Below are 57671 nucleotides of genomic sequence, written 5' to 3'. Positions count from 1 at the left end.
CAGCTCTCTCTGTCTACCACTGGCCAGCCATCTTCACCCATAGGGATCCCCATGCGAGAAAGCACTTCGCAGTTAGACTGCTCACCAACCGCAGTGATCAAGGCATCAACCTGAAGCTCAACCGTCATGTCTGTCGCCACTGGACGGCGACGTCCCTTCTCATCGGGCTCACCAAGTTCCATCACACGTGCAGTCAACTTACCATTGGCCTCAAACTGCTCTGGGTTGGTCAAGAACATGAACTGCACGCCATCTTCCACGGCTTCTTCATATTCTTCTTTGTAGGCAGGCATTTCAGCGATAGTACGGCGATAAAGAATCGTCACCTTCTCAACACCCGGTACTTTCAATGCAGCACGGGCACTGTCCATTGCGGTGTTACCGGCACCAACAACGGCCACATGTTTACCTAACTGCTGCAGTTCGCCATCATTGAAGCTGCGTAGGAATTCCAGCGACTTGTAAATATTGGTGTTACCACCAGCCAGTGCAATTGGGTTGCCCTTATCAGCACCTATACCCAAGCAGACATATTTGAAGCCACTTTGCTTAAGTACATCCACCGTCAGATCTGGGTTACAACCGTATTCAATATTGACCCCGTGATCTTTCACGAACTGGATATCGTGTTCAATCGCTTCAGCAGGAATACGGAACTGAGGGATAATATTCTTCACCACCCCACCGGCATTTTTCTCTTTCTCAAACACGGTGACAGGATGACCCGCACGTGCCATGAAGTAAGCGGCAGAAAGTCCTGCAGGACCGGCACCGATCACCGCAACAGGGTGTTTGGCAGTATCTAGGCTTGGCTCATGCCATTTCGCCTTGTACTCATCCCAGCCTTTGGACAATGCGATTTTCTTCATCTCACGGATATTCAGCGCACCTTCATAATCTCGGCGGGTACAGTTGTACTGGCACTGGTGATCACAGATATGGCCGGTAATAGAAGGTAATGCATTACGGGCGTAGATGACTTCGAGCGCTTCGGTGTACTTATGCTCGCCCATCAAACGGATATATTCAGGAATATCCTGGCTGATAGGACATGCGGTTACACAAGGTGCGACATAGCAGTCAGTCAGCGGTACCGCTTTCTTAACACTGATTTCTTCAGGGCCACGCCACTGCTTCTGGACATAATCAGCATCTAATGATTTTGCTGCTAATGCCTCTAGCTTGACCAAGTCCACCTTGCCCATGCCCCACTCGTCGCTGCCTTCCAACTCTTTGGCACAATCTGACAGACGAAGGTAACCACCAGGCTTAAGCAAATCAGTGGCCATAGTGATAGGACGGATCCCCGCTTCGAAGATCTCGCGGATATTGAATTTGCTTGCACCACCGGAGTAAGAAATTGGCAAAGTACCGTTGAACTCGCGGGACAATTCTAGCGCCACATTGATAGACAGCGGGAACAAGGCACGGCCAGACATGTACATTTCTTTATCAGGCAGGCGACCTTTTTTATTTAGAGTGCCTAGGGTATTGGTGAGCTTGACACCAAAGCCGATGCCTTTCTCTTTACCTAGGTCAACCAAACGGTGCAGCATCTCTTTAGCCGCGTCGATTTGTAGATCGTGGCTGAAAGACTCTTCGCTCAGTGCAACATAATCAAAGCCAGCGTTGTCGAGAATGCCACGGACACGCTCAAAGCCCAATAACGTTGGGTTAAGCTTAACGAACGTATTGATCCCCTTCTCTTCAATCATATAACGACAAATCGCTTCAATTTCATGAGGAGGACAACCGTGCATGGTTGAAAGGGTAACGCCACGGGTTAACTGGGCAGGAATAGCATCGACCATCGCATTCAAGCGATCTTGTTTTTCTTCTAGTTGATACTCACGAATGAATTCAGGCTGTTGGATGAAGACTTTAAGCTCGCTGATATAACCACCAAAATTGGGGTGATCGCTAGAGTCGAGCATATCGTGGATATATTTCTGCATTGGGGGGGTCTGGATTCCAGACAAGTCATAGCCAACACTCATGTTGAAAATAAATGACTTAGCCTCACCATCAGCTCTTGGAGCAAACACTTCTTCCAATAAATGCAGGGCAATCCACGCCTTTAGATACTCATCATAAGCTTTGATCAGCGTAAATTCGGTTGACCACTCGGTGTTGAAACACTCATCTTCTGCGTCAATACATGGCTTGGCAATCTCAAGCTGATCGAGCTTCTGAACGGTCTTTAGTTCCATGAAGCGGCCACCGGCCAACCATGATGTAATGATATTCTGGGCAAGTTGGGTATGGGGTCCAGCCGCTGGGCCGACAGGGGTTTCACAATTCTCTCCCCATACCGACAAAGACGAGTCAATCGCTTTACGATAGAACTGCTTTTCTGGAATACCAAAGATAGACTTACTTTGCTTGTATTCACTAAACATCCGGTTAAGTAGCTCACCGAACGGGACGGGGCGCATGATGTCTCCCATGATGGATCTCCTTGATGCTATTCTTGTTCTTCTTGGCACATTTATTTGCGCAATGTGTAGGGCTAAAAATGTGTAAATACGTTATTGGCTATGGAGCAACTACTGAGCCAAACTTTTCTTCACGCCCCAAACTGGCGATTTTATTAATTAAATTCGTGAGCAAAGTCGAAAGTTAGCTACATTTTGTGACGGGTAACCTATAAATAAATTCAATTAAATTAATAAAGCATCAAGGATTAATTTCCCACAAATGAGGATGATTATTGATTAGAAATCATTTTCTATCATATTAATAAAAAGCTATCAGTTTGATATCAACTATAATGATAGATTTTAACTGCCATAAGAAAATAAACGTCTTAGTAAAAATAAAAATAAACTGTGAGATAAACACACTGACTATATCAGATTGATAATAACGCCTCTCTCAACTATCAAGTTGATAGCGCTAATGTGACGCCGCACACAATTCATCGTACGCTTGTGGCGTATCGACATCTAAATATATTTCGTCGCAGTTAAGACCTAAATATTTAACAGGATAGCGAAATATAATCCTCTTCATCGACGAGTGAATATCGGCATTGACAACCATGTTCTTTAAACGACTAGGGATCAATACAGGGTGGCCGGGGCGTACCGAGGTGCCAGGGAATACCGTACATCCCCCTCTATTGAACCACACATCGCGAAATATATGCGGCGGGACACAAGGCATATCACCATGAGTAATAAAGAAATACTCACTTTCAACATGCTTTACTCCCTGCTGAATAGAACCGAACATGCCTTCTTGATAATCACCGTTAACCACAACTTTTACTCGCGGGTCAAATCTATACTTTTCAATAAGTTCCGCGCCACGATATCCCACAACCAAAATAACACGGCGACAAAACGAGAGCGCATTTTCGATACTTGCATCAAGGATTGTGTACTGTTGGTAAGGTAGCATGAGCTTCCAGTCCCCCATCCTAGATGATAAGCCTGCTGCAGGCATAACGCAGTCTAAACGTTCGGGACGTATCGATTTATCAATCACTTAACCTACTCCTTAACTGAAATTCATGGCGGTCGTATGGTATATAACACTCACGCACGATTAATAGAGCAAACTCCAGACCAATTTATCTTATCGGAGTTATATCAACGTCATTTGGCCGCGCAAACAAGCCCATTATTTATTACCCTCGTCGGTGGCGGAGGAAAGACATCTACCGCTTTCTGGCTGGCCAGAATTTTCAAACAATGGGGGCATGCTGTCTGCCTAACAACCACAACGAAGATGTATTTACCCGATGCCCATCAAACGGATTATATACTTCCGCTAGATGCGATGTACTGTAATGAAAAAGAAAATGGAAAAAAAATAAAAGCACCTAATAAGTCTTTAGCACAAGATGATTTTAATTTTTCTGATCCAGCCATCACTTTTTGCTACAAATCTTTATTTACCGACTTATTAAAAACAGACCAATTAAAGGTATTAGGCCTATCTGAAAAAGAGATTAAAAAACTTAAAAATGATTTCCCCTTCACAGTTTTTATTATTGAAGGCGATGGCTCGCGCTCATTACCCATAAAAGCCCCACACGGGCATGAGCCTTGCATTCCAAGTTACTCGGATATGGTGATTGGTGTCACCGGCGCAGAAGCAATTAACCGTAAGGCGATCCCTGAACACATACATCGATGGCAGGCTTTTTCAGCCCTTACTCAATGCCAACCCGGTGATGTGATTGACGCCCAAGTGTTGCAACCGCTGATTTCTCATCCGCTGGGTCTCTTTAAATCGACCCCAAAAACAGCAAAAAAAATCTGGCTGATAAACAAAATAGATAAGGCAAATAATACCCAAGTGATAAGCCAGATTGCACAAGAGGTGTTGGTTAACAGCCCTCAACTCGATGCTGTGTGGCTAGCGGAAATGCAGGCGGAAACACCAATCAAAAAAGTAATTTTGAAGGAACAAGTAGCGATTGCTACCTGACTTCGTCAGTACAGAGGTCATTGAAAATGAACATCTTTGCCAAGGCAGCCCAATTAGAACAAGACAACGTTCCGTTCGCTCTTGCCAATATTATAGAAACTCGCGGCTCGGCCCCGCGCCACTCTGGCCAAATGATCGTCAAGGTCGACGGCACGATCATCGGCACCGTTGGCGGTGGAATGATTGAACGCTATGTGATTGAACAAGCCTTGGACGCTCTGCGTGAGAGAAAGCCCCGGGTTGTTAAAGGACGCATGACCCGCAATGGCCCTGATGCGATGGGAATGGACTGCGGTGGCGCTATGACCGTATTTGTCGATGTTTACGGCCTACGCCCTAGTTTGATCCTGATCGGAGGCGGGCACGTCAACCGCGCCGTCGCCCAAGCTGCCCACGTACTGGGTTTCGACATTACCGTTGCCGACGCCTATGCCGACAGCCTCGCCGAAGAGCACTTTCCTATCGGAACCAAACGTCTATTGGGCGATACCATGGAAGAGGCCATCGAGCAGCTGGATATCAACAAAGACAGCTATATCGTCATCGCCACTAACCACCAAGACCAGGATGCCATCTCCAAGGTGGTAGATTGCGAAACCCGCTATACCGGCCTGATGGCCAGTCGCCGCAAAGTGCAGACGCTGTTTACCCACTTGCGCCAAAGTGGTGTTGATGAAGCCCGGATCAAAAACATTCACTCCCCTATCGGTTTCAATATCGGTGCCGAAACCCCTGAAGAGATCGCCATCAGTATCATGGCAGAGATCCTCAAAGTGAAGCATGAATCCGCTGGCGGCCAGATGAAAGACGATACCCGCCTCAATCGCAATAAATTGGTACTTCTACGTGGAGCCGGCGATATCTCGACCGGTGTTGCTGTCAGGTTGTTCAATGCTGGCTACAAAGTGGTGATGACCGATATCGCCAAGCCAACCATGATCCGCTGCACCGTATCATTTGGCCAATGTCTCTATGGCGAACCGGTACAAGTGGAAGGGATCACGGCCTGTAAAGCCAACAACAAAGACGAGGTGTTTGACATCATCGACCGCAACCAGATTCCAGTCGTGATTGATGAAGACTGCAGCTCAGCTGGCACCTTGAAGCCGACCTTCTTGGTCGATGCCATCCTCGCCAAACACAATGTCGGCACCCAAAAAGACATGGCCCCAATCACCATCGCCCTTGGCCCAGGTTTTACTGCTGGCAAAGACTGTGATGCGGTGATTGAAACCAACCGTGGCCACCATTTGGGCCGGGTAATTTATCAAGGTTCAACTCAACCGAATACCGGTGTTCCCGGCAATATTGCCGGTTATACCCACCAGCGAGTACTTCGCTCGCCATGCGCCGGTGTCATGCATAACCATGTCAAGCTTGGCGATCTGGTAGAAGAAGGTGATGTCATCGCCCATATCGGCGACAGCCCGGTTATCGCCCCACTGGGCGGCATGGTTCGCGGACTGTTGAACAACGGCCTGACCGTTCGCGAAGGCTTCAAAATTGGCGATATTGACCCCCGTGGTCCAGAAGCGGATTACACCACGGTATCGGATAAGGCACGGGCGATTGCCGGCAGTGTGCTGGAAGCCATGTTACACCTGGAGCAAAGCAGAATGCGTTAAGGGCTAGGGCCAATTGCAGTCTGGCTTGATGGATTCAGGCCAGATATTTTTACCCCGCTCCAACTTGGCCTGCAAAGCCATACCGGTGCTGGGCTATACGACAGGAAGAGATCTCATTATGAAAACGACAGGCTATTTCCATCACTTTGTCACCTCCTTTGTGTTGATGTGCGCTGCAGCGCTGACGGTAAAAGGGTTTTTCTTACCTGAACATACTGGGTTGCTGCTAGCCGACACCGGTATCGTGTCAGCAATGTACGTCGAACCTATCGCGTTTGCCATCCCTCTCGCCCTTGGCATCAGTGCGCTCACCGCCTACTTAGGGATTACCTCATTACTCCCTGTCGTTGCTGGCTTTGGCTTACATATTGCCTTGTCTGGACTCGCTCTGTACCAAGGCTTGCACTTTGATTGCGGCTGCTACCTCGCGGGTACGGTGCAGGCAGATGTTTACAGTACCCTTGAGCCACAATTTCTCATTATGCTGCTTGTACTTCTCGTTTCTGCAGCACTCTATTACTTCAACAACTTAACGACACACCGCTCTGTTACACCAGCAGTTTGATCTGCTAAACGTGTGACGTAGTGAAAGTAGTCTTTGATAAGGATACAATCATGATCAAGAACAAGGCTTCTCTGCACGCTCTTTCTTTCCGGCGAGCTGGGCGCAGCTTTTGGCTCAACCTGTTTATTCTCGCCAGTGCATTGTTAGTCCTACCCTTTAGTGCTAACGCTGCACTGTTTGGCGGTAAGTTCAAAGCAGAAGTAGAAACCGAGCAGGTTGCTATCAAACTCCATAACGATACGCTTGCCGGTGGCTACCAGCTTATTGATACCAATGGACTGAAAACACTCATTGAACAAAATACCAATGTCATGATCGTCGATGCCATGCCCTTCAAAGACAGCTACAAAAAAGAGCATATCCCTAGCGCCAAACAATTCGAGTTCCCTATTCCCGATATGCCAAAATGGGATCCTGCATTAACCGATCAGCAAACCGTAGAGGAATTTACTCAGTTACTAGGCGAAGACAAAGCTAAAACCTTGGTTTTCTACTGCGGCTTTGTTAAGTGTGGCCGCAGCCATAATGCTGCTGCCTGGGCGGTGAAGCTGGGTTACACCAATGTCTACCGCTACCCAGGCGGCATCTTTGCGTGGAAAGGCGCAGGGTTCAAAACCTCATCACTATAGGTTCATATTAGTAATAGAAAAAGGCTGGATCTTTTCTTCAAAGATCCAGCCTTTTCTTTTCAAATCATTTTGTGGTCAAAATTACCACTCTTTATCAAGCCTTTCCAAACTTGAGTTACCGGCTAAGGCCCGACGATGTCAAGTTGCTGGCGGCGTATATGAAAAGCCAGAGTGACGACTACCCCAGCCACTACCAACGCTCGACCGTTGTGATATTCGCGTCTAAAAAGTAGTGTTCGAGCTTGGGCACCGAAAATGTCAGTATCTTGCCTTCTTTCTCGGTACCCGGCCGGAAGTAAGTTTCAGGCATTCGTTTGATCGAGGTCCAGACAACATGGTTGTCACGCTTGATTACCTCACCCTTGTTATTGCGCAGTATGGTCGCAACTTCAATCAAGATCACGGAATCTGTGCCTTCGTTACGTAACGAGACCGGAATGGTTAGTCGGCCATCCTGGTAACTCGCAGGTTGCGCGACAATCACTACCCCACTGCGTTGGTACTCGCCGACGACCCGACCGGTATTAGGCGCAACAAGATCACCACTAGCTGGCGAGGACACAGCGCTAGAGGTTGAAGCCACCGCTGATGCCCCCACCGCCGCAGCAGTACCCGCTGTTACCGCTTTGCCTGTGGTTGTCTCTGTTGTTACGGATTTAGCAGCACGGTTCGACTGTATATCAGCCTGTTTGGCATCTTCCACAAATTGCCAGGTATGATCATCGAGCAACATCACTTCCCGACCGTCAGGCAGCGTCACGATCATAGATGACGCTTGGACAAATTGAATAAATCCAAACAAAAGGCTGGCAATCACCACCTTGATAAAAACTTGCCGCGCTAAGCGCATAACTCTGTCCCCTCAACGTTTCTCTTTATTCCTTGCCGGTTTACGGATTCAGTTGGCATTCAAATGTGCTATCAAACCACTTTATGGTGATCTCTCCTTGGTGTTCACCATATTCCATGTTTTGTCCGTAATATTTAATACCACTTGCCATCGACTCAGCCAAAGCAATCACTTGGTCATTGCCCCGCGTTAACACCAAACTTGCCGGATCTGTCTGATTGTAAAATACAGCGGTAAATGGCTGGCTGTTATCGCCGCAGTCTAATGAAATACTCTTTGGTACCTCCAACTGTCCGTTGATTATTTGCAGCTCAACAATCCGGCTTTTATACGCAAAGTCAGTGCACTCACGCATATCGTCGGCTTTCCAGCATTCATTACGTCCCTTTATCCAGCCGCGCTGCATGGCCTTCTGTATTTTCACATCGTCTGCAGGTAACTGGGCCATGGCCTTATCAAACACTTGCTGCATTTTTTGATCCTGTGAAGCCAGATACGTATCTTTGCATATCAGTGTTTCGACCGCCCCTTCTGCTTTTGTGCAATCAAACGCTGGTTCGCTGGCGACAGCACTGGTAGCTACCCAGCACGAAGCCGCTAGCATTAAAGCTTGTTTACCCCATCGTGTTTTATTCACTTGGCCTCCACATTGACAGCTAACATCAAACAGCGCTTACTATATTATTAACTCACTCGCCCGACTGTGTTCTTTCATCTTTGAGCCTGACGCCTAAATAGTCTTAAGCAATATGATTAGCCCTGATTAACACCAGCGTATCTTGTATCGTTTGTGCGCATGATGCCACGGCCTAAAACGACATCGGCTCGGCCTTATCAACCAAGTAATACTGGCGATAACCCCGTACTCTGACCACTTGCGAGCAAGATCCCCAGCAGCACCAAAATCACTCCCCCCAGCAATTGCAAACTATATCCAGCCCATCGCAAAATAGAGCGAGACCCAGCGCTTCTTTGTTGTGAGCTTCCTTTTTGGAGATAACGATAAACAATACGCTTGCCAGACAGCGTCAACAGAGCCAGTGCAGAAGTCGTCAAGGCCGTCCCCAACGACATTACAAGGGCGCTGACAATTCCCATCCAATACAAGCCGACCATATTGGCGAACAGCAACACCATAATTGCCCCAGTACATGGCCGTAAACCGATACTCATGATCACCCCAACGTACTCACGCAAGCTCTTGGCATTGTCTACATCTTCCGGCGAGGCGATATGGCGATGACCACAGCCACACTCAGTCCCATGATGATGCTCATGGTGATGATGGGCGTGACCACAACTCGCCTGATTCGATTTGGCAGCGCTGCGTCGAAAACCCTTGAATGCACGCCAGCAGATCATTGCCCCCAGCACACTGACAAGGGCACTGCTAATGGTCATAAACGTCACCGCCTGCGAACTAACCTCACGCATTGAGGCATTGAAGCCCCACAGCAGTACACTCACCAAAGCAACAGCCACCAAAGCCTGGCAAACCGCCGACACGAGTGTCAGCATCAGGCCGGTTTTCACTTTAGTCGGTTGGGTCGCTAGGTAAGTCGTTACTATCACCTTGCCATGGCCTGGGCCAAGGGCATGCAACACCCCGTAGAGAAAACTGAAACCAGCCAAATAGCCACCAGATACCAATGGACTTTCTTTGGCATCATAGAGCAAATCGGCCAGCTGGTTATTCACTGTTCGCTGCCATTCGATACTCTTTAGCACCATACTTGGCCATGCCAACCATAGCTGATACCCGCCAATCAACATTGCGACCATTAGCAGCGACAGCATTAGCCATTCTTTTTTGACAAAGGGTTTCACGCGATCATCCGAGGAGCATTGTTTGTGCTGCGTCATGACTGAGTCCCCTCATTCTTTGCGCTCATAACTTGATGATCTGTTTCTTGGCAGCGGAATCGCACAGATTGGGTGAACAGTTGGCCAAGTGCATTATCAGGATCAGCATCTGCTGGCAGTGACATGGCGTAACTCATTTGTTCCGGCGTTGGATTGGGTGCGATCATCTCAAACTCGCAATAGTCAGCAAGATCACCCGACAAAATTACATCCTGTTTTGATAGCCAGGACATATCAACATAATAACTTGGTTCAAAAACCAATAGCTTAAGCGAGTCAGCGGTCACCGGCTGGGGTTTTGACAGGGGTAACTCGAAAGTGAGTACCAACCGCGCACGGTCTCGGGTAAGCTTGCCGTAACGAGCCAGCTGGTACTTGATAGGCTCTTCGCCGTCATAAAAATACGTGAAGTAATGCTCGTACATCATGTTATCAAGCACAGATGCCGTCACCTTGGTGAAGGTCTGGGCCTCCATGTCCGAAGAGGTATCTTCGCCATCTAGCATGTACGCCGATGTCATTGGGTCAAAAGACCATACCATCCGGAGCCCCGTGATCATGCCGTCTTTGCCATCGACATACGTTTTCATTTCAATCCAGGAATGGGGATGCGCCGTCGCAAACAGCGGGAAGAAGAGAAAGAAGAAGCCGGTGGCTGCTCGCTTGATTGCGGCATATAGCCGGTTGTTTGCCCTGTTGCGGTAAAACATTAAAAACCTTGTGTCGCAAGTTGTAGTGAATAACCAGTGTTATGTTATAACATCTTAAAGTGATAGTGGCATCTTTTTCCACCCTAAACGAAATGGCCTCCAAGATGGAGGCCTTATATGTTCATTGCAATTCCTAGCGAGACTTGAGCACATGATGAAGCAATGAGACCGCCAAGCGCGCCGTCTGATTCTGATAATCATATTCCGGATTAAGGCCAGCAATATCGACCACCCTGACCTTATTGCTGGCCATTGCTTGGCTAAGCACCATTTCAACCACAGCCAAGTTGACACCAAAGACCCGAGATAGACTCACACCGCCCGCGATAACTGAGGAAAATACCGATAAGTCGATACTCAGGTGGATATGATCGACTTGATCAAGATACTTGGCAACAACCGACTGGATCCGTTTGCGGTTTTTCATTTTCATTTCGCTATCAAGCAACCATTGCGCTCCAAGTTCATTGGCATAGGCCATGGTCGCCTTGGTGTTGATATGGTCGCACATCCCCAATCCCAAATAATGGAAAGTACGGTTGTTGGTATGGCAATAAGCCGCAACGGAATGAAATGCTGAGCCGGCCTTCACTGCCAGCGATCGCCGAAGTTGGAAGTTGGCATCGATATTGATGATACCGATCCGGTTACCTTCTAAAAACGGCAACATTTGGCTCTCTTCACCAGAGCTGTCATTACCTGTTTGATTCACAGTATCAGATAGCGCCTGATAGCTACCGATAGCAACTTCGTGTCCTCCACCGAGCATCACAGGCAAGTGGCCAAGTTTGAGCATGGCACACAGCTTGGCATATTGGGCTGCACGCATGGTATCAAACTCATCTTCTTTGACTCCAAAGTAGCTCTGAGCGTCAATCACACCTGCGTCATAGATAGGCAACGCCCCTGAATACGGCGTTCTGACCAGCATCTGCCTGATACTGTCCGGGCCTTCTTTGGCCCCAGTGTATATATCGTAATCACTCAGGCTCAAATCACTGGCGAGCCCCAAAATCACGGCTCCAACCTTTCGCTGCTCGGCATAAGGCTCAATCATAACTCGTGAATGCGTGTTGATGGGGTGACCTAGGAAGGAAAATGGAAACCAACGTTTTACATCCAGCATGATTGCTCCTTATGTTCGGTTATAAGTCCGGTGGCAATACCCTCGCCGCCTGAAGGACTGAAAAAATTATCGCGTTCTTACTCTTCTGAACCCGCTCTTGCGGTGCCATCACACTCACCGCCCCGACAACCTTGTTGCCGGTGAATACTGGGGCACTCACCCCAGAAACGCCGACGTCATACTCTGACGTACTGATGGCGTAGCCGTCTTTTTTTATTTGCGCTAGTTCTTGTAGCCAGTGGGCAATGTCATCGGGCTCTGTAATACCGAAATGATGCAGTGTTGCCATTACCCTTTGCTCGGGCAAGTGAGCCAAAATCACCTTGGCCGATGCGCCACGGATCAACGGCTGGCTCTGGCCCTCCTCATAGGCACAGCGCAACGCATGGGGACTATCGACCCGAGCGGTACACAAGGCCCTGAAACCAACAGGCACCAGATAAGCGGCCATCTCTCCGGTCTGTTGCTGGATGCGTTTCAGGACCTGATGTACCCCGCTCGAAAGCGGTGAGAACTGTTGGAAATTACGCAGCAGTTGTAGCGCCGCCGGACCAATGCTGTAACAGCTTTGTCTCGGGCTTTCCTCAATCAGGTTCCAGTTCTTGAGGATTACCAAATAGCGGTAAACGCTACTTTGTGGCATACCTGTCTGTTCGCTAATTGCCTGTGCGGTTACAGGTTCGTTCTCTGACGCAATATGCATCAAAACCTGAAGCATCTTTTCATTGGCATTCAATTTATATTTATCTGTTTTCAAAGCACTTCCCGTCAGTTTCATCTGGTTAGGCGACACGCTCAGTCGCTCCCATCGCGCCGACCACTCTATTTACGCGCAACACTAACGATGGTTCAACTGCCATTCTCACAATGTGATAATTTGAATATCACAAACACCATTCATTCTCACATTTTGATAATTAAATGAAAAACAAAAAACGCCGACCTTTTGGGTCGGCGTAAAGCACAGAGCACTATTTATCGAGACATACCCAAGTTACAGGTACTCACGCAAGGCTGGGGGTAGGCTCTTGCGGTTCCTCACTCATTATTTCAGCCACAAACTGTGCTTTGGAACCTAGGATAATTTGCAACCCGCTGCCACCCACTTTAATCACCCCCATCGCTCCTAGCGCTTTAATCCCTTTTTCATCAACCAAAGTCAGATCTTTAAGCTCTAGGCGAAGGCGAGTAATGCAAGCACCGATAGAGGTAATGTTCGCTCTACCACCAATTTTATTGATAATTTCATTGGCAAGCTCTTGGTTATCCAATGTGATCTCTGCCGTTTGCTCAGCCTCACGTCCAACAGTTTTGAAGTTGAACTTACGAATGGCGATACGGAACACGCTGTAATAAATAAGAGCCATGATTGGTCCCCATAAAAAGATATTCAACCAATTGGTTTTAAATCCATCCATGGACGGCAAAACACCGAAAGAAACAAAATCGATAATACCGGCAGAGAATGTTTTACCAATATGAATATCAAGCGCATATGTCACAGTGTATGAAATGCCTGCCATCACTGCTGAAAATAGGTAGAGAACCGGAGCTACGAAAATGAACGCGAACTCCACAGGCTCAGTAATGCCGGTGACAAAAGATGTCAGGGCCGCAGAGCCTAAAATACCCGCCGCTATCTTACGGTTTTTATCATGTGCTTCATGATACATAGCAAGGCAAGCCGCCGGGAACGCAAACATGTAGATGGCGAAATTCCCGGATAGGAACTTACCAGCATCTTGATACTGATCGGTCGAGAAGTTTGTCACCCCATCTTCCAGCATCTTGAACCAGATTGTGTAGTCGCCGTTGACCACTGTACCCGCTGCGGTGGTGTACTCACCAAACGAGAACCAGTAAGGGCTGTAGAAAATATGGTGCAGGCCAACGGGGATCAACGCACGCTCCATGAAGCCGTAAATGAATGTAGAAACATACATATTACCGCCGTTTGCCATCACTGACAGGGCATCGATACCAGACTGGATATAAGACCATATATAGGGCATTACCAGGCCAATAAGAAAAGCGCTAAACGCGGTCACAATCGGAACGAAACGCTTGCCCGCGAAGAAACCCAGAAAGTCAGGCAACGTAATATTACAGAACCTAGTGTACATATTGGCTGCCAAAATACCGGCAATCAGGCCACCAAACACACCGGTCTGCAGTGTCGGTATACCCATCACCATGGCATATCTACCCCCGCCCATCGCCATTTCAGGGGTTATTCCTAACGCAACACCCATGGTTGCATTCATTACCGCCATAGCAACTACCGCAGCCAGTGCGGCAATCCCCGAGTCTTTACTCAATCCAACCGCTGCGCCAACGGCAAACAGCAATGCGAGATTATCAAAAATAACGCCGCCAGCGCGCATCATCAATGGTAAGTCCAGCTTTGCTCCGAAAGCGAGTAGCAAACCGGCTGCGGGTAAAATAGATATTGGCAACATCAAAGCTTTACCTATGGATGATAGCTTCGAGACACCGTGCTTGATCTTATCAATCATAACCTGTCCTTGTATTTATTAATGTCTTTGGGGGGGACCCTGTTTCACATCACGAATGGAATAAAAACATCATATTGGAAATATCTGGACTGAAGGTTACAAAACTGAATGGGTTTGTAAGCTGCTACTTACAAACCCTTTGGCATCATGTTGATGGGTAAAATGGGGGGTATTTATCTCTTGCGCGTCAGATACCAGCAACTGAGCGAAGCAAGCGTCACCATCACCACACCCTGCCAAAATGTCACCCCTAAGCTAATGCCGAAAATCAGGGCTGAGAAAAAAGCGGATAAAATGGGGGTGAAATATGACAGCGTGGCAAGCAGTACCATGTTGCCGCCGATAATGGCCATGTTCCACAACCCATAACCACCCGCCATAGCAACCGCAGCCAATACCAAGTTCAGCAGCGCTTCGCTATTCCATACCATTGGCGGCTGATCGGTCAGTAAATATTTCACCCAAAGCGCGGCCGCTGTGGCAATGAAGAACCAGGCAATCGCATTCTGACCATTTGCCAGACGCTTGGTGATATTGCAGTAGATCGCCCAAATAAATGCACCGCTAAATGCCAAGGTATAGCTGACCGGGTTAGTTGCAACATTCTCTGCCAGTCGGGTTAAAGATAAGCCTTGATCGCCAGAAACTGTCCAAGCCACCCCAAAGAAAGCCATTGCCATTGCCGGGTATAATAATTTACTTACAGGCTGCTTACTGACCACGACTGCCAGCATGACCGTCAAGGCTGGCCAGAGGTAGTTGATCACACTCATTTCGATGGTCTGTACCCTATCGTTAGCCATCCCCAACGCTAATGCCAGACACATCTCGTAGCTAACGAACAACCCGCCACCAATGACGAGATACCGTGGGGAAAGCCGACTGAGTTTCGGTGCGCCGACAACAACAACCAGCAATACCGAGCTCAGGGTATAAATCATTGCAGCGCCACCGACAGGCCCTAGCTGCTCGGCAACGTTGCGGATAAAGGCCACTATGGTGCTCCATAGCAAGATAGCGACACATCCAGCCAAGGTGTATTTGTGTTTCGAAAACAAAGAAAAACCGCCACATCGAAAGAAAAGAAAGAGACAAGGTTATCAAGCTTTTGGCGCAGACAGCTAACCAATTTTGCTATCACTTCTCAGTCCGTATAAACACGCATTATTAATGGGGATTTTGTGTTTAATTTGTGACCGTATGAGCAAAGCTACAAATGCAACTAGTGTAGCATTTAGACCATAAGCATCAGTTGGTCAAATCAAGAGCTATCACTTGTTTTATGTGATTATTCACCAAAATGCTCTGGTTGATAAGGTGCACTACGGCACATAAGCCGTGAAGTATTTGGTGAGGAAGTAAAAATCGACCTTAAAGGAAGTCGACTTAATATACCCAAGTAACCTTCAAGTCGCTTGGGTATTCAATCACATACCAAGGAGCTATGTCGTATGTCTACACTGACACAAAGGAGCAATACGTCCCAGGGCACACCAACTTACCCAGGCCAATCAACCGTAATACATGGAAATGGTGCCGTCGCACATGTCATGGATTATGTTTGTGGCGGTGTCATTGGATACCCCATCACCCCTTCGACTGAAATATCAGAATTATACGAAGCTTTCAGGGCGCAAGGTGGTTGCAATGTTTGGGGACAGCACCCCTTCTTCTTCGAACCTGAAGGCGAGCATTCAGCACAAAGTGGTGCATTAGGCGCGGCTCTGACCGGCGGAAAATACATCTCAAATGCCTCATCCAGCCAAGGCATCCTTTATGCTTTGGAATCTCACTATGTCACGGTGGGTAAAAAAACCGCAGGCTTCGTGCTTCACGTTGCTGCGCGTTCAGTCTCTCGTCATTCATTGAATGTAATGGCTGGACATGATGATGTATACGCCCTGCTTTCTGCTGGCTATACCACCCTGTTTGCCAGCAACGCACAGGAAGCGGCGGATCTCGCGGCGATCTCATACCGAGTCAGTGCACAATCGCTGATCCCGGTTGCCAATACCATGGATGGCTTTGCCACCAGCCACATTCAGAGCGAAGTGAAGCTTCCTGAACCTGAGTTACTCAAGCAATACCTTGGTGATCCGACCGATCGCATTGTCGCACCAACCGAAGCCCAGCGTATGCTCTACGGCGCGAAAGGCCGTGTTTGGCAGCTAAGCCAATTTATCGATAAATACCAAGATCAATTCTGGCCTGAAAAACTCAATGACTTAAAAGGCTACATCGCCAGTAATAGCGAAGCGATTGAAACGGATAGCGAAGGTCAATTCATCGAGTCGACCAACGCATTCTTGCCTGACGGCCTGCAGAAGAAATGGCAACGCGCTTGGCTCAACGCCTATGAAAAAGACACCCGTCAGCGTGTTCCTGCACTGGTTGATACCCACAACCCAGGTCTCACCGGTGGGGTACAGAACCAGCCTGATTATCAAGCCGGGATCGTCGATCACCGCAGCCACTTCCAGAATGATGTGCCGCAGTTCATCGAACAGGCGATGCAGGAATACGGCGAGCTAACCGGTCGCTACTATGAGCCGGTGATGGACTTTATGTGTGACGATGCCAACTACGTCATTGTCGGCCTAGGCTCCGTTACTGACGATGCCGAAGCTGTCGCGGCGCATTTGCGTGCGCAAGGACAGAAAGTCGGTGTTATTTCGATCAAACAGCTACACCCATTCCCAGAAGCACAGATCGTCGAGAAACTCGCAGGCAAATTAGCGGTAACCGTTCTTGAGCGCTGCGATGAAACCCGTTTGACGGCACGTATTTCCCGCGCGCTATTCAAAGCACAAGAAAACGTGCAGAAGACTCGCCACCATGGCATTAAACCGCTACAACATATCCCGATGATCAACACCGGTATCTTCGGGCTTGGCGGTCACGACCTACAGCCTAAACACCTCATCGCCGCATTTGATAACATGCGTGAAGAGAACACCAAGCCATTCTTCTACTTGGGCAGCCAGTTCTTTGATGCCAAAGCAACCGGCGAGCTCAAACTGATCCAGGATCGTTTGCGCGAGGCTTACCCTGATACCGAACTGATGGCATTGGAAACCGGTGACAATCCTAATCTGCTGCCAGAATCTGCTATGCGGGTACGTTTCCACTCTGTCGGTGGCTACGGCACCATTGCAACCGGTAAGTTGTTGACCGATATTCTATCCGGCGCGTTGGGTCTGCATTCGAAGTCGATGCCAAAATACGGTTCAGAGAAAAGTGGTGCACCAACCAACTTCTTTATTACGCTTTCGCCAGAGCCAATCAAGATCACCAACGCCGAATTGCAGCAAGTTGAAATTGTCCTCTCGCCAGACCACAAGGTGTTTATGCACACCAACCCGCTGGCCGGCTTGACCCGCAACGGAACCTTCATCCTGCAAACCCATCACGAACCAGAGCAAGTGTGGCAAGAGATCCCTGCCAGTGCGCGCCAGTTCATTCGTGAAAACAATATCAACTTCTATATCGTTGATGCCTTCAAGGTTGCCAGAGAGCAAGCACCATCAGCCGATCTTGAGATCCGCATGATGGGTATCGCGTTCATCGGCGCGCTTTGTGGTCACGCCACTCAAGTAACCCAAGGATCCGACGAGTCATCGATGCTAGAACGTATCACCCAGCAAATTGCCAAGAAGTTTGGTGCCAAGGGTGAAAGAGTTGTTGAAAGTAACATGGCCGTGATCCGTGAAGGGATCCACGCGACCCAGCAGGTTTGCTACGCCGATTTCAATGATGCTGACGTCGAAGCGTCAACGGCACCAACCGCAGAAGCACCGAAGCAAAAACAAGCCAGTTGTGGTCTGTTCGACCCATCCTACTTCAGTAATATCGCCGGTAAGCACTATGCTGACGGGACCATTGGTGAAGCACCGGTTATTCCAGGCTCAGGTATGTTCATGCCACCAGCCAGCGCAATCACCAAAGATAAAGGCTTGTTCAGGCTCAATGCACCTAAGTTCGATGCCGATAAGTGTACCGGCTGTATGGAATGTACTATCGCCTGTCCTGATGGCGCGATCCCGAATGCGGTACATGAGCTGCACGATATCCTGTACGTGGCGATCGACAAGCTCAATATCCCGCCACTACAGCGTGATGGCCTGAAAGCCAAGATGCCACCGATCTTGGATGCAGTACGTCAGTACTACCGCACCGCACCAAAGAACGAATCACTGCCGCTGCACCAAGTCGTTGCCAACGTCGTTGATACCATGACCTTTGACGACCCTGCTGTTACCCAGCAAATGGCTGGTATTTGTGTCACATTGGAATCGCTACCGGTCAGCCGTACCAAGCCGTTCTTCGACGCCATGGAGAAAGCCGTTCCCGGCAGCGGTGGTTTATTCTCGGTGTCCATCGATCCAAGCAAGTGTAGCGGTTGTATGGAGTGTGTCGATGTCTGTGGGCCAAACGCACTGCAGAAAGTACGCCAGACGACGGAAATGAACCATCAAATGCACGAGCTGTTCACCACCTTGGCGGAAATGCCAAATACCCCAGCCCGCTTCTTGCAGCAAGGCATCACCGATGCCAGCGAATCGAAGCGTCTGTTACTTGATCGCAGTAACTACTATGCCATGAGTTCAGGCCACGGTGCGTGCCGTGGGTGTGGTGAGGTCACAGCCCTTCGCCTTGCTACCTCAATCAACCGTGCCTTGCAGCAACAGCGTTACCAGACGCACATTTCCAGCCTTGAGGACATGATTGAGAAGCTTGAAGACAAGCATCAAGCAGTGGCAACTCTCGAGGCAGAACAACCACGTGCCGAGCGTATTGCCCGTACCATCAAAGTACTGGAAAAACGCTTGTTCCACTTCGAGCACGGTCCAACAGGCAATGGTCCATCGGACGCGCTGATTGCCAACGCGACCGGCTGTAGTAGTGTCTATGCATCTACCTTCCCGGCCAACCCATACAATGACCCATGGGTAAACAGCTTGTTCCAGGACACCCCTGCGGTAGCCAAAGGCCTGTTCGAAGGTGAAGCGGCCAACCAGTTAGAGCAGTTCAAAGCGCTGCGTACTGCCAAGCTTGAGCTTGAAGATATGTACGATGCCAAGGTGCATGATAGGCAGCTTCGCTACCTAGAATGGAGCCAACTATCTGATCAGGAGCTCGGACTATTACCTACCGTATTCAGTATCGGTGGTGACGGCGCGACCTATGACATCGGCTTCGGCGCCCTATCGCGCTTGCTGTCTACCAGCACTCCGATCAAGGTACTTGTACTCAATACCGGTAGCTACTCCAACACCGGTGGCCAGGCATCAACCTCCAGCTTCACCGCACAGGACTCCGACCTCAGCCGCTTTGGTAGTGCCCACAGTGGTAAGCAGGAATCACGCAAAGAGCTGGGTATCATTGCGACCTTCCACCCGAAAGTCATGGTGGTGCAGACCTCTACCGCCCTGCAGGGCCACTTCATGTCGAACTTGATGGAGTACCTGAACTATCAAGACGCCCCTGCGCTGTTTGATGTCTATACCCCATGTATGGGCGAACACGGTATTGCCGATGATGCCAGTACCCGTCATTCACGCTTGGCTGTCGAAAGCCGCATGAGTCCGGTGTTTGTTCATGATCCACGCAAAGGCGAAACCTTGTCCGAGCGCTTCTGTATCGAAGGGAACCCTGAACTGCAACAGGATTGGGCAACCCATACCATCAGCTATATCGACAACGATGGTATGACCCAGTTGAAACAAATGCCGTTCACCCCGGCTGACTTCTCACTCTATGAAGGACGCTTCAAGAAACACTTCACTCCAATAACCGAAGCGCAAAACGCCATTGAAGTGGCTGAATACGTCGCAATGAGCGCTGATGAACGCAATGGCAAAACACCGTTTATCTGGGCAACAGACAAACAGCAGCACCTGATCAAGTTGCAAGTTTCCAGCTCAATTGTCGCCTTGACCGAAGAGCGGTTACGCAACTGGCATATGCTGCAATACCTGAGCGGCCAGCATGTCACCAACATTGACCAGCAATATCAATTGCAAATCAATGAGTGGAAGCAGCGTTACCAGAACGCAATGGATAGCAACGAGCAAACCATCGAATCCATCGCCAATGGCTTAGCTGAGTTGGCAATGGCAGCGTCACCCAATGTTGCTAACGCCATTCCGGTCACTCAGATAGATGCAGGCTCCACGGCACCGCAAGCATCCAGCCAAGCTGACGGTGCCCTGCCCCTCGTTGCCATCAATGAGGATGAAAAAGGTCAATGTACCGACTGCAAAACCTGTTACCAGCAATTGAGCGAATTGTTCGAGAAAACCACGATTGTTGAAAACGGTGAAGCCAAGGTCATCAGCCAGGTGATCCCTAACGCACTGGAAACCGTTCAGCTCAGCGATGAGTTAGTGAAACGCGCCTCTCGCATTGCCGATGAGTGTGATGCAGAGATCATTCACTTCAACGCGCCTGTGTCGGTGGAGGTGTAGTTATGGCAACCCTTACCAAACCAGAACTATCACAAGCTCAACGGGAGCTGATGTTGCAGCGCATGGAGCAAAATCCACAGCGCTTCCAACAGATGGTAATCGAAGAGAGCATGCAGCTCATCCGCGAGACACTAAAGCAAGGCAAACTCTCTGCTGAGTTTACCGAGAAACTGTGGCAGCTATTGCTTGCTAACAATGAACTCAGTGTCGCCTTACAGCGCTATTTATGGCGTATTCCGCTCAAGCAAAAGCGTGCTTTTGTGCAGGCATTGGATACCCATCTATCAGGGCGCTACCCGATGTTCAAAGGACTTTCCGTTGGATGGCCCGGGAGCAACAACATCCCGCCATACGTGCGTCCAGCCGAAGAGCGCAACAAAGACTTTGACTTGGTCAGCCAAGGCTACTTAGGTTACATGGGGCTGGGTTATAGCCTGCGCGAAGTCGAACTATTCGTGTGGCTAGAAGTGATCCGCGATAAACAGTGTGAAGATCGGCCATGTGAAATCGGCGTTCCCAAGTGCGATCGTGACGGCAACCCAGCGGAAGAAAACGACGGCGGGTGCCCGGTCAAGATCCATATCCCTCAGGTGCTCAACCTAATGGGAGAAGGCCGCTTTAAAGCCGCGTTCGAGCTGGTTCGCGACGCCAACCCGCTGCCGAATGTCACCGGCCGGGTCTGCCCGCAAGAGCTGCAGTGCCAAGGGGTATGTACCCATAACGACCGGCCAATTGAAATCGGCCAGTTGGAATGGTTCCTCCCCCAGCGTGAGCGCGAGCTATCCAACGGCGAGCCACCAAAGCCAGCAGACATCAACCCTTGGGTTGCCGCGAGCAAACCACCGGTCGCCATTGTCGGCTCTGGGCCTTCGGGGCTGATCAATGCCTACCTGCTTGCCAAAGCGGGCTATCCCGTCACCGTGTTCGAGGCATTCCATGTCTTGGGCGGCGTGCTGAGGTATGGGATCCCAGAGTTTCGTTTGCCAAACCAATTGGTTGATGATGTGGTCGAGAAAATCAAAGCGCTCGGCGGCCGCTTTGTGGCCAACTACATTGTCGGTAAAACAGCGACTCTTGAAGATCTGAAACGCGCAGGCTTTACACGTATTTTCGTCGGTACCGGGGCGGGTTTACCGCGCTTTATGAATGTACCCGGCGAGCATTTGCTGAACATTATGTCGGCCAATGAGTTCCTGACTCGTGTCAACCTGATGCATGCAAACGAGCCCGACTACGAAACGCCAATGCCGGATATGGAAGGCAAGGAAGTGATGATCATCGGTGGTGGTAACACCGCGATGGATGCCGCCCGAACCGCCTGCCGCTTGGGCGCGAACGTCACTATTGTCTACCGTCGTACTCAGCAAGAGATGCCAGCCCGTGTCGAAGAGCAGCACCATGCGCTCGAAGAAGGGGTTATGTTCAAAGAGCTACGCTCACCTTGCGAATTCAACGGCGACAAGAACCATACCCTGGCCAGTGCAAAACTCGATGTGATGGCGCTCGGCGAGCCTGATTCGTCAGGCCGAAGACGCCCGCAGTCTACCGGTGAATTTGAACTGATGAAGGTTGATTTTGCCATTATGGCTTTGGGCAACAGCTCGAATCCAATCGTCAAAGACGCTAACCCAGACTTGAACACCTCCAAGTGGGGCACATTACTGCTCAACAAAGGTTCGCAAGAGACATCACTAAGCGGTGTGTACAGTGGTGGTGATGCCACCCGTGGTGGTTCTACCGCCATCAAAGCAGCCGGTGACGGACAGGCAGCGGCAAGAGAGATCATGGGTAACATTGATTTCAACGCCAAGGAAGTTGAAGGGCTGGTGGCACAAGCCAGTCGCTATACAGATATTGGCCAAACTGCACCCAAAATCGTCAAGCGTCGTCAATTGACCGATGAAATTGTCGAGTTCACCATCACCTCACCGCTGATCGCCCAGTCAGCTAAAGCGGGACAATTTGTCAGGGTGCTCGCGGATGAAAAAGGCGAATTGATCCCGTTAACCCTCGCCGACTGGGATGCCGAAGCCGGCACCATCGAACTGGTGATCCAAGGTCTAGGTACCAGCTCCAAGCTGATCAACCAGATGCAAGAAGGTGACTGTTTCGAGGCCATTGCCGGCCCACTCGGACAAGCTAGCCATGTGGTGAAACACCCGGACAACCAGAGTGTGATTTTCACCGCTGGCGGGGTTGGCCTACCGGCTGTGCATCCAATCATGCGGGCCCATCTGGAAATCGGTAATAAAGTCACTCTTATCTCTGGTTTCAGAAGCAAAACCCATAGCTTCTGGACTGCAGAAGGTGACAAGGTGGAGAACCTTCGTGCGGCCTACCCTGAACAACTGGAGGTCGTTTACGCCAGTAATGATGGCACGTTGGGTATCGAAGGGTTTGTGACCAATCCGTTGGAAGAGCGCTTGGTCCAGCACCGGGAAGCGAATGACGCGAACGCAGAGCAAACTATTGCAGAGGTGATCACCATAGGTCCACCTATGATGATGCGCGCGGTGAGCGATCAGACCCTGGGCTATGAAGTCCCCTGTGTTGCGAGCCTCAACTCCATCATGGTGGATGCTACCGGCATGTGCGGCGCGTGTATGGTGCCCGTTATGGAAAATGGCAAGCTGATCCGTAAACACGCCTGTATTGATGGTCCTGAAATCAACAGCCATGTCATCGACTGGGACAAGTTCTTGCCAAGGTTTAATCAATTTAAACCGCAAGAACGCCAGAGCCAGATAGCACATAGGTTAATTGAGGAGTAAGCGCCTCATCGATTTCCCATAGCCTCAAAAGGATCTCACTGTAAAGTGAGGTCCTTTTTTATGTTGAGTATGGATACCCTATCCTTAAAAATAAAAATAAAGCTGTTTATTATCCAAACAATCTGTATAGTGTATGAAGCCTTGTAAAGAAGCTGTTAAAAAAGCCCATTACAAACCACCTTTCAGTTATCTTTCGATACCCTTCGTTTAGCTCCTGTGATTGTTTCATTTATTGTTTTTAGTGGCGTTTTATGCTCACTGATTGCTTTATAGAAGACTGTGTAACGACGAAAACAGCGGGAACTGTGAAATGGTTTAATGAGGCTAAACGCTTCGGCTTCATTCCACAAGATAATGGCGGTAATGCTGTATTTTTCTATAACAAATTTAAGTGCGATGGGAAATTACACCATTTCTATATTTCACCTTTTGTAATATTCATATTACACGTAATACTTAGGAGTCTGATGTCTAGAAGAACAAGTCGCCAGAGATTCTGGTACAAGAAATCATGTGATGAAAAGTCACCAATAACCAAAAGAAAATATGTTTAAAATAGAATTTTATTTAGAGAGCGAAAAGAAATATTGGTCAACAGAAATACACCAATTAAATAGCGATATCTTGCGCCGTCACATTTATCCAAAGATAGATGCTAACCTGTATGATCTCCAGTTCTCATACTCTGAACTAGATAGCCAAGGAAACATCTTGTCAGAGCATGGCGTCAAACTGGGAACCTTTAAAATCACCTAGTGATAACTTTTAAAAATGGGGTAAAAATGAAAAAGAATCAAAAAAAATCATCCAACAAGAAAAACATACCGGTTGAAAACCAGAATAAAAGTATTAATATGACACGAAGGAAAATTGAAGATATTCTTGATAAGCGAGAGTTTGATAAATTATTCAATATGTAATTACGCTGTCAAATCCCCCCTTCAAAAGGGTTAAAACCACCCACACTAAAGCTAGCCACTCATACCTTACGATGAGTAAGCCTAAAACAGACTACACTTAACAGCATTATCCATCCTAGGAGAGTGTTTATGAGTGGTTCGAATCATCATACCTACAAGAAAATGGAACTCGTTGGCTCGTCACCAGACGGTATTGAAGATGCAATCAGTAACGCGATAGAACGTGCTAATGAAACCATTAAAAACATGCGTTGGTTTGAGGTAGTCGAGACACGTGGCCACATTGAAAACGGAAAAGTCGCCCACTGGCAGGTAACCATCAAAATCGGATTTACGTTAGAAGAGTAAACCGAAAGCGGTTCTTACCACCGTTTAGTCCTGTTCAAGGATTGCTAATTGTGTCTACCATCTATATCTATTCCATTAATTTGACGTGTTTTATTTAGAATAACAACCAGTGACGCAAGGTGCGAAGTGCCCGCTCGGAAAAATCCATTCCCTCAATGACTAACTTGGCATCCAACGCAAGCTTAGGCTCATCAGTAATAATACCATCCACCCCGAGTAAGAACAGCCGCTGCATAGCCGCTGAATTGTTAACTGTCCAAACCAACACCTCTTGCTCACGCTGTTGGATTTCGATGATTCGCCACGCATTAAGCCATTGATCGCTTATCATCAACATATCCACTTCTCGTTCGAGCTGCGATTCACCCACGCTTGCTGCGTAGATAAGCGCATAGCGAAGCTGCTCAGGACGCGTAGCCGCCATCTCACTCATCAACTGCGACAATAGCTCGGTATCAAGGCTAGATACAATCATTGCTTGCTGATAGCGCGGCAGCAGTTCAGCCATCGCGCTGGCAAGTTCGAGGCGTTGGTTGTAGCGCTTCAATTCAATATTGAATTCGATATCGTCGGCGTAATTATCTAATAGCTGGGTTAGTAAAGGCGGAGGTATACGATCGTTGTCCTGGTAGGCGGCAACAATGTCAGCATAATTAACGTCTTCAACCACTAAAGGAACGCCCAGCATACGGCCTAAATCGCGATCGTGAAACACGACGACTTGCCCATCTTTGGTGACCTGCACATCAATTTCGGTGCTTTGAATCCCCAATGAAATAGAATACTGAATGCCCGCTTCACTATTTTCAGGGTACTCAAAACCACCGCCGCGATGTGCGGTAACATAGCCCGAGGTATTGGTTTGTAAATGCCCGACGAAATGGCGGACATCTGAATAACCATTAAAAGCGGCAAATACAATGAACAACGCCATTACACAGCTGAGCAAAATGCGGCGCTCTGTACTTTGCATAAGCCCTGCAACACGATCTTCTTCGTTGACTAATTTGAGGCGTTTGGTTTGCAAGCGCAGCACATAATATTGGCAACTCGCGTAGATAAACCGGTCGACAAAACTCAGCAGGAATCCAACCCCAATCAGCAGAACTGTCGCCAGCATGAGCCAGGGATAACGCTCAGGATCATACGTTGCCCAGTGCAGTACCGGTTCAAGAACAAACAAAATACCCTTAGCGATAATGGCAATGATGGCTGCCCGACTAAACAACCAAACAATATGGCCCACCACAATATGCGGATAAATTCCTTGGCTTAAGCGCTGAGCTTGTTTGAATAGCTTCCATTGGGAACAGTTTTGAAAAAGGCTCAGCGGCAATGCTAGCCACCAACTTGCCCAATAGCGCAGTACGAATAAGACACATGGCAGAGTGATCATAATCAGTAAACCAACGGCAACCCACAACGAACTCATCTGATGACTGAGGTAATAGTTGATATCCCAGTCATTGAGCATCAGTCCGTAGATCCAGCGCCCACACCAAACCAAAGTCGCAAGCAGTAGGCTGATCCCAACAGATTGTGCGAGCACGACTTTAGCAACCCGAAAGCTACGCTGAAGGATCAGCCCAAAGGTATCTAAAATCGACCGTTTGCCCAAATCATGTTGGGCGAGCAAGATACTAATGGTTGAGTGTTCAACAAAAAAAGCAAAACTCAGTTGGGTAACAAACCACAAACTGAGCAGAAAACCGGCAGGCGAAAGGAGGAAGGCCAGCAATTCCTGATTAGCAATCGCACTCACCCCGTAAAAGCCCATTAACTTGGAACTGATCCATATATCGAGAGGGACAAACAAGGTCAGTAGTGCACATCGCACCAAAAGAAAACTGGCCAGCATCTGCAAGCCAGTCGTTTTAAGCCGGTGCCATATGAAATATAAAATATGCCGACTTCGATGGAAAATTACGGTGCTCAAGTGTTTGTTTCGCCAAGGTTGCGTGCTTCTAATGGGGGTATGATAACACCTGAGTTAACCGGATGCTCAGCATAGAAAAATGAGGCAGAGATAGAACACATGAATATTGAGCAGCGTATCACCATGGTTGCGCATTTTTCCATAGCCTTTTCTCTTGTGCAGACACAGGAGCCCTAAAGCTTCTGGCTAATATCTAATCAGGGAGCGCTATTTTGTGTTACAATACGCCGCTTGGGATTGAGCAAAAAGCTATTAATCGCCCATAGCGGTGTTTTTTTATCATGTTTGTTTATATGATGCGGCTAGCCAATCAAGTAGTCATTGGATATGGAGTTGGTCCTTATATTCGTTAATTCGGATATGCGAACATCACAATTTATGGGATTTAAATCAAAAAAGTACAGTATTGATTCTACTGATTATCAAGTTGGTCAAGATAACATCAGTAAATGGGGCATGGATGTCCACAACACCGTTTTCGTAGCCTCACTCGGCTTATCTATTCTCTTCATTGTCACCCTTCTCGCGTTACCGCCAGCAGATGCAAAAGCAGCTATTGATTCCATTAAGGGTGCAGCGCTGTCAAATTTTGATTTCCTCTTTATGTGGGGAGCCAACATCTTGTTATTTTTTGCCATTGTTTTAGCGTTTTCACCTTTGGGGAAAATTCGCTTAGGTGGTGAACACACGACTCCGGATTATTCAATAACATCTTGGATTGCGATGCTATTTGCTGCAGGTATGGGTATTGGACTCATTTTCTGGGGGGTGGCTGAGCCAACGGCGTTCTTTACCAACTGGTTTGGAACACCACTAAATGTAGAACCTTATACAGAAGCCGGCCGTGAACTAGCATTAGGTGCAACAATCTTCCACTGGGGCTTACATGCATGGGCTATCTATGGCATGACCGCACTTAGCCTTGCCTACTTTGTTTACAACAAAGGGTTACCACTCTCAATGCGCTCTGTGTTTTACCCATTATTGGGTGATCGAGTTTGGGGCAAAGCGGGTGACGTGATTGATGTATTGACGGTATTGGTTACCTTGTTTGGCCTAGCGACATCTCTTGGTTTAGGGGGCGCACAAGCGGCTAGCGGTATCAGCCATGTGTTCGGCATGGAAAATACCCTCTACCTTCAGCAGTCCATTATCGTATTGATTATGGGCCTAGCGATTGTTTCTGTTATGCGTGGCATGGATGGAGGCGTTAAGTTTCTTAGTAATCTGAATATGATCATTGCATTTGTATTCCTTGGTCTTATTGCTGTCTTGAATTTCACCACCGTGTTGGATTCTTTGGTAACTGCTGTGACGGGTTATGTGAAAAACATTCTTCCGCTAAGTCAAACCTCTGGCCGTGATGATACAACGTGGTTGCACGGTTGGACGGTGTTCTATTGGGCATGGTGGGTAGCGTATGCTCCTCTCTTTGGTATGTTCGTAGCACGTATATCTAAAGGACGTACCGTTCGCGAGTTTATTCTTTGCGTATTGCTTATCCCAACACTGGTAACAACAGCTTGGATGTCAATCTTCGGTGGCGTTGCTATTCAACAGGTGATCGATAAGGTGGGACAATTAGGCCTTGATCAAGGCATTGCGGATGTCTCTCTAAGCTTATTCTATATGTTAGATGCATACCCGTTCGGTAATTTCCTATCCATCATCGCTGTCGTACTGATTATCGTTTTCTTTGTGACAACGTTAGACTCGGGCTCTATCGTTGTTGATGGCATGACCGCGGGGGGTAAGTTAGATGTACCCGTCAAACAGAAAGTGGTTTGGGCTGTTATCTCTGGCTCTATCGCAATGCTTATGTTGTGGATTGGCGGTACTGAATCTATTCAAACTCTGCAATCAATCACCATTATTGCTGCATTGCCGTTTACGATTATTCTTCTCTTTGGCAGTGTAAGCCTGATTAGAGGGTTATTGACGGAAGTTGATAAACCTCAGGTATCGGCCAACCAAATTAAATAATCTCTAGTTTAACGAATCACGCTCGTTAATCGCTGAGTTAATCACTCGGTTTACAGTAAAACTCCCTGGTTAGTGCTGGGGAGTTTTTTTTGTCCAATAAAAAACTGCAACCCAAAAGAATTGCAGCTTCATAAATATACAGGATTAAACCACTAACACCTGTGCACTAACACCTATGCACTAACGCACGTCCCTGCTTTTTCAGCCAATACATCCAGCCCTTCCTCCAAAGCACCAATGTAGGCTCTGCCACCAAACTGGGCAAAATCAGCTGCGGCCTCGACTTTCGGTCCCATTGAACCTGCTGGGAAATGGTATTCACTCAACTGTGATGGGGTTGTGGCTCGCAGCGCACGCTGGTTCTCAGTGCCCCAATCAAGGTAAACCGCATCGGCATCGGTCAGGATCAACAGCTTGTCGGCTTTTAGCTGCTTGGCAAGCAAGGTGGCAGACAGATCTTTATCGATCACCCCTTCTACCCCAGTGAAGCCGTAGTCTGTTTTACGCACAGGGATCCCGCCGCCACCGCAGCAAATGACTATCTCACCAGCATTTAACAGCGTTTCGATCGATTTCTTATCAAGAATATTCAGCGGTTTAGGCGATGGTACAACGCGGCGAACAAACTCACCATCACGCTTCATAGTCCAGTTATTCGCTTCAGCTAAGATACCCGCTTCTTCTTCGTTATATACTGGGCCGACGAACTTGGTTGGATCCAGCATACTCGGATCGTTTGGATCAACTTCGATGCGGGTTAGCAAACTGGTGACTTCTGTTTCCGGCATTAAGTTTTGCAACTCTTGCGCTAACATGTAGCCGATCATGCCTTCACTTTCAGCACCCAGTACATCCAACGGGTAAGGTTGCACCTTATCATAAGCCAGATTTTGTAGTGCCAATAAGCCCACCTGAGGGCCATTACCATGGACAATTGCCACCTGGTATTCCTTGGCAATTTCCGCAATCGCTTTGGCGGCGATCTTAATGTTGGCAAGCTGGTTAGTAAAACTTGGTGCATCGCCACGACGTAACAGCGCATTTCCCCCTAAGGCGACGACGGCAGTACTCTTTTGGGTTGGGGTGTTCATAGTAACTCCTTGAATTATCCTTGTTGTTGTGGGGCTATCACCCCTCCCCGTTCGGCTATTGTCTAAAACTGGCTCTTCTCTTGAGCTAATTAGGTTTATAGCGCACTGGCATCGAACGGTTTTCGGCGAATAAAGCGGCCATTCCCGGCTTTCCCCATAAATTCGCCATTACACGCAACAACGTCCCCACGGCTAATGGTCATCACAGGCCAGCCTTGGGTGGGGATATTTTCAAACGGGGTATAATCTGCGTTGTCGTGCAATAAATCGTGAGTAATCGTGACATTCTGCTCTGGATCAAAAAGCACCAAATCAGCATCCGATCCTGCCTGTAGCGCCCCTTTCTGCGGATAGAGACCAAACAGTTTGGCAGGTAAATAACTAGTTAGCTCCACAAAGCGGCTCGGACTGAGCCGGCTTTTCATTACACCTTCGGAAAAAAGCAGTGGCATTCGAGTTTCAACCCCAGGCATACCATTAGGGCATGCGCTGAAATTGTCTTTGCCACGCTGTTTCTGATCGTGATAGGTAAACGAGCAGTGATCGGTCGCAACGGTATCAATACTGCCATCCACCAGCCCCAGCCACAGCTTTTCGCGCTCGACGGCCGGGCGAAGAGGTGGACTTAAGATAAATTTGAGCGCATCTTCACGCTCGTAGCAGCTCTCATCAAGCATCAAATATTGTGGGCAGGTTTCAACCCATACCGGCTGGTGATTATCGCGCGCAAGCCGGGTGTAATCTAATCCCAATCCATTGGAAAGGTGAACAATGTACAGCGGCGCATCCCCAGCCAATTTGGCGAGATTTATCATGCGGGCAATGGCTTCCGCTTCGCATTCAAGCGGACGGCTGACAGCATGGTATTTAGGCTCTGTTTTGCCCTGCTCAAGCAACTGTGTACGTCGCATGGCAATCGCAGCATCGTTTTCAGGATGAACCGTTGCCAACGCACCAACTTGTTTAAGCTGACTCAACGCTTTCAGCACTTCTTCGTCATCCAGCTTGTAGCCATAGGTTAGATACAACTTGAAACTGGATATCCCCTCTTCTTCGACCATCGAGGCCATTTCACCGAGGATGTCGTCATTGACATGCTGGATCACACCATGGAAGCTGTAATCAATGACTGCTGTTTCCTTGGCGTACTGTTGGTAGACATTGAGCTGGTGATGAAGGCTACACCCTTTGGGACCAAACCCCATGTGATCGACGACCATCGTGGTACCACCACAGGCGGCTGATCGGGTGCCGGAATAGAAGTCATCGCAACTGCGGGTTATCCCCACATCGATATTGAAGTGAGTGTGGACATCAATGCCACCCGGCATCACATACAAGCCAGCAGCTTCGATAATTTCACACTGCTTGGGAATACTATGAATTTCAGGGGCAATATCGGCGATCTTACCGTCAACAATCAGAATGTCAGCTTTTTGAGCCTGTTGATGATCAACCACTATTCCTTGGCGGATCAACATGGTTTCTGGACGGGGCTGGGTCAATATGGCCGCTTGGGACCCTGATGATTTTTTCGAAGCCGCTGAAAACATATTCTATTCCTTCGATTTATTCTCTGCCTTGCTGCAAACCCATTCGAGGGTTTTATTCTCACTAACTATTTATTTTGCCCACCAAGTTCTTCAACTCGAATTAATGGACAAAAGAAACAGCTATAAACAAGAAATCCATCCTGGGGGGGATATGTGGCCAACGTTAGGCAGAGCGGTCGGCACCCCCAGGACGGAAAGGGTGAATGAGCAGGGCCTTATATCAGTGCCCTGTCATTGCAATACTTACTTATTTAACTCTTTCAAATACATCTGCGGGATAACAGCGTACATCGCGGCACAAGTCACTAGGTGATCTTTCCAAGTCTTCTCGTTTGGCGCGTGCGCTTCCGGCTCTTTACCTGGACCAAAACCGATGACAGGGATACCGTAGCGGCCCATGATAGATACGCCATTGGTAGAGAAGGTCCACTTATCAACCGTTGGTTTCTTGTCGAACAGTAGTTCGTAAGAGGCTTCTAACGTTTTAGTTGCGACATGCTCTTCATCGATAACCCAAGCAGGGAAGTAACACTCTGTTGGGTAAACCAAACCGGTGTAGGCTGGGCGGTCGTAGTCATACATTGTCACTTTACCGCCAAACTTCTTAACGGATTCCAGCTCTTCGATTTCCTTGATTGCGCCTTCCCATGTTTCACCCCAAGTCAAACGACGGTCAATAGAAACAGCACAGCTATCAGCAACCGCACAGCGGCTTGGTGAAGTAAAGAACACTTCTGAAACGGTCAGTGTGCCTTTACCTAGGAATGGGTCATCACCAAGGTTGGCAGACAGTGTCTCGATATCGCTTAGCATATGGCCCATCTTGAAGATGGCATTGTCACCACGCTCTGGCGCCGAACCGTGACAGCTCACACCTGCAACTTCAACACGGATTTCCATACGGCCACGCTGACCACGGTAAATCTGGCAATCTGTTGGCTCAGTGGATACAACGAACTCAGGACGGATATTGCTTTCTTGAATAATGTACTGCCAGCACAGGCCGTCGCAGTCTTCTTCCTGCACGGTACCGGTGACGAGCAGGGTGTATTCGTCTTCCAGACCAAGATCTTTAATGATCTTACCGGCGTAAACCATAGACGCCATACCGCCTTCCTGATCTGACGCACCACGGCCACCGATCACTTCGTCATCTTCCATACCTTCATATGGGTCGAAGTCCCAGTTATCCATGTTACCGACACCCACGGTATCGATGTGTGCATCCATCGCAATAAGATGAGGACCGTGACCAATCCAGCCTAGTACGTTACCCATTGGATCGATTTCAACCTTGTCAAAGCCGACTTTTTCCATCTCTTCCTTGATACGTAGAACGACTTTTTCTTCGTCACAACTTTCACTAGGAATGGCAATCATGTCACGCAGGAAGCGGGTCATGTCCGCTTTGTATTCTTGGGCTTTGTCCAGTACTTGGGCGAATGGGATGTTCATTATAATTCTCCTTGAACCGAGCGGTGGTCATCACACCCGGTATGATCGATTTTCACGGCACCTTGCTTTTTTGATGACGCTAACACGGCGCTAAATTTAAGATTTTTGGTTACGAGCTCATTCTTTTGCTCATTTAGTGACGCTAGTTAGGGCAAGGGCAAGCACTCTCAAAACAGACATTGTGCTAACTAGCAAAACTAAATGCTTAAATAGTTTGGTGCTTGCCACCCCATACCACTTCACGGTAATGCACTGGGTCGGTATCCCCTTCGGTATTAATCAGCAGCACCACGGAGTCTTTATTCAGGCCCATTTTCTCCATCAGCTTGTCTTTCTCTGGATGGAAATGGACCGCGGCAAGCAAACCGGCACCAACGGCGCCTGACTCACCAGAAACAACCCTTGGGTCGCTGCCTAGCGGGTTGCCCAGCACGCGCATACCGAGCGCCGCAACACTGTCTTGGCAGGAAACAAACTGAGTAGAACAATCACGAAGTACAGGCCAGCCAATAGGGTTTGGCTCACCGCAGGCCAAGCCGACCATGATGGTGGCAAGATCGCCATCGACATTGATCATTTCGCCTTTTTCGCTGATGCCTGAACGGTAGATACAGTCAGCCTGATCAGGCTCGACAACGACAGAGTGCAGTTTATCTGGACCATATTGGTCACAAAGGTAGCCAAGTACACCACCGGCCATTGCACCGACACCGGCTTGAAGGAAAACGTGAGTCGGACGTTCAACTGTCATGGCTTTCATTTGATCAACGGCTTCTGCCGCCATGGTGGTGTAACCTTGCATGATCCAGGTAGGGATTTCGGTATAGCCTTCCCATGCAGTGTCTTGCACCACTTTCCAGCCGTTTTCATCGGCAGTTTTAATCGCAAGGCGCACGGTATCGTCATAGTTCATATCGGTGACAATACATTCAGCGCCCAAGGCCCGGATGTTGTTCACACGCTCATCTGCCGCACCTTTTGGCATGTATACCACGGCATTCTGGCCGAGCTTATTGGCAGCCCACGCAACACCACGGCCATGGTTGCCATCGGTTGCGGTTGCGAACGTCATTTTTTCTGTGATGTCGTTTTTCAGCTTGGCGAAATCAAAGGCATTGATATCGAGCTTGAACTCGTCACACAGCAGGCGGGCAATCGCATAAGCGCCCCCCAGCATTTTGAAAGCATTCAAATCGAAGCGGTAGGCTTCGTCTTTAACTAAGATTTTTCCAACACCGATTGCTTTGGCCAGGCAGTCGAGAGAATGCAATGGTGTCGGTTGGTAACCTTCCACTGCTTGGTGGAAAGCGCGGGCTTTTTCCGCTTCAGCGGCGGTAAATAATGGAGAAAGCTGACCGTTATAGTGGCGGTTATCGGCGATCTCCATTTTTAGAGTGAATGTAGACACGACCAGACCTCGTAAAAAATAAGAGAAAGAAAAAGGCGGGGGTGTATTTAATAACCCAAGGGTATTCCCCCGCTAGTGGGCTAGCATGACCCAAGCATAAAGATACAGATAGATCGACTAGGGTTCCCTGCCCTGCTAACACCTAGAAAGTATTGTCAAGGCAGAGGAAAGTGAGTAATGCGACAGCGTTATTTAACGCGCTTCTTCGCATCGTCCAGTAGCTCTTGGAGGATAAGTCCTGGCTCCTGGTATTTACGGTTCATGATCATTGCCGCAATGACATATGGCTTCCAGCTGGCTTCCTTGTAAGTCGCGATACGGTATTTCTCAAATACCGACTCTTCCACTTCGCCTTCCTCACAAGACACTCCGGTGATATCCGCTGGTAAGCAGTGCATGTATAGTGCTTCGCCTGCTTTGGTCCGCTTCATCATTTCTTCGGTACAGTGCCAGTCTTTATGGTTGGCATTCTGCGCCAGACACTCTTGCTCCAATGCTTTGAGACCATCATGATCGTTGGCACGTAGCAGTTCGGTACGACGACCCATGACTTGGTAAGGCGCCCAAGATTTTGGATACACGATATCGGCATCCTCGAATGCTTCTTCCATGCTGGCAACTTGAGTAAAGCTACCGCCAGATGCTTCCGCATTCTTACGCGCTTCTTCAACCACTTCAGGGATCAGGTCATAACCTTCAGGGTGAGCCAGTGTCACGTCCATACCAAAACGGGTCATCAGACCGATAATGCCCTGAGGCACTGACAGTGGTTTACCGTAGCTTGGCGAGTAAGCCCAAGTCATAGCGATTTTCTTACCTTTCAGCTTATCCAAGCCACCAAAGTGTTCTTCCAGCCATGCCAAGTCAGCCATCGACTGGGTTGGGTGGTCGATATCACACTGTAGGTTAACCAGTGCAGGGCGATGAGGTAACACACCTTCCTTCACACCGTCATCCAGTGCCGCACCGACTTCACGCATATAGGCATTACCCGCACCTAAGTACATGTCGTCACGGATCCCGATAGCATCAGCACAGAAAGAGATCATGTTGGCCGTTTCACGGACCGTTTCTCCGTGAGCAATTTGAGATTTGCCTTCATCCAAATCCTGCTGGGCAAGGCCTAGCATGTTGATAGCTGAAGCATACGAGAAGCGGGTACGTGTAGAGTTATCGCGGAACAGGGAAATTCCGAGGCCATTGTTAAACACGTTGGTGGCAATATTTTCCTGACGCATCGCTTTTAGGGCTTGGGCCGTTTTCAATACACGCTCAAGCTCTTCCGGGGTTTGCTCCCACGTCAACAAAAAGTCTTTGTCATGCAGTTCAGATTTTAGCTCGTTAATTTCCTTGATAAGTTCGTTGATGCTCTTCATGATTTTCTTCCCGGTTTAAATTGTTATTCTTCCCTGGTAGCGCATTACATCACTAACCAGCGACTTAATGGGTTATGACAGCCTTTAGCATTGCTCAATCAGCAGTCATTCATAGGGTTTTGATTTAAGGCATTGAGATTGCAAGCAAAAGGTAAAATGTCTATTCATCTTCAGGCTTAAATTAAGGGTTAACAAAGTTAGTTGATTTCGTACTTAATTAACTAACAATCAATAACTGTGCCAAAACTCGTTTTACGGGAAATAAATTATCGGTTCTCTTCTACAGGCCGCATTCATAAAGGGTCTAACTCGTCATATTCATTTTTGAAAAGCCATCAGACGACAGATTATTAAAAGTGCGCTATCACCGAGGTATCATGACTTGAAACCAAAATGATAGTGATAAAAAAGGGGGATTATCATATTGATATTCCTATGTGACATTGCTTGCAAAATATTTCTTTTCAAATTGTTCATTTGAAAAACCCTGACACATATCAAACCGAATGATAGGGTTTTTCTTTATGTTACATCGGTCATTAAAGGAATAAGCCAGTCAATATGCTGAATACACCAAGACCATCAGAATTAATGCAGTTGCAGCCAACGATCCTACGCTTCACCCAGATGTTGTCTGCGGTGTTGAAAATCGACGCCGAAGTGGTCGATGCCGATTTGGTAAGAATTGCAGGTACTGGTCCGTATAGTAAGTTTTTTGGAAAAAAACCAAATACCAGCTCGAGAATATTTAGATATATACTTGAAACACATGAAGAAAAGGTGGTCGTAAAATCACGAACCGATCCTCTGTGCGAAGGATGTACCAACAAGGACGGCTGTCGTGAAATGGCCTTTTTAGGCGTGCCAATCATGATCGAGGACCGCTGTCTGGGTGTGATCAGTTTGGTCGCATTTAGTGAAGAATCACGTGAGCGGATCAAAGATAATGTCCAGCTTTTCTCAGACTACATCAAACACATTGCCCAAATTGTGGTATCTAAGGTTGTCGAGAAAAACAGTAATAGCGAAGGCCTTGATGAGGTGTTTACTAATCTTATTGAAAACATGGACCAGGGCGTATTAATTCTCGATGAAAACAACCGGGTTAAATACGGTAACCAGCACGCGCTAACCAACCTAAATATAACGCAAGATGTGTTACATAGCCTTGAAATTAATATTCAACCGCTATCTCTTCATAACAATGAGATGAAAGGTCACCAGCAACATATTATTTCACTGGGTGGTCGTCAGGAATTATTAGTCGGGCAGTTTTACAACACCCACGGCCATCAACTTTTCCTCATGGCTTACCACCAGCCAAATAGCGCATTGATGATCCCCGATCACGAACCACAGTTCGCGACGGTCATTGGTGAATGTACCAAGATGCGCCAACTGAAAAAGCTGCTTACCCGGATTGCCAACAGTCCGTCGAGCGTATTGATCAACGGTGAAAGCGGTACCGGTAAGGAAGTCATTGCCAATGCGGTGCATAACCTCAGCGATCGCAGCCCATCCCCATTCATTGCCATCAACTGTGCAGCCATCCCCGACCAATTGTTGGAGAGCGAGCTGTTCGGCTATGTTAAGGGAGCCTTTACTGGCGCTTCAAGCAAAGGTAAAACCGGTCTGATCCAGGCAGCCAACAAAGGGACCCTGTTCCTTGATGAAATTGGTGATATGTCGATGACCCTGCAAGCCAAACTGTTGCGGGTACTGGAAGAGCGGGAAGTCATGCCAATCGGCTCAAACAAAGCCGTACCGGTGGATATCCGCATTATTTCGGCCACCAATCGGAATTTCCAAGAGATGATCGCCACCAATAAATTCCGCGAGGATCTTTACTATCGACTGAATGTGATCCCTATTCACCTCCCGCCGCTTAAAGAGCGTGAAGGGGATATTTCGCTACTGATTAACTATTTCCTTGAACACCACACCCAAAAAATCGGAGTGACATATCCGGGGATCAGTGCCGAGGCCATGTGTCGTCTCAATGCCTACCACTGGCCGGGTAACGTGCGAGAACTGAGCAACTTAGTGGAATATCTTGTCAATGTTGTGCCTGAAGGCGACCAGATCGACGTCGATTTGCTTCCTCCTTACTTTGAAGAAACACCAGAATGCGCCATTCCACAGGAAGTATTGAGTGATGATTGCTCAATGAGTTTGGAAGAGATGGAAAAGATACGTATCGAAGAGGCGATATCCCGACTGGGCAACCGCAAGATGGTGGCAGATGAGCTAGGCATTGGTATTGCGACCTTATACCGTAAAATCAAGAAATTCGGGCTCAGTAACCACCGAGCTTCTTAAACATAAAGAGGCCGCGTAAATGCGGCCTCTTTGTCTGTACTCGCTTCGGGATCGCTAGGACTTAAAAGCTAATAGGCTTACGGCCCGTCGCTTTATCCGCTGGACCTTTGGCTTTAGTCTCTTTTGCCGCATTACCTTTACGACCTTTATTGGCCTTCGCGGCTTGGTTGCGAGAGCCTTTACCTTTAGAGCTGGCACCTCGAGAACCGGCACCTTGCGCTTTAGTACCCTGCTCTTTGCTTTTTGTCGCTTTTGAGCTTGGCTTAGCGCGCGGGGCTGGCTTAGGTTCTGCTTCCTTCTTCGGCCTATCGGCAACTTCGGTCACAGGCTGATCGCACAGAACCAAATAGAACTCGTTGTTGAATTCAATCACGTCACCATCGTATACCTTGCGACGCTTGCGCTGCTCCAACTCACCGTTAACAGCCACATAGCCTTCGGAAATAGCAAATTTTGCTTCACCGCCACCACTTACTGCATTGGCAATTTTCAACACCTTATAAAGCTCAATAGGCTGGGCACTCACCTCAACGCCAAGGGCTTCAACTTCATATTCTTCGTGTTCTTCAGACATTTTTTCAACCAGTGGTGACTTCAATTATTCAGCTCTCGCTGACGTTCTTGATGAATTTTAACCTATTCCGGCTTGGCATTCACGGGTTTGCTAAGTTATTCTCGCCAAGCCAATTTAGCCAGTCAGGACGCCACATGTACTGCCCATCTTGCGGAAAATCCGCTTTATCACGTAGCGACGTCAAAGCTTTTCGCTGTGAACACTGTCAATTTATCTATTTCCACAATACGGCATCAGCGGTACTGGCTATTATCTGCTTTGAAGATGAAATATTAGTGGCAGAGCGAGGCCGCGAACCTTGCAAAGGTATGCTCGATTTTCCCGGCGGCTTTGTGGATTATGACGAATCTTTAGAGCAAGCATTATACCGGGAGCTGCAAGAAGAAATCGGCTTTCAGTCTACTGATATTCGTTACATCGGCTCAGCCCCCAACACCTATATTTACCGGGAAATAGAATACAAAACCTGCGATGTCTTCTATCACATAACGCTTGATAACAAACCAAAAATGCAAGCAAATGATGATGTTGAAGCCATTTACTGGGTCAAGCGTGATGACATTGTTCCGATTGATTTTGCCTTCGACTCAGCCAGAAGTGCACTAAGACTTTTAGGTATAGAATAGCGGCCTTTAGGTCGTTCTACGCCTACAAGGGGGGGGGAAGTGTGAACTACGCCTCTTTCCTCCTCCCTAAAATAATTAATCAGGGATGATGGTTTTTTAACCAAATCAAGACAGGATGTGATCCGTAAACAACATGATGACTTGAGGGTAAAACGTCATGCTGACTTTTAATAAAGATTATGTTTTTTCAAACAACGCAGAAACCAGCTTCGAAGAAGCCAACAATATGCATTGTCAAAATGAAGCCGATAAAGAGCTGAAGCGCAAAGCCATGTTGGCCTCAGTACAAAAAGAAGGTGGTTTGGAAGAGTAATTCACTGCCAAGCTAATCCTGATTCGACGTCTCTCCAGCGCTGATGGTAACCAAGGTTTTGGCTGCCAACCAATGTCTTCCTGTGCCTCGTTGTTAGTAAGCAATCAACATACTCAGGCCGTCAGCGCTATTCATCTCACTTCCATTTCCCATCAAAATACCATTCCTTTAGACTACTATACCTTAAAGTATAATTGTCCCAGGAAGTTCCTATGTTCTTACGTTATCTACTCTTATTTGTTGCCCTCGCCTCACCGGTCTTTGCCAATGCAGAGATGCAACAAGCAGAAGATAAAATTCTGGATCGTCCTCTAATGGAAAGGTATATCCTTGATGAACTGAAATCCCTTCGTACTGATCAGCAAGATCTCGAACGCCGCATCGTCATAGAGATCACCGACCGAGAGTTGGCTGTGGCCGATAAGTCGATGAACTATGCCAATGTCACGGTCACCTATTTCTTCTACCTCATTGCGGGTGGCGCTTCTCTTTTTGCCTTCGTTGGCTGGCAGTCACTGCGAGAGCTTCGGGACAATACCAAGAAAGCCGCCGACCAGCAGTTGCAATCTATCGCCCAGCAATACGAAAAGAAATTCCAGCGTCTCGAACAAGATCTCAAACGTAAAACCCGGATCATTGCGCAAAATAACAAGGAGATAGAGACCATCAACGAGATCCACAATTTGTGGCTACGCTCGCAAGGCCTTCAGACCCCAGAGCAAAAAATTGAAGTCTATGATGATATCTTGAAAATTCGCCCCGGTGACTTGGAAGCGCTGATCTATAAAGCCGATGCTATTATCGAAATCCGCGAATTCCATTGGGGACTAAGCTTATGTAATCGGGTACTGGAGCTTGATCCTAGTAATGCCCACGCCCTCTACCAGCGCGCTTGTGCTTACGCCTGTCTCGGTTCAGAAGAATTAGCGATGGATGATCTGGAGAAAGCGGTCACCGATAGCGCTTCGTTACGTGAGCTAGCCGCTGAAGAAAAAGACTTTGAATCCCTGCGCGGCAATGAGCGGTTTGAACTGCTGATCGCCCCTACTGATAGCTAACGAATTGATTGACTTAATGACTCCCTGCCTCCTTATCTTAAGGCAAGGGAGCATATTTCAACCTCATAGAATTAGGACTTTTCTCGATCCTGCTGTAAGCTAGCCCGCTTGCTGCCTATGTGAGGCAGATCATATTTTATCCAACCGAGATTTTTCTATGAGTTTTGCCTCTTTGGGCCTTTGTACCCCAATTCTTGAAGCTGTTGCCAACCAAGGCTACGAAACCCCGTCACCTATCCAGGCACAGGCTATCCCTGCGGTACTGGAAGGCCGTGACGTCATGGCAGCTGCACAAACGGGAACAGGTAAAACTGCAGGCTTTACCCTGCCAATTCTCGAGCTGTTGTCTAAAGGCCCAGTAGTACGCGCAAACCAAGTTCGCGCACTGGTACTGACCCCAACCCGTGAACTTGCCGCTCAGGTGGGCGAAAATGTCGCGACTTACTCCAAACGACTACCGCTCAGCTCTGCGGTCGTTTTCGGCGGGGTGAAAATCAACCCTCAGATGATGCGCATGCGCCAAGGTGCTGACGTACTGGTGGCGACGCCTGGACGCTTATTGGATCTTATGGGTCAGAATGCCGTTAAGTTCAACCAACTTGAAGTCTTGGTACTGGACGAAGCTGATCGTATGCTGGATATGGGCTTTATCCGCGACATCAAGAAAATTCTGGCCAAGCTACCTGCTAAACGCCAGAACTTGCTGTTCTCTGCGACCTTCTCAGAAGAAATTCGCGAACTGGCCCGTGAACTCACCAATGATCCTGTTGAGATATCGGTAACGCCACGCAATAGTACCGCCAAAACCGTCGAGCAATGGATCTACCCAACGGATAAAAAGAAAAAACCAGCCTTGCTGACCAAACTGATCCAAGAGAAGAAGTGGCAGCAGGCGCTTGTATTCACCCGTACCAAGCACGGTGCCAACCGCCTGGCAACCTACCTTGAAGAGCGCGATATCACTGCGGCAGCTATTCACGGTAACAAGAGCCAAGGTGCCCGCACCAAAGCCTTAGCTAATTTCAAAACCGGTGAAATCCGTATTTTGGTTGCAACGGATATTGCTGCCCGTGGTATCGATATCGATCAGCTACCACAGGTTGTTAACTTTGATCTGCCGAATGTAGCTGAAGACTATGTTCACCGTATTGGTCGTACAGGTCGTGCTGGTGCTGCAGGTCACGCTGTTTCTCTCGTCTGTGCAGACGAAGTCAAAGAACTGAATGCTATTGAGCAATTGATCCAACGACACCTTGAGCGTAAAGATGTCGTCGGCTTTACGGCAACCAATACGCTGCCTAATTCACTGCCAATCAAACCGCTTAAAGTGAAGAAGCCTAAGAAAACGAAAAAGGTGGATGAGTCTTCAGAAAAACGTTCTGAAAACCGCTCTGAAAAGCGCAGCAAGCCAAGACGTTCATCTGGCCCGCGTAAAGCTAACGGCAACGATAGCCAATCAGCGCAAGGTGGTAAAAATACACGCAGTAGCGATGCAAAGCCACGCGGTCAAAAACCGGGGCAACGTAACCGCAAGCCTAATAGCAAAAATGTGAACCGTTCGAAAAATACGGCGGCGCAAGCGAGTTAAGCCGCAATAACATCACTCATATCAATAAAGTAACTAGCCAGCATCATATAATGCTGGCTTTTCTGTTTTATGGTAGGCACTTCATATGACACCAATAAAATGGGCGCTATTTTCTGCCGCCTCATTGCTCAGTCCCCAACTTATGGCGGCAACTTTTGATCAGTTAGCCGCCGATAATCACCAAGATGTCCAAATCATCGACTGTCGGTCGAGTAATTACTATAACGGCTGGCCTGAAGCCAACCAAACACGCGGCGGCCACTTTCCCGGTGCGATCAATTTCGATGCCGACTGGCTATCAACGCTTCGCCCTCAGGTTGTCCGTGCCGAATTAGAAAACCGCGGCATTGACTTAACTCAGCCAACCTATCTCTATTGCCAGCCTGAAAAAGCCGACATTTTACACTCTCAGCTTGAAGCCCTAGGCAATACTAACGTTAAGTCAATCGATCAATCGGTCACCGACTATTCAGGGCCGCTGACTGCGCAAGACAACTACCAGCAGCTCGTACCTGCGCAATGGCTTAATCAGCTAATTAATGGTGAAGAGGTTATCCACCCGCCAGCCAACGGCTTTAAAATCGTTGAAGTGGCTTGGGGGCCGCCAACAAAATACCTTGCTGCCCATATCCCCTCTGCCCTATATCTCAATACCAACACTATTGAGTCCGAGCCTTGGTGGAACCGCGTTGACGATGGCAAGCTGGAAACGGTTATCAAAGAGCTCGGTGTAGCCCACAATACAACCGTGATCCTGTATGGCAGGGACAATACCGCGGCAGCCCGCGTCGCAAGCTTACTGATGTATGCCGGTGTGGAAGATGTCCGTTTGCTCAACGGTGGCTGGCAGTCCTGGGTCAATGCCGGGCTATCGACCCAACCGCTTCGCAACCACGCCAAGCCGGTCGAGTTCGGCCGCGCGATTCCGGCCAACCCGCAATACATTATTGATGTCCCGCAAGCCAGAGACATTCTGGCGGATCCTGAGCACCAATCTTTGGTCAGTATCCGAAGCTGGGCGGAATACACCGGTGAAACCAGTGGCTACCGCTACATCGAACCCAAAGGCCGTATCAAGGGTTCCAAGTGGGGCCACGGTGGATCGGATGCTTATCATCTGGAAGACTTCCGCAACCCGGATGACACCATGATGAGCCCGCATATCATGACCCAATTCTGGAAGGATTGGGGGATCAACGCATCACAGACCGTTTCGTTCTACTGCGGGACTGGCTGGCGGGCGTCAGAAGTCTTTTTCTACGCCCATGTAATGGGTTGGGCTGATATCAGTATCTATGACGGTGGCTGGTTTGAATGGAGCGGGGACCCGAGTAACCCGACTGAAAACGGTGACATTCCAAATGCACCTAAATCTGCATTTTATAACGAGAAATAATCAAAAAGGCTGCGAATTCGCAGCCTTTTCATTACCGTCTACTGTCCAGATAAAAATGTCTGTGCCAATGCCTCGAGCGATTGCTGATGCACCGTTGCCAATTCATTGGTCGCAGCCTGCTCAACGCTTCCTTCCTTGGCTGACGTCTCAATCACCATGCAGACCTGATGCAGCTGACGCAGCCCCATGGTACCTGCTGCCCCTTTGAGGTTGTGGGACAAGCTGGATACCGCAGTCAGATCGCCGCTCTCCATCGCAGGGAGCAATTTCGCCATGGTTTCTTTCGACGACTCGGCAAACAGGGATATCATTTTCTCGACCATTTTCTGGCCCAGCACCTGAAGGTCGCTTCCCAATACAGACTCATCCAATATCGGTATTTGTTCTACCATTGCTGTGGTTACCTCATGTTCTTTATCATGCTCACCGTTTCGCTCACTCGGGTCTTGCTCACGAACACGATCTTCTTCAATAACGTCAACACGCTCAATACCACCCAGAATCGTGTTCAGCACATCGACTAACTGGTGCTCTACCAGTGGTTTAGGTAAGAAACCGGCAAAACCCGCTGCCAGATATTGTTCAACTTCCTCATTGAAAACATGCGCAGAAAACGCAACAAACGGCGTATTGTCTCCGATCTCCTCGGTATTACCATTCGCTTTCAGCTGCTTGAGTTCGCCCAGCAAGGTCACGCCATCGGTATCTGGCAAGTTGATATCCAACAAAACAATATCAACGTCATGCTCAGCATAAACAGCCTTTGCCTGATGACCATCTTCTGCGATCACCACCTGGTGGCCCAAGCGGCGTAAAAAGCCTTCGGCAACCAAACTGTTGACCGGGTTATCTTCTACCAGCAGCACCTTCGCCGCAGGTAAACTCGACGCCATGCCCACACTCAAGCTCTCAGCCTGCTCTCCGGGCTCTAGCGTTAAGCTAAACCAAAAACTGCTCCCCTCGCCCGGCGATGATATCAGACCAATTTCCCCCCCCATTGCTTCAACAATACGCTTGCTGATAGCCAATCCTAATCCTGTCCCACCAACGGCCTGACGCCCCTCACTGGACTGCTGAAAGGCATCAAACATCACTTGCTGCTCATGATGCGGAATACCCACCCCTGTGTCTTCCACTTCAATGTGCAGACGAGATGGATCATGGGCCGACGCTGACACCAATACGGTCACTTGCCCATTGTCGGTAAATTTGACGGCATTACCCACTAAGTTCGCTAAAACTTGACGAATACGGGTTGCATCTCCCACCCAATATTCGCCAACATTGGCATCAATATCTGTTAGCAAGCGAATATGTTTACACTGAGCTCGCCCAGCAAATAGGCTGTAAACATCCTTGACCAAAGTATGGAGCGAGAAATTCGCCGGCCTGATATCCAAGTGACCCGCTTCGATTTTCGAGTAATCCAGTACATCATTGAGGATATCAAGCAGGGTTTCGCCACTGCGGTTAATGACCTCCAAATACTCCGTCTGCTTGTCATTGAGCCCTGTGTCTGCCAGCAAGGATGCCGTCCCAAGTACGCCATTCATCGGGGTGCGGATCTCATGGCTCATGGTCGCTAGGAATGCTGATTTCGCCCGGTTGGCCTGCTCGGCTTCAGAACGGGCCTTGGCATGGTTATACACCTCCTGGTTAAGCTTCTCGTTCGCTTTTTCCAACTGGCTGGTTCGTTCCGCCACTAATTGCTCAAGACTGTTTTTGTGCTGTTGCAGCTCGTAGCGGATTTTCGACTCTACCTGTGCCAACCTATGACGTTCGTAGGCGGTATCGCGAGCCACCATAATCGCCCGGCCCATTAGTGCCAGCTCGTCATCCCCCTGCGTGGTCAAACGAATTTCCAAGTCGCCCCTTGCCAAAGCCATCAGGGCCTTGCTGTAATCATTGATTCGACGGATCACCCGGGCATAAACATAGCGCCACATGATCAGCACCAGTGCCACCATCCCCAAGGCAGAAATGGCAATCAGGCTATTTCTTGCCACGGTCAGTGTCTCGTCAACTTGGGTCACCGCCTTCTGGGTACCGACATTGGCCGCCTGGATAATGCCATCTACCGTTTGGTTCAACTGCTGGAACAGCACCAAGTTTTGCTGCTCCATCCGCTCGACATCTTGATGGGCATGGATCAACGCCTCCATATCCGAGAAGAACTCACCATCATTGTTGAGCGCTTTCACCTGCTCAAGTAATTGTTCTGAGCGGCTTGGATCTTCAACCGATTTTACCCGCTGTTGGATCACACCAACCGCATATTCAAACCGCTGTCGCAGTGTATTAAGAGCTTTTATGGTGCTGACTTGCTCGCTGTCATCAAGCATGTTGATAACCTGCAAGGAAAGAAAACGTAGCTCAAAAAGGCGTTCACTGAGATCCATATCGACCTCGACCAAACTATCGAGGGCATTAAACACCGCCTCTTTATTGCCTCTTTCAACTAAGTCATAGATGCGGGAAACATTCGCAACCGCAATGGTATTGGCATTGGAGACTTGTGACTGGGACAGCTCATCGATCTGTTTGGTTGCTACCGTCATGGTGTCATTACGTGTCCGTACTTGATCAGTTAACTCCAGCTTTCTACCGACCAACATCCCCAACATGGCCAAATTATTGACAATGTTCTTCACATCCGTTTCTAGCTGCATCATCAGCTCTGGCTCGAACGCGTACTGATCAAGGGACTGCAGGCTGTTATTCAGTGCCCGAATGTGCAGTGTCAGAGATTTCCCCTGCTGATCCCGTTCTTTTTCATCTTTCGACTTAGCCAATACTTGGGCATTGAAGATAATACGGGTACTGAGATCGGACAGTTGGCGAGCTTCAACCAAAGCAGGAACGGCAGTATTAATCACCGTTCGTTCGGTTTTGGCAACCAAAGAAAAGCCGGCGACACCAATCACCACTGCAATGATCATCAAGCCAGCCATCATCGAAAAAGCAATCAGCAGTTTTTGGCCAATGCTACTGGGAGTAAGGGTCATAGAAATAAACCGTGGCAGAGATAAGTCGGTCTGCAGCTCAATCCACCATCACAACATGGGGAACAGCGCAGGCACACCTAACAGGAAACAGTAAAAATGCTATTATACCAGCTAAATATACCCAAATAGCCCTATTTCCTGACGGTTACAACATGATAAAGACAATAGCGATAACATTACTGGCGGTTGCCGGTATCAGTCAGACCGCCCATGCGGTGGAGGTTATCGCCTATACCCCGCCTTTTGAGGCTAGCAAACAAGCTCAAGCAATCGAGTACCAACCGCTGGAGAAAGCCAGCAAACCCTGGAAACTCTGTGCCGTTTACCCACACCTAAAAGATTCCTATTGGCTGTCTGTTAATTACGGCATGGTTGGGCATGCCAAAAAGCTCGGTGTCGAGCTAAAAGTACTGGAGTCAGGTGGCTACCCTAATCTCGACAAGCAACAAAGCCAACTTACCGACTGCCGAGAGTGGGATGCAGACGCCATTATTCTCGGCACTGTTGATAGCCTTGCCTATGAAAATAGGTTGACTCAATTGACCGATGACATCCCGATATTTGCCACTATCAACTACCTCGATACCAGCACCCAAGACAGTCATGATAATGTTATCGCCAGAGTCGGCATTGATTGGTACGAAATGGGTTACCGTACCGGCGAGTTTTTAGCTAAGCGCCACCCCAACGGCAGCGGTATGGTCAATGTAGCTCTGCTGCCCGGCCCGCAGAAACGCGGGGGCACCAAGCCTGTCGTGCAGGGCTTTTATGATGCAACGGCAGGCAGCGATATCAATATCGTCACAACACTATGGGCCGACCATAGCAAAGAGCTGCAACGAAACCTGATCCAGCAACTGCTGGCCAGCGAGCAGCATTTCGACTATATCGTCGGAGGCGCAGTCTCGGCAGAAGTGGCGATCAGTGAACTAAGAGCCAAACACTTAAGTAATGATACCAAGATCCTCTCAACCTACCTCAGCCATGGGGTATACCGTGGGCTGCTTCGCGGCAAAATCCTTTTTGCACCAAGCGACAAAATGGCCCAGCAGGCTATGCTGTCGGTCGATCAGGCGGTAAGATACCTTGAAGGCAAGCCATTGAATAAAGATCTTGCCCCAATCCTTGCCCTGCTGACACCGGACAACCTAGACAGTAACGTGATTGCCGAGTCCCTTTCCCCTGCGGAGTTTCGTCCCGTCTTCCATGTCGAAGCACCACAATATCAATCTCAGCAATAATCGGTGTGATGCAATTCTACCCAGGGGCCAGCGGTAGCCGGTCCCACAGCGTTGAATTCTGTTACCGAGCCTATGATTTGAAAAGATTTATTTGTACTTCCTATGCGAGCTCTGGTACTTATACCCTACGCCCCTAATTGAGTTGCACAAGCTTTTCCTCATCAAGTGCAAACCATTACATATGGCTGAAAGATAACACCACACAGCTGTCATACTTACACAATAAACTATGCCTGATAGCTGTTATCAATTTTGTCTCTTTGGAGTAGTAGATGCACGTAACAACCCGAACAATGGAAGAGTCCAAACACATCGCGCTGGTCGCTCATGATAACTGTAAAACCCACCTTCTGCGTTGGGTTACTGAGCACAAAGATAAACTAGAAAATCATGTCTTGTATGCCACAGGCACAACTGGCCATATGATTTCGCGTGAATCGGGTCTTGACGTTAACTGTTTGCTAAGCGGCCCGATGGGTGGCGATCAACAACTGGGTGCACTGATTTCCGAAGGCAAGATTGATATGATGATTTTCTTCTGGGATCCACTCAATGCAGTACCGCATGACCCAGATGTAAAAGCACTGCTTCGTATTTCTGCTGTTTGGAACATACCGGTAGCCACCAATCGCGCCAGTGCAAACTTTATGATTTCTTCGCCAAAACTGGCGGAAAAAGTAGAAATCGAAATCCCAGATTATGAAGCATACTTAAACGAGCGCCTTGGCTAAGCCTAACCTCGACGTATTACATACACTTCAAACGCCTCTTTATAAGAGGCGTTTTTGATTGGCTCTATCTGACCTATAACAGCCCCATTTTCACCGCCTTCAAACATCGACTCGCACTGCAGTCCGACTAACTCTTATCTAACAGCCAAAAATAGAAAATTTGGTTTATTGTTAAGTAAGTGGAATAGATAAATACAATAAAATTCGCAGTGGTGGCCAATGAAAGCATGGAAATTAAACCAGCCGGAAGGTATCGACCAATTAGAACTGACAAAGGCAACTCGACCGACACCTTCAGCCGAGGATGTCTGCATCCAAGTAGAAGCTATCGGTTTGAACCCTATCGACTATAAGCTTGCCCACTGGGGCTATGCCACTTGGAACTACCCGCAAATTATCGGGTTAGATATCGCAGGTACAATCACCCAAGTCGGCAAAGACGTTCACCACTTCCAGCAGGGCGATCGAGTAATGGCATTTCTCGACCCTCGCGACGGCGGGGGCTTCGCTCAATACGCCAAGGCCAAAGCCTATGCGGTTAGCCGGTTGCCTGATAATGTCAGCTTTACTCAAGCCGCCGCTCTTCCTTGTGCTGGCTACTCAGCCTGGATTGCGATTCATGATAAGTTACGGCTTGAAGCAGGCCAAAGCATTGCCATTACCGGCGCAGGAGGAGGCGTTGGCGGGTTTGCGGTCCAACTGGCAAAACTGCTAGGTGCTACGGTCTATGCCATTGCCGACGGTCAACATCACCAGCGGCTTCTTTCCTACGGTGCTGATGAAGTCATTGATCCACAGACTGAAAATATCGCCATGCGACTCATTGAATACACCGAGGACAAGCTTGTCCACGGGGTGATTGATTGCGTATCGGCCAAATCCGGCAGCACCATGAGCGCCTTGGTTCGCTACAACGGCCATATTGTGATGATTGCCGATCAGTTCAACCAAGTTCCCTTGCTCGCGACGACCAAAGCGCTCAGCTTGCATGAGGTCGCCGTGCACGGTACCTATTCCCACGGCCACATCGAACATATCCAGCACCTCGCCGATATTGGTAATCAGCTCGCTAACCTAGTGAGTGAAGGCCGACTAGATCCTATGGTTGATCACGTCTATTCATTCGACCAGCTTCCCGATGCACTCAAACACCTTAAAGCGCGGCAGCATAGTGGTAAACTGGTGGTGCAGGTTAGCTAAAAATAGACTTTCTAATCATCCATTTACCGCAGTGAACAGAACCATAACAGGTTCTATTCATTGCGTTTGTGGCCTACTCTCGGTATATTTATGAGCGACTACATCAAGTGAGCCATTATTTGCTTTATGGCAATATATTTCTATTCCCGCTATTCCCCCAAAAATGCCGATCATCAACAGCAGGTTGACGCCTTGCTTGCCGCAAAGCGATAAAACAAGATCCTGAACGGTGGCAGCAAAAATTCCGCGGTCGCCCGGCCGATCGCGAGAAGCACCAACAGATAGCCGCCTTGTTGCTCGAAGGGGACAAGCTCCAGCAGGTTGCAGACCGCTACGAGGTCAGCCTTTCCACCGTCAAGCGTGTGAAAGGCAAACTAAGCCAGTTCGATGATGAAGGTACATTGCGTACCCGGCACAAAAATATTCGCCACAAGGATAATAACCTGTAATGACCGACCGCAATTTCTGGAAAGCCTTGGGGCTAGTGTGCCTGATCATCAGCGTCGGCCAATTGAGTATGGGGTTGGTGTTCCCATCCCTGCCTTGGATTGCCAAGGACTTTGATATTTCCCTCGACCAAGCGCAACTTCTTGTTAGTGTCTATTTGCTAGGCTTTGGCCCGTCACAGTTTCTTTATGGCCCGGTATCCGATGCATTAGGCCGCAAGAAAGTGCTGATGACCGGCTTGTTGATTGCCTTGTTCGGCCTGCTGATGATCATCTCACTAAACCATTCCTTCACCGGTATGGTAATGGGACGCTTTCTCCAAGGGCTGGGGACCGGCTGCTGTGCTGTTCTTGCCCGCGCTTCAACCCGTGACCGATTCAATGGTGCAGAGCTTCCGTTGGCAATGTCATATATCGCAATGGCCGCATCACTGACACCCTTGATGGCACCGGTGATCGGCGGCTTCATTAACTTCCACTTCGGCTGGACCATGGTCTTCACCTCCTTACTTGGCTATGTCAGCCTTGTCTGGCTGGTGATCGCTTTTCGTTTCAAGGAAACCATGAAGCAGACGTCGAAAGTACCGTCACCAAGGAAAATGGCTCAACAGTACTGGCAACTGCTTACTTCAAGCTACTTCATGAGCTTTGCCAGCATTAGTTGGCTCAACTTCAGCCTGATGATCACGACCGTGTCGGTAATGCCGTTCATCATGCAGAACCAAATTGGCATGACATCCGATGAATACGCAATGTGGGCATTGATCCCTGCGCTGGGCATGTTGGTGGGGACCACGATGACCAACAGGGTCAGACCGAAAATCGGCACACAAAAAATGCTGTATTTCACCCCTGTTTTGCATGCTGGTGCCGCGCTGTGGCTGTTCTTCTGTCCGGTCGAACCGCTATACCTGATGCTGGGTCAATTCCTGTTGATTTTAGGCAACGGTATTGCCCTGCCATGCTCGCAGGCAATGGTTATGCAGCCCTATAAAAAACAAGCGGGTGTAGCCGCCGCTATGTCAGGCGGCGGCCAGATGATTGCCTCATCGATTGTCAGTATGGGATTGGTGAAACTTGGGCTTAGCCAACCCTGGCATTTATCGATTGTGATCGTTGTTTTCGCCCTGATCACCCTGAGCAATATCACCCGAGGGTTCAAGGTTAGCCCACAAGTCCAAACGGCTTAATCTAAAGTCACTTACATATCCAGCCTTGCACTTTGTGTAAAGGCTGGATATATTCCCCCCGCCCTGAAGGGCACACCCTAAAAATGCACACCTGCTATCCTGCCTCCATTGGTGCATTTCTATAGGTGTTACCTATAACTCATGCAAAAATACACTCAAGAAAGCACTTCGCTTTATTCTCGCTTTACCCGAGAATCCGGCTCATTGTTGCACCTATCGATCCCTATCATTATGACCCAGCTTGCAACACAAGCGATGGGCTTTGTCGATACCACCATGGCTGGACAGGTCAGTGCTGCCGATCTGGCTGCTATCGCACTGGGGACCAGCCTCTGGCTACCGGTTTCCTTACTGCTGCGCGGTATCATCATGGCATTAACACCGGTGGTCGCTTTTCACCGTGGTGCCAATGCGCTCGACAAGGTGCGGATCGAGTTTATCCAAATGATTTGGGTCGCCGCTTTAGTCAGCAGCCTGGTGATTGGCTACCTATCGCAAGGGGGCAATATCCTCAGCAGTATTGGCGTCGCACCGGAGATCATTCCGATTGCTGGCGACTATGTACTGGCACTGGCTTTTGGTGTACCGGGCATTGCCCTGTTCTACACCCTGAACGGCTTCTGCGAGGGCATGAACAATACCCGTGCCCCGATGCTGGTTTCCGTTATCGGGTTACTGCTGAACATCCCGATCAACTATGTACTGATTTACGGTAAGTTTGGCTTCCCGGCCCTTGGTGCAGTCGGCTGTGGCTGGGCGACCAGTATTGTCTATTGGATTATGTCTGGGCTGTTGTATTCGTACATCAAGGGACATCACCATTATAAGAAAATCATCCACTTTGCTGATATCAAACCAAGGCTGAAAGACTGTCTACACCTGTTAAAAATCGGTGTGCCAATCGGGATGAATATCGCCGTGTGTGGCAGTATTTTCGCGGTAATTGCCTTGCTTATTGGCCGTATCGGTGCCGAAAATGTCGCAGCCGCGCAAATCGCTCTGAACATCTCCAGCATGACCTATATGATCCCGATGAGCTTGTCCTTCGGTATCACCATTCGTGTTGGCCATGCGCTGGGCGCACAGAACGAACAAGGTGCAAAGGAAAGAAGCCTGTTCGGCATTATTGTCGCAGCTTTGCTGTCACTCGTTTCGGTAGCGTTTTTCCTGCTGTTCCCAGACTGGATCATCCGCCTTTACACCAACGATCCGGTGATCAGTGCAACAGCGGCAACACTATTGGTTTATACCGCGATCTACCAGATGAGTGATGCATTGCAAACCTCAGCCAATGGTGCCCTGCGTGGCTATAAGGATACCAAGATACCGATGATATTGGCGATTGCCGCATACTGGGGCTTGGCACTGCCTTTGGGAATGGTCATGGGCTTGACAGATAACGTCGTCCCAGCGATGGGCGAAACCGGCTTTTGGGTCGGGATTGTCACCGGCCTGACCGTTGCCGCGCTGCTGATGTTGCTTCGTCTACGCTATGTCATCAGCCGCCGAGATGCTCTTGGTACGCATCTAGTGCAAGCCGCTTAAACAACGAACGTCTTCCTCAAATCAGGTAATGCTTGTTGATTTGGGGAAGACACTTCCGCACTATACACACCTTTGCGCCAACGGGCGTTATATTACATTCAGCGCGATAAAGCATAGGCTCAACAGGAGCTTGTACTATGAAAAAACGCTATTTAACCGCTGCTGGCCTTGCGTCTACCGTTTACTGAGTTCGAGCGTTTGGTTCTGCGGCCCTACCGCCTTTGGCAAGGCCATTACCCAGCAATTGAAAGGTGAGCACTTTGATATGACGCATTTCCATACTGAGCTATTTGATTTCCGCTAATTAATTAACAGCCAGAATACAGATATGATTAATCTCTTGGTTTGCGTAGGCGAACCTGCGACAATCCGCACGTAACTTATCATCCAGATGGATAATCATGAAATTATTAGTTCGCAACCTAGCGCGTACCACTGCTGAGCATGAAATTCGTGCTCTATTCTCAACTCATGGTTCAGTAGCAGAATGTACTCTGGTTTTAGACCAAGAAACAGGTCAGTCTAAAGGCTTTGCATTTGTTGAAATGCCAAATGACGATGAAGCGAAAGCAGCCATCACTGCCCTGAATCTAACCAGTTTAGCTAAAAGCAAAATTCGAGTTAAGAAAGCTGACGCATAATTCAGTTTCTAATACTGAAAAAGCCAGCGTATGATACGCTGGCTTTTATTTTTCTGGGTCTATGCTTGATTAGCCCGCTCGCAATGCGAGAATTTTTGAAATATCAGAGGTCTCACGATACAAACTCAAACCTTCCTCTTTAGCTTCAATGGCAACAATCGACATACGGTCAGCCAGTTCATTACCTTCAATCCCGACGTGACCATTAACATGATGTATCGTTACTTTCTGCTCAATTTCTTGGTATAACGCATACATAGGTTTAATCAGATCGAGGTTCTTAATTTCACCTCCAGGCCTCACCCATCCTTTCGATTTCCAACCTTTCGCCCACTGCGTGATACACTGAATCGAATAATTAGAGTCACAATAAATAGCCACGGTATAACCTTTAGCTATTTTCTCTTTTGCCAGTAAAAATGCCTGATTTAAACCATTGAGCTCCGCGGTATTATTGGTACCTAATGATTGGTACATACCGTACCACAACTCGGTCAATGTATTGTTTTCGTAAACTGAAATCCCTGAGCCAGCTTCACCGGGATTAGGATCACAGCCGCCGTCAGTGAATATCTTTATCTCAAATGGCATATCATCAATTTGTGCTTGGGTAAGCGGTGCTTTTTTCGGCTTGCTTGTCTTAGAAACGGGTTTTGCACTGCTTGGTTTCTGAGCCGACGGGCGACCTGCTCGCTGTCCCCCAAATGCACTCTCTGCTTCTTCTCTTGTTGGAAACGACTTATATTTGGCCCCTGCAAATTTATCAACTTGCGCTTTACACTCAGCCCAAGACGTAAAAATGCCTGTTTGTCGCCCTTTCCACACTACATAATACTTTTTAGCCAACCCAATGATCTCCTAAGCAAGCTCCTTAAATCGACAACCAGTATCTATGGCATAGAACATCAAGGCAAGAGTTCATTATTATTCATGTGGATTGATGATCATTCAACCTTTCTGCTTAGGCTTTGTCATGCTTCTTTGCTCTTATACGCTAGTCTATGAGCATGAGCTCCCCAATCCTGACCATCAAAATCCTTGCAATAAGATTCAGGCTGGGCACCACCTAAAATAACAATTTGTCCGGCAATTGTGACTTCTTTCTGCAGTATAATTTAAATTATACTGAAAACAAAAATGGCAAATCTAACCTGAGATAAAAACCGACGTTTTACACAATTAATTTGAAACGACTTTTATATTGGCATTATGCCTATGACATTATTGCTTTACTTTTAAATAAAGTCTTTTTGCAAGATAAACAAATATGCTTATATCTAGGATCTTCATGCCCCGTTAGAGTGTCGGCTGCGTGGCACGCATCCTTATTGGCTATAAAACCATTTGTTATAAAGCTATTTTCATCTGAAGCAAAGGCCATGAGCACCCATCGAAAACCCGCGCATTAACATCTCTTGATACAAGGGTAAAACCAACAGATTTGTAACAATAAACGGCCCTCTCATTCCTTTCAAAAACGGCCAACGTTACCTGTTTAGCCATAAAATTATCACGAACATAGGAAACAGCTAATTTAACTAATTTTTTACCATAACCATTCCCTTTCCCAATAGCGCTTGAAATAATTACACGACAAAGCCTATATTCTTCATTTGTTACTTTTAATATTTCAATGAAACCAACTTTCATCCCCTCACTATCAACCATTATAAACGACATAACTTCAGGCTTTTTTTGTCGTTCAACGATCTGCATAGGACGAATAGGCCAGTCATAGACCCTTCCGCCCCAGAGTAAGCTAGACGCTCGATCAGGCAGCCAACTTATCAATAATGTGGCATCTTTTTCTTCAAATGGTATTAATCGCATAACCTTCCTTTTTATAACGAATGGCATTGATTTAACCACCATCTGCTAATTAACAAGTACCATATGTTATAGCTTCTTTTCGCACTATAAACTGTCTGTAATTTGTTTTTTATTGCGTTTTAAAAATTCAATGTCCGCAATATAAGCTAAATGATGGCCATCTTTAATGTTACCAATAAATGCTTCATTACCTTTGGCTGCTTCACTATGCATAAAATCAACCAATGCTCGTAACCTAGATATAATGGTATCTACCAACTGGGTACGGCCTTCATGTGATAAACCATAAGAATCACAGAATTGCTTCGCACGAATTGTTTGCTCCGTTAAATCACCTAACGAGTCACATGGGTGAGTTTTGAACGGAGCCCAACAATAAACAGCATACGCTACATCCCAAATCCTTGTGGCTGGATGCGCGGTATCAAAATCAAAGACACCAACAACAGTATTTCCATTTAATGCCACATTGTAAGGCGCATAATCACCATGACAGATCACTTCTTGTGGCTCTCTTGTCGGTAAAAGCCACCTTAAATCATCGCATGCTTTACTTTTAACAAATGATACGGTTGCATCGTGATACTGACGTAAAAGTGCGGCAGCAGAGCATAACGCTTCAGGTGTTGCGATAGCACCAACTAAAGGGTAATTGTAAACATCACCCAAAACGTAAGACAGAACCTCATTTCCATTATTATCAAAACCATATGATTTTGGAGCGCTATTAAAGCCTTCACTTTCGAGGTGAGACAGTAATTGATGGACAGAAAAAGACCAAAAGCCACTTGGTCGATATACTTTATCTTCAGAGCGACAAACTAACCCGTCGCGCCCACCTTGAAGTTCTTCCATCATAATACCTTTTTATAAAAAACCATGCTTATGACGCTGCAATAGATGTGTCCCGTAAAACCAGCCAAGCGCACCGAACTCCACACCCAAAATGCCGAGTAACGCAGTGCCCATTTGAGCACACCTTATCGTACTTTCACCACCACACGACGAAGTACCCAGCGAGTTATCAAAAGAACAAGTGCCGATATCAACGCGATAAAGTAGATCATTGTTGATATACTTTTTGCCTGTGTAAAGATGCTACTAACAACCACTAGATCCTCTGCTATGGTTGGATACCCCTGAATCATTAGCCAAATACAAATATTTTCAGCGTAGTCAAATACACACGCAAATATAGGAATAATTGATATATACAACCAAAGGCGATTACTGAGTTCACCTACAATTATCAGCCATTGGAGCAACGCAAAATAACAAAGCGCAAACAAGATTGGATAGAATAGATCTAATATAAGTTGAATAGAAACATAGGCATTGCGCCCCTCATCACCAAGAGATGTTAACAGCACCATAGCCTCTTTATAGCTGTATCCCAATGGTGACATATCGAATATCGGTAATCCGCTGGAGTACTGCATAAGCATAGGGATACTATAAATCAACATCGTGAAATATACCGTATTAGCTGCTACAAAAAGCGCCAATACTCGCTTTCCTGAAATTCGAGATTGAATTCTATAAAACATTTTACATCCTTGTCAGTCGACCATGAACTCCCCCTCATCAGGCTCTGCCATCCTTGGTCAGCCTGACAACAACCCTTGGAGGACTCCTGTCACCATCAATTTATGGCATTGATTTAGCCAAACATTCATTCAGTATCCACGGCGTAGATGAACAAGGCAAGATACTGATCCATAAAACAATAACTCGCTCGAAAGCCCTAGTTGAACCAAGCCGCTGCGCGGCAGAGTCCCTTGATTCCATACACTGACCTTTAAGACCTTACCTTCCCGGTAAGACTTGGAGGCGAACCATGAACACCCAACAACAGCGCCATTTCGAGGCGCTATACCAGCAACACCTTGATAATCTTATCCTACAAGGCAAGCGCCCGGCGACCATCGATGCCTACAGCCGTGCGGTACGTCGTATTTCTGCCTTCTTTGACTGCCCGCCAGATCACCTGACAACCGAACAGTTACGTACCTATTTCCGCCAACTCATCCGCACCCACTCATGGAGTGCCGTCAAACTCGACCGCAACGGCTTGCAATTCTTCTACCGCTATACCCTCAGTAAACAATGGATCTGGCTCAATATCGTCAAACCGCCGCAGGTCAAACGACTGCCTGACCTTTTGACGCCTGATGAAGTAGGACTGCTCATCACCATGACTCGCCAGTCACGTTACCTATACCGGGGCGTTTTACCCGACAAAGATATTATCAAGTTCAATGACCATCAGGTGACATTCCGCTATACCGATAGCCAGACCCAGCGACCGGCAACGCGTACCTTGCCGGTTGTGCAGTTCT

44 protein-coding genes and 2 pseudogenes (1 of these 46 running past the window's edge) are annotated in these 57671 nt (G+C 48.1%); 24 read left to right on the top strand and 22 right to left on the bottom strand.

The features are described 5' to 3' along the window. Together ygfK and C9I99_RS25500 are read right to left on the bottom strand one after the other, a co-directional pair. Nucleotides 1-2447 carry the 5' portion of a putative selenate reductase subunit YgfK gene (gene ygfK / locus C9I99_RS25505; RefSeq protein WP_107351644.1) on the bottom strand. 670 nt of this gene lie to the left of the window's left edge, so only the first 2447 of its 3117 coding nucleotides appear in the window; it begins with the start codon at nt 2445-2447; the stop codon falls past the left edge of the window. A 448-nt stretch (nt 2448-2895) separates the two neighbouring features. Beyond that, nucleotides 2896-3489 (bottom strand): NTP transferase domain-containing protein, encoded by a 594-nt coding sequence (locus tag C9I99_RS25500; RefSeq protein WP_243734458.1) that lies wholly within the window; start codon nt 3487-3489, stop codon nt 2896-2898. Nucleotides 3490-3525: 36 nt separating this feature from the next. On the opposite strand from C9I99_RS25500, the gene yqeC reads away from it, so the two are divergent. From yqeC to C9I99_RS25480, 4 genes are all read left to right on the top strand, one after another. After that, complete coding sequence (gene yqeC / locus C9I99_RS25495; protein ID WP_107351643.1) at nt 3526-4437, top strand: selenium cofactor biosynthesis protein YqeC; 912 nt, start codon at nt 3526-3528, stop codon at nt 4435-4437. A 26-nt stretch (nt 4438-4463) separates the two neighbouring features. After that, nucleotides 4464-6062 (top strand): selenium-dependent molybdenum cofactor biosynthesis protein YqeB, encoded by a 1599-nt coding sequence (gene yqeB / locus C9I99_RS25490; protein ID WP_107351642.1) that lies wholly within the window; start codon nt 4464-4466, stop codon nt 6060-6062. A gap of 118 nt (nt 6063-6180) precedes the next feature. After that, nucleotides 6181-6627: a MauE/DoxX family redox-associated membrane protein gene (locus C9I99_RS25485; protein WP_107351641.1), complete on the top strand. Its 447-nt coding sequence runs from the start codon at nt 6181-6183 to the stop codon at nt 6625-6627. A gap of 50 nt (nt 6628-6677) precedes the next feature. Beyond that, a complete protein-coding gene (locus C9I99_RS25480) occupies nt 6678-7256 on the top strand; it encodes a rhodanese-like domain-containing protein (protein WP_107351640.1) in 579 nt (192 codons plus the stop codon). 190 nt (nt 7257-7446) lie between these two features. Here the strand turns inward: C9I99_RS25480 and C9I99_RS25475 are convergent, their stop codons facing one another. The 8 genes from C9I99_RS25475 to yddG all read right to left on the bottom strand — a co-directional run bounded on the left by C9I99_RS25475 (nt 7447) and on the right by yddG (nt 15379). Further along, on the bottom strand, nt 7447-8106 hold the full coding sequence (locus tag C9I99_RS25475; protein WP_107351639.1) for a DUF3157 family protein: 660 nt from the start codon (nt 8104-8106) through the stop codon (nt 7447-7449). 40 nt (nt 8107-8146) lie between these two features. Further along, entirely contained in the window at nt 8147-8743 is a 597-nt protein-coding gene (locus C9I99_RS25470; RefSeq protein WP_133638225.1) for an MliC family protein, read from the bottom strand. 197 nt (nt 8744-8940) lie between these two features. Continuing rightward, entirely contained in the window at nt 8941-9903 is a 963-nt protein-coding gene (locus C9I99_RS25465; protein ID WP_107351655.1) for a nickel/cobalt transporter, read from the bottom strand. A gap of 62 nt (nt 9904-9965) precedes the next feature. Then, entirely contained in the window at nt 9966-10679 is a 714-nt protein-coding gene (locus C9I99_RS25460) for a DUF1007 family protein (protein WP_107351637.1), read from the bottom strand. Between the two features lie 133 nt (nt 10680-10812). Next, nucleotides 10813-11805, bottom strand: coding sequence for an arginase family protein (locus tag C9I99_RS25455; protein WP_107351636.1), 993 nt, complete (start codon nt 11803-11805; stop codon nt 10813-10815). A 19-nt stretch (nt 11806-11824) separates the two neighbouring features. Then, complete coding sequence (locus C9I99_RS25450) at nt 11825-12583, bottom strand: IclR family transcriptional regulator (RefSeq protein WP_107351635.1); 759 nt, start codon at nt 12581-12583, stop codon at nt 11825-11827. Between the two features lie 226 nt (nt 12584-12809). Next, nucleotides 12810-14321 carry a PTS transporter subunit EIIC gene (locus C9I99_RS25445; protein WP_107351634.1) on the bottom strand — a complete coding sequence of 504 codons (1512 nt, stop codon included), beginning with the start codon at nt 14319-14321 and terminating at the stop codon, nt 12810-12812. A gap of 173 nt (nt 14322-14494) precedes the next feature. Then, nucleotides 14495-15379 carry an aromatic amino acid DMT transporter YddG gene (gene yddG / locus C9I99_RS25440; RefSeq protein WP_107351633.1) on the bottom strand — a complete coding sequence of 295 codons (885 nt, stop codon included), beginning with the start codon at nt 15377-15379 and terminating at the stop codon, nt 14495-14497. Between the two features lie 393 nt (nt 15380-15772). Between yddG and C9I99_RS25435 the strand changes: the two genes are divergently transcribed. From C9I99_RS25435 to C9I99_RS25410, 4 genes are all read left to right on the top strand, one after another. Continuing rightward, nucleotides 15773-20788 carry a 2-oxoacid:acceptor oxidoreductase family protein gene (locus C9I99_RS25435; protein WP_107351632.1) on the top strand — a complete coding sequence of 1672 codons (5016 nt, stop codon included), beginning with the start codon at nt 15773-15775 and terminating at the stop codon, nt 20786-20788. Nucleotides 20789-20790: 2 nt separating this feature from the next. Beyond that, nucleotides 20791-23559 carry a sulfide/dihydroorotate dehydrogenase-like FAD/NAD-binding protein gene (locus tag C9I99_RS25430; protein WP_107351631.1) on the top strand — a complete coding sequence of 923 codons (2769 nt, stop codon included), beginning with the start codon at nt 20791-20793 and terminating at the stop codon, nt 23557-23559. Nucleotides 23560-23810: 251 nt separating this feature from the next. After that, on the top strand, nt 23811-24113 hold the full coding sequence (locus tag C9I99_RS27740) for a cold-shock protein (RefSeq protein ID WP_107351630.1): 303 nt from the start codon (nt 23811-23813) through the stop codon (nt 24111-24113). 495 nt (nt 24114-24608) lie between these two features. Then, nucleotides 24609-24827: a dodecin gene (locus C9I99_RS25410; protein WP_107351627.1), complete on the top strand. Its 219-nt coding sequence runs from the start codon at nt 24609-24611 to the stop codon at nt 24825-24827. A 94-nt stretch (nt 24828-24921) separates the two neighbouring features. On the opposite strand, the gene C9I99_RS25405 is transcribed toward C9I99_RS25410, so the two are convergent. After that, on the bottom strand, nt 24922-26685 hold the full coding sequence (locus C9I99_RS25405) for a glycerophosphodiester phosphodiesterase (protein WP_243734455.1): 1764 nt from the start codon (nt 26683-26685) through the stop codon (nt 24922-24924). A gap of 456 nt (nt 26686-27141) precedes the next feature. On the opposite strand from C9I99_RS25405, the gene C9I99_RS25400 reads away from it, so the two are divergent. Beyond that, nucleotides 27142-28746, top strand: coding sequence for a BCCT family transporter (locus C9I99_RS25400; RefSeq protein ID WP_107351653.1), 1605 nt, complete (start codon nt 27142-27144; stop codon nt 28744-28746). 173 nt (nt 28747-28919) lie between these two features. On the opposite strand, the gene arcC is transcribed toward C9I99_RS25400, so the two are convergent. The 5 genes from arcC to ygeW all read right to left on the bottom strand — a co-directional run bounded on the left by arcC (nt 28920) and on the right by ygeW (nt 35629). Beyond that, complete coding sequence (gene arcC, locus C9I99_RS25395; RefSeq protein ID WP_107351626.1) at nt 28920-29837, bottom strand: carbamate kinase; 918 nt, start codon at nt 29835-29837, stop codon at nt 28920-28922. A gap of 95 nt (nt 29838-29932) precedes the next feature. Then, nucleotides 29933-31390, bottom strand: a complete 1458-nt coding sequence (hydA, locus tag C9I99_RS25390) for a dihydropyrimidinase (protein ID WP_275937920.1) — start codon at nt 31388-31390, stop codon at nt 29933-29935. Nucleotides 31391-31633: 243 nt separating this feature from the next. Further along, on the bottom strand, nt 31634-32845 hold the full coding sequence (locus C9I99_RS25385) for a YgeY family selenium metabolism-linked hydrolase (RefSeq protein WP_166645418.1): 1212 nt from the start codon (nt 32843-32845) through the stop codon (nt 31634-31636). A 205-nt stretch (nt 32846-33050) separates the two neighbouring features. Beyond that, entirely contained in the window at nt 33051-34253 is a 1203-nt protein-coding gene (dpaL, locus tag C9I99_RS25380) for a diaminopropionate ammonia-lyase (protein WP_107351624.1), read from the bottom strand. A 188-nt stretch (nt 34254-34441) separates the two neighbouring features. Further along, on the bottom strand, nt 34442-35629 hold the full coding sequence (gene ygeW, locus C9I99_RS25375) for a knotted carbamoyltransferase YgeW (RefSeq protein WP_107351623.1): 1188 nt from the start codon (nt 35627-35629) through the stop codon (nt 34442-34444). Nucleotides 35630-36190: 561 nt separating this feature from the next. Here ygeW and C9I99_RS25370 point away from each other — a divergent pair. After that, entirely contained in the window at nt 36191-37948 is a 1758-nt protein-coding gene (locus C9I99_RS25370; RefSeq protein ID WP_107351622.1) for a sigma 54-interacting transcriptional regulator, read from the top strand. 61 nt (nt 37949-38009) lie between these two features. Here the strand turns inward: C9I99_RS25370 and C9I99_RS25365 are convergent, their stop codons facing one another. Further along, nucleotides 38010-38522 (bottom strand): RNA-binding S4 domain-containing protein, encoded by a 513-nt coding sequence (locus C9I99_RS25365; protein ID WP_107351621.1) that lies wholly within the window; start codon nt 38520-38522, stop codon nt 38010-38012. Between the two features lie 50 nt (nt 38523-38572). On the opposite strand from C9I99_RS25365, the gene C9I99_RS25360 reads away from it, so the two are divergent. The 5 genes from C9I99_RS25360 to C9I99_RS25345 all read left to right on the top strand — a co-directional run bounded on the left by C9I99_RS25360 (nt 38573) and on the right by C9I99_RS25345 (nt 43503). Further along, nucleotides 38573-39148 (top strand): NUDIX hydrolase, encoded by a 576-nt coding sequence (locus C9I99_RS25360; RefSeq protein ID WP_243734453.1) that lies wholly within the window; start codon nt 38573-38575, stop codon nt 39146-39148. A 157-nt stretch (nt 39149-39305) separates the two neighbouring features. Further along, complete coding sequence (locus C9I99_RS27275) at nt 39306-39461, top strand: hypothetical protein (protein WP_166645417.1); 156 nt, start codon at nt 39306-39308, stop codon at nt 39459-39461. Between the two features lie 212 nt (nt 39462-39673). Continuing rightward, nucleotides 39674-40519: a TPR end-of-group domain-containing protein gene (locus C9I99_RS25355; RefSeq protein ID WP_107351619.1), complete on the top strand. Its 846-nt coding sequence runs from the start codon at nt 39674-39676 to the stop codon at nt 40517-40519. Nucleotides 40520-40676: 157 nt separating this feature from the next. After that, nucleotides 40677-42107, top strand: a complete 1431-nt coding sequence (locus C9I99_RS25350) for a DEAD/DEAH box helicase (RefSeq protein WP_107351618.1) — start codon at nt 40677-40679, stop codon at nt 42105-42107. A gap of 85 nt (nt 42108-42192) precedes the next feature. Next, nucleotides 42193-43503 (top strand): rhodanese-like domain-containing protein, encoded by a 1311-nt coding sequence (locus tag C9I99_RS25345; protein ID WP_107351617.1) that lies wholly within the window; start codon nt 42193-42195, stop codon nt 43501-43503. A gap of 38 nt (nt 43504-43541) precedes the next feature. On the opposite strand, the gene torS is transcribed toward C9I99_RS25345, so the two are convergent. Beyond that, complete coding sequence (gene torS, locus C9I99_RS25340; protein ID WP_107351616.1) at nt 43542-46508, bottom strand: TMAO reductase system sensor histidine kinase/response regulator TorS; 2967 nt, start codon at nt 46506-46508, stop codon at nt 43542-43544. Between the two features lie 152 nt (nt 46509-46660). Between torS and torT the strand changes: the two genes are divergently transcribed. From torT to C9I99_RS25305, 7 genes and pseudogenes are all read left to right on the top strand, one after another. Next, nucleotides 46661-47749 (top strand): TMAO reductase system periplasmic protein TorT, encoded by a 1089-nt coding sequence (gene torT, locus C9I99_RS25335; protein WP_107351615.1) that lies wholly within the window; start codon nt 46661-46663, stop codon nt 47747-47749. A 272-nt stretch (nt 47750-48021) separates the two neighbouring features. Then, nucleotides 48022-48480, top strand: a complete 459-nt coding sequence (locus C9I99_RS25330; RefSeq protein WP_107351614.1) for a methylglyoxal synthase — start codon at nt 48022-48024, stop codon at nt 48478-48480. 219 nt (nt 48481-48699) lie between these two features. After that, entirely contained in the window at nt 48700-49680 is a 981-nt protein-coding gene (locus tag C9I99_RS25325; RefSeq protein WP_107351613.1) for a zinc-binding dehydrogenase, read from the top strand. Nucleotides 49681-49880: 200 nt separating this feature from the next. Next, nucleotides 49881-50129 (top strand): annotated as a pseudogene (locus tag C9I99_RS25320) (helix-turn-helix domain-containing protein); the annotation flags it as partial. Beyond that, nucleotides 50129-51316, top strand: a complete 1188-nt coding sequence (locus tag C9I99_RS25315; RefSeq protein ID WP_107351611.1) for a multidrug effflux MFS transporter — start codon at nt 50129-50131, stop codon at nt 51314-51316. The pseudogene C9I99_RS25320 and the gene C9I99_RS25315, both read left to right, overlap by 1 nt. Nucleotides 51317-51457: 141 nt before the next feature. Continuing rightward, nucleotides 51458-52861: an MATE family efflux transporter gene (locus tag C9I99_RS25310; RefSeq protein ID WP_107351610.1), complete on the top strand. Its 1404-nt coding sequence runs from the start codon at nt 51458-51460 to the stop codon at nt 52859-52861. 401 nt (nt 52862-53262) lie between these two features. Next, entirely contained in the window at nt 53263-53502 is a 240-nt protein-coding gene (locus tag C9I99_RS25305; RefSeq protein WP_107351609.1) for an RNA recognition motif domain-containing protein, read from the top strand. Between the two features lie 69 nt (nt 53503-53571). Here the strand turns inward: C9I99_RS25305 and C9I99_RS25300 are convergent, their stop codons facing one another. The 4 genes from C9I99_RS25300 to C9I99_RS25285 all read right to left on the bottom strand — a co-directional run bounded on the left by C9I99_RS25300 (nt 53572) and on the right by C9I99_RS25285 (nt 56879). Next, nucleotides 53572-54348 (bottom strand): ribonuclease H1 domain-containing protein, encoded by a 777-nt coding sequence (locus tag C9I99_RS25300; protein ID WP_107351608.1) that lies wholly within the window; start codon nt 54346-54348, stop codon nt 53572-53574. A 501-nt stretch (nt 54349-54849) separates the two neighbouring features. Continuing rightward, nucleotides 54850-55332 (bottom strand): GNAT family N-acetyltransferase, encoded by a 483-nt coding sequence (locus C9I99_RS25295; RefSeq protein ID WP_166645416.1) that lies wholly within the window; start codon nt 55330-55332, stop codon nt 54850-54852. 84 nt (nt 55333-55416) lie between these two features. Then, nucleotides 55417-56187 carry a phosphotransferase gene (locus C9I99_RS25290; protein WP_107351606.1) on the bottom strand — a complete coding sequence of 257 codons (771 nt, stop codon included), beginning with the start codon at nt 56185-56187 and terminating at the stop codon, nt 55417-55419. Nucleotides 56188-56312: 125 nt separating this feature from the next. Then, nucleotides 56313-56879 carry a hypothetical protein gene (locus C9I99_RS25285; protein ID WP_107351605.1) on the bottom strand — a complete coding sequence of 189 codons (567 nt, stop codon included), beginning with the start codon at nt 56877-56879 and terminating at the stop codon, nt 56313-56315. 86 nt (nt 56880-56965) lie between these two features. Between C9I99_RS25285 and C9I99_RS27490 the strand changes: the two are divergent. Then, nucleotides 56966-57079: pseudogene (locus tag C9I99_RS27490) on the top strand (IS110 family transposase); the annotation flags it as partial. Nucleotides 57080-57169: 90 nt separating this feature from the next. Continuing rightward, nucleotides 57170-57671 (top strand): site-specific integrase (locus C9I99_RS25275; RefSeq protein ID WP_211321961.1); only part of this gene is annotated, 502 nt, incomplete at its 3' end.

It is taken from the genome of Photobacterium lutimaris, assembly GCF_003025555.1.
In the GTDB taxonomy this organism is placed as follows: domain Bacteria; phylum Pseudomonadota; class Gammaproteobacteria; order Enterobacterales; family Vibrionaceae; genus Photobacterium; species Photobacterium lutimaris.
The sequence above is the reverse complement of the archived record's forward strand: the minus strand, read 5'-3'. Positions and strand labels throughout refer to the sequence as shown.

What these genes read in the sequence shown, in the direction of transcription:
- yqeC (WP_107351643.1), top strand. Translation starts at nt 3,526, where the DNA reads ATGGTATATAACACTCACGCACGATTAATAGAGCAAACTCCAGACCAA.
- yqeB (WP_107351642.1), top strand. Translation starts at nt 4,464, where the DNA reads ATGAACATCTTTGCCAAGGCAGCCCAATTAGAACAAGACAACGTTCCG.
- C9I99_RS25485 (WP_107351641.1), top strand. Translation starts at nt 6,181, where the DNA reads ATGAAAACGACAGGCTATTTCCATCACTTTGTCACCTCCTTTGTGTTG.
- C9I99_RS25480 (WP_107351640.1), top strand. Translation starts at nt 6,678, where the DNA reads ATGATCAAGAACAAGGCTTCTCTGCACGCTCTTTCTTTCCGGCGAGCT.
- C9I99_RS25475 (WP_107351639.1), bottom strand. Translation starts at nt 8,106, where the DNA reads ATGCGCTTAGCGCGGCAAGTTTTTATCAAGGTGGTGATTGCCAGCCTT.
- C9I99_RS25465 (WP_107351655.1), bottom strand. Translation starts at nt 9,903, where the DNA reads ATGCTGTCGCTGCTAATGGTCGCAATGTTGATTGGCGGGTATCAGCTA.
- C9I99_RS25460 (WP_107351637.1), bottom strand. Translation starts at nt 10,679, where the DNA reads ATGTTTTACCGCAACAGGGCAAACAACCGGCTATATGCCGCAATCAAG.
- C9I99_RS25455 (WP_107351636.1), bottom strand. Translation starts at nt 11,805, where the DNA reads ATGCTGGATGTAAAACGTTGGTTTCCATTTTCCTTCCTAGGTCACCCC.
- C9I99_RS25450 (WP_107351635.1), bottom strand. Translation starts at nt 12,583, where the DNA reads ATGAAACTGACGGGAAGTGCTTTGAAAACAGATAAATATAAATTGAAT.
- C9I99_RS25445 (WP_107351634.1), bottom strand. Translation starts at nt 14,321, where the DNA reads ATGATTGATAAGATCAAGCACGGTGTCTCGAAGCTATCATCCATAGGT.
- C9I99_RS25435 (WP_107351632.1), top strand. Translation starts at nt 15,773, where the DNA reads ATGTCTACACTGACACAAAGGAGCAATACGTCCCAGGGCACACCAACT.
- C9I99_RS25430 (WP_107351631.1), top strand. Translation starts at nt 20,791, where the DNA reads ATGGCAACCCTTACCAAACCAGAACTATCACAAGCTCAACGGGAGCTG.
- C9I99_RS27740 (WP_107351630.1), top strand. Translation starts at nt 23,811, where the DNA reads ATGCTCACTGATTGCTTTATAGAAGACTGTGTAACGACGAAAACAGCG.
- C9I99_RS25410 (WP_107351627.1), top strand. Translation starts at nt 24,609, where the DNA reads ATGAGTGGTTCGAATCATCATACCTACAAGAAAATGGAACTCGTTGGC.
- C9I99_RS25405 (WP_243734455.1), bottom strand. Translation starts at nt 26,685, where the DNA reads ATGCTGGCCAGTTTTCTTTTGGTGCGATGTGCACTACTGACCTTGTTT.
- C9I99_RS25400 (WP_107351653.1), top strand. Translation starts at nt 27,142, where the DNA reads ATGGGATTTAAATCAAAAAAGTACAGTATTGATTCTACTGATTATCAA.
- arcC (WP_107351626.1), bottom strand. Translation starts at nt 29,837, where the DNA reads ATGAACACCCCAACCCAAAAGAGTACTGCCGTCGTCGCCTTAGGGGGA.
- hydA (WP_275937920.1), bottom strand. Translation starts at nt 31,390, where the DNA reads ATGTTTTCAGCGGCTTCGAAAAAATCATCAGGGTCCCAAGCGGCCATA.
- C9I99_RS25385 (WP_166645418.1), bottom strand. Translation starts at nt 32,845, where the DNA reads ATGAACATCCCATTCGCCCAAGTACTGGACAAAGCCCAAGAATACAAA.
- ygeW (WP_107351623.1), bottom strand. Translation starts at nt 35,629, where the DNA reads ATGAAGAGCATCAACGAACTTATCAAGGAAATTAACGAGCTAAAATCT.
- C9I99_RS25370 (WP_107351622.1), top strand. Translation starts at nt 36,191, where the DNA reads ATGCTGAATACACCAAGACCATCAGAATTAATGCAGTTGCAGCCAACG.
- C9I99_RS25365 (WP_107351621.1), bottom strand. Translation starts at nt 38,522, where the DNA reads ATGTCTGAAGAACACGAAGAATATGAAGTTGAAGCCCTTGGCGTTGAG.
- C9I99_RS25360 (WP_243734453.1), top strand. Translation starts at nt 38,573, where the DNA reads ATGAATTTTAACCTATTCCGGCTTGGCATTCACGGGTTTGCTAAGTTA.
- C9I99_RS27275 (WP_166645417.1), top strand. Translation starts at nt 39,306, where the DNA reads ATGCTGACTTTTAATAAAGATTATGTTTTTTCAAACAACGCAGAAACC.
- C9I99_RS25355 (WP_107351619.1), top strand. Translation starts at nt 39,674, where the DNA reads ATGTTCTTACGTTATCTACTCTTATTTGTTGCCCTCGCCTCACCGGTC.
- C9I99_RS25350 (WP_107351618.1), top strand. Translation starts at nt 40,677, where the DNA reads ATGAGTTTTGCCTCTTTGGGCCTTTGTACCCCAATTCTTGAAGCTGTT.
- C9I99_RS25345 (WP_107351617.1), top strand. Translation starts at nt 42,193, where the DNA reads ATGACACCAATAAAATGGGCGCTATTTTCTGCCGCCTCATTGCTCAGT.
- torS (WP_107351616.1), bottom strand. Translation starts at nt 46,508, where the DNA reads ATGACCCTTACTCCCAGTAGCATTGGCCAAAAACTGCTGATTGCTTTT.
- torT (WP_107351615.1), top strand. Translation starts at nt 46,661, where the DNA reads ATGATAAAGACAATAGCGATAACATTACTGGCGGTTGCCGGTATCAGT.
- C9I99_RS25330 (WP_107351614.1), top strand. Translation starts at nt 48,022, where the DNA reads ATGCACGTAACAACCCGAACAATGGAAGAGTCCAAACACATCGCGCTG.
- C9I99_RS25325 (WP_107351613.1), top strand. Translation starts at nt 48,700, where the DNA reads ATGAAAGCATGGAAATTAAACCAGCCGGAAGGTATCGACCAATTAGAA.
- C9I99_RS25315 (WP_107351611.1), top strand. Translation starts at nt 50,129, where the DNA reads ATGACCGACCGCAATTTCTGGAAAGCCTTGGGGCTAGTGTGCCTGATC.
- C9I99_RS25310 (WP_107351610.1), top strand. Translation starts at nt 51,458, where the DNA reads ATGCAAAAATACACTCAAGAAAGCACTTCGCTTTATTCTCGCTTTACC.
- C9I99_RS25305 (WP_107351609.1), top strand. Translation starts at nt 53,263, where the DNA reads ATGAAATTATTAGTTCGCAACCTAGCGCGTACCACTGCTGAGCATGAA.
- C9I99_RS25295 (WP_166645416.1), bottom strand. Translation starts at nt 55,332, where the DNA reads ATGCGATTAATACCATTTGAAGAAAAAGATGCCACATTATTGATAAGT.
- C9I99_RS25290 (WP_107351606.1), bottom strand. Translation starts at nt 56,187, where the DNA reads ATGGAAGAACTTCAAGGTGGGCGCGACGGGTTAGTTTGTCGCTCTGAA.
- C9I99_RS25285 (WP_107351605.1), bottom strand. Translation starts at nt 56,879, where the DNA reads ATGTTTTATAGAATTCAATCTCGAATTTCAGGAAAGCGAGTATTGGCG.